We start from the raw sequence: 57,671 nt of genomic DNA on the forward strand, positions 1-57,671 counted from the left end.
GAGGTTGGAGTGAAATCGAGCGGCCGGAGGCGAGCGAGTCGCGACACGCCCGCAGCCCGCAGCCCGCAGCCCGCAGCCCGCAGCCCGCAGCCCGCAGCCGGCCCGGCGGCCGGTCCGCGGGCCGCGCGGTGCCGGTCGTGGGCCGCGGGCCGCGGGCCTGTCGGGACTCGCTCGCCTCCGGCCGCTCGTTATCACTCGAACGAGTGGCCTGGGCTGGGATCTCTGGTCGAATCTCGGCCGTTCTACGAGGTGCGGGGGCAGAACTCGGCGGCGAGCAGCGCCGGTTCGAGGTCGGGGTCTGCGACCGCGGTCGTGTTCACCCGGAAGGTGAGGACGCGACGGCCGTCGAGGGTGGCCGCGGTGCGCACGTAGCTGCCCGGGATGCGTCCGTTGTGTCCCCACACCGTGGTCCCGCACGGCAGCTTCACGGGGAACAGGCCCATGCCGTACGCGCCGTGTGCGGCACGGGTGTCGAGCATCTCGCGCAGCCGGCGCGGGGACAGCAGCTCACCGCCGAGCAGTGCCCCGTAGAAGCGGTCCAGATCGGCGAGCGTGGTCACGAGTTCGCCCGCGGCCCCGGCCACCCGCGGGTCGAGTTCGGTGACGTCGGACCCGTCGGCGGCGTAGGCGCGGCCGTGCGGGACGGGGAGGGACGTGCGGGATCCGGGAAAGGAGGTGCCCGTCAGACCCAGCGGAGCGATGACGCGGCGCTCGGCCTCGGTGGCGTACGAGCGGCCGGTGACCTGCTCGACGATCAGGCCGAGCAGGACGTAGTTGGTGTTCGAGTAGGCGAAGCGGCCGCGGTCGGCCGGAGGGTGGGTGAGCGCGACACGCACGGACTGAAGCGGGGTGAGGGGCACCGAGCCCCCCGTGTCCCGGGTGAAGTCGTACAGGCCGCTGGTGTGGGTGAGCAGGGAGCGCAGGGTCAGCGCGCGCCCGTCGTTGCCCGCTCCCCGCACCAGGCCGGGCAGGTGCCGCTCCACCGTGTCGGACAGGGACAGCCGGTTCTCGTCCACCAGTTGCAGCACGACCGTCGCGACGAAGGTCTTGGTGATGCTGCCGGCCCGGAAGCGGTCGGTACGGGAGATTCCCGGACCTGCCTGGGCGTAACGGGTGTTCGTCGCCTCCCGGGCCAGCAGGGCGGCGGCGGGCGCCTCGCCCCGGGCGACCAGCAGGGGCAGGACGGAGTCGGTGGGCGGGGCGGAGTGCGCCTGCGATCCGGCCGGCGCCAGGCAGAGAAGGGCCAGGGACACAGGCACGGCCAGCAGTGTCCGTAGCGGCGCCATCGCGGTCCTCCCTTGTCGCGGCCCATCATGCAGGGCGGGCGGACAGGGCTCTCACCGGGCCCCGCGAATTGGCTGGAGCCCAGGTCGGAGCCGGTGGCCGGTATCAGTCGGTGAGATCCGCGGGTTCCCGGGCACCAGGGTGTGGACCCGGTGGCGCGGTCAGGGGCACCCTGGGCGTCGAGCACTTGTCGGGTGAGGGACAATGGAGGCTCTGTCAGGGCGGGTTGCATGAGGGGACGCATGTCGGAGGCGGAGCGGGCGGGGACATCCCGTCAGGACAAGAGCGCACGTCTCCTCGCCGGGCGGTACCGGCTGGGAGATGTGCTCGGCCGCGGCGGCATGGGAACGGTGTGGCGCGCCGAGGACGAGACCCTCGGCCGCACGGTTGCCGTCAAGGAGCTGCGGTTCCCGTCGAACATCGACGACGAGGAGAAACGCCGGCTGATCACGCGGACGCTGCGCGAGGCCAAGGCCATCGCCCGGATCCGCAACAAGAGCGCGGTGACGGTCTTCGACGTGGTCGACGAGGACGACCGGCCGTGGATCGTGATGGAGCTCGTCGAGGGCAAGTCCCTCGCGGAGGCCATTCGTGAGGACGGACTGCTGGAGCCGAAGCGCGCGGCGGAGGTCGGCCTGGCCATCCTCGACGTGCTGCGGTCCGCCCATCGCGAGGGCATCCTGCACCGTGACGTGAAGCCGTCGAACGTGCTGATCGCCGAGGACGGCCGGGTCGTGCTGACCGACTTCGGCATCGCCCAGGTCGAGGGCGACCCGTCCATCACCTCCACCGGCATGCTCGTCGGTGCCCCCTCCTACATCTCCCCGGAGCGCGCCCGCGGCCACAAGCCGGGCCCCGCGGCCGACCTGTGGTCGCTCGGCGGTCTGTTGTACGCGGCGGTCGAGGGTTCCCCGCCGTACGACAAGGGCTCCGCGATAGCGACGCTCACAGCGGTGATGACCGAGCCGCTGGAGGAGCCCAAGCACGCGGGTCCGCTGAAGGACGTCATCTACGGGCTGCTCACCAAGGACCCGGCGCAGCGACTCGACGACGCGGGCGCGCGGGCCATGCTGACCAAGGTGGTTCAGGCGTCAGAGCCCAGGGCCGCCGAGCCGGAGCCCGCGGACGCGACGAAGGTCGTGCCCCTGCCGGCGCAGCCGGACGCGCCCGCGGGCAAGCGGGGCGAAGAGGCGGCGGACAAGCTGCGCGGGGCGCTGCGTTCGGTGCGCAAGGCCGCGGTCGCGGCCGGTGCGGCCACCTCGGCGGCCGCGACGCGCACCAAGTCCGCCGACGGCGGAGCGGCCGCGGGCGGCGCCGGGACGACGGCGGTCTCCGCGTCCGCGCCGGCCTCGACGGCCGCTTCCGGATCGGCCCCCGCGCCGGTGTCCGGCGGCCCGTCGGCCGACGCGGCCGGTGGCGGTGGGCGGTTCGCGCAGGGGAGCGGTGACGCGGTTCCCGGTGGGCGTAGTTCGGGGTGGCCCGTCATGACGCCGCCGGATCTGCCGGCCCGGCCCGTGCCCAAGGCGCCGCTGACCGACGTGGTGCCGAAGCGCACGCTGGTGATCATCGCCCTGGTGGTGGTGCTCGCGGTGATCGGCACCGTGCTGGCCCTGACGCTCGGCGGTGGTGGCGACGACAGCGCCAAGGGCTCCAAGGGCGACAGCGGTGCGAGTACCGCGGCCGGCGCGTCCGGGAGTGCCGGTACCAAGGAGGACAAGGGCGGCGGCTCGAAGTCGGACGACGACGCGTCGCAGTCCGGCTCGACGGGCGACGACCCGGACTCCTCGGACGGGTCGGCACCGGACACCACGGCGGGCTCGGCGTCCGGCGGCTCGGGCGACACCGGCAACTCCACCTCCGGCACCTCCGGGAGCTCCGACGACAAGGTGGCGTCGAAGCACAACGGCGGGCAGGGCTACTCGATAGGACTGCCCGAGGGATGGACGTTCCAGTCCTCGGGCTCCGCGGGGGACCGCTTCACCGGTCCCGAAGGGCAGAAGCTGCTGGTCGCCTGGACGACCACGCCGAAGGACGACCCGAAGGCGGACTGGGAGAGCCAGGAGCGCTACATGACGCGCTCGCAGTATCAGAAGATCCAGATCGAGACGGTGAACTATCGCGGCTGGAAGACCGCCGACTGGGAATTCACCTACACGGAGAGCGGCACGAAGTACCGGACCGTCGACCGCGGATTCGTCGTCAACGACCATCTCGGGTACGCCCTGATGTACACGGCGCGGGCCTCGGACTGGGACGGCGATCTGCATAAGAACACATGGCGGACGCTGACGGAGACCTTCGAACCGAAGAAGTGAGCCCGGTGGCCCGCGGGTTCGGGGCCCGAGATCGGTCAACCCCTCTTTGCAGGTTGCCTCCGGCACGTATCGTGAGTGCTTGCGGACCGTACGCATCCAGCTAAACGGCCGGAACGGTCCGCGTGACGAACGGATTTGACCAGCCGGGCGGCCGGGGGAGGCGCAGTGGACGACTACGCGGGTCGGGTGCTCGCCGACCGCTACCGCCTGCCGCTGCCGCCGTCCGACGAGTACGAACTCGCCGAGACCCGCGCCTTCGACACCTACAGCGGACAGGAAGTCCTGGTCAGGCAGGTGCCGTTGCCGGAGGTCGTCGAGGCGGAGGTGCTCGACGCCGAAGGGCTGCCCGAGGGGTTCACGGCGCGTGAGCGCGCGCCACGGCGGCCGGCGGCACGTTCGGGCGCGAGCACCCGGCGGCCGGCCGATCCCGTCGTGCGGCGGGCGGTCGAGGCCGCGCAGGCGGCCGCCCGGATACCCGACCATCCGCGGCTCGACCAGGTCTTCGACGTGTTCGCCGAGGGTGGTTCGCTCTGGGTGGTCAGCGAACTGGTGGCCGCGCGGCCGCTGGCGGCGCTGCTCGCCGAGAAGCCGCTGTCGCCGTACCGGGCGGCGGAGGTCGCCTCCGACGTGCTCATGGCCCTGCGGGTGCTGCACGCGCACGGCTGGGTCCACCGCAACATCACCGCCCGCACGGTGCTCGTCTGCGACGACGGCCGGGTCATGCTGACCGGACTCGCGGTCGGCGCGGCGGAGGAGGCGCTGTGCGGGTACGACCCGGTGCCGGCCGAGGAGGCGGACGAGAGCGGCGCGGCCGGTGGGCCCGGGGAAGGACCTGGCGGCGTGCCGGGCCCGAGGGGCGGTTTCGGCGCGCCCGGCGGGCTCAGTGCCGTGGAGGCCGAGGCCGCGCGGCGGGCCGCCATCGAGGCGCGTGCCGCCGGTGGGCTGCCGTCGGCCGGCCCGGACGCGGCGCACGACACGCACGGGACGAACGCCTCGGCCCCCGTCGCCCGCCGGGCGGCCCTGGAGAGCGGTGGGGACGTCCGGGCCGCGCGCGCCGGGGCGATCGCCGCGTATCGCGCGGGCGCGCGGGCCGCGGCCCGGGTGCAGGAGGCACAGCAGAACGGCCGGGCGGCGCTGCCCGGGGCCCGTCCGGCCCCCGAGGGCGACAGCACGGCCGACGGCCGCCCACAGCCGCCGTACACCGCGGGAAGCGGTACGCAGGGCCAGAGCGGCGCCGCGCAGGGCCGCCCCGGCGGTGTGGTGCCGCCCGGGCAGATCGCCGACCCCTACGGCGTGCGCGGAGCGTCCTGGCAGGGCGCGGTGCCCCGCCCCGCGGCTCCCGCGCCGGGAGCGCCCGCGGGAGGCCTCCCCGCCGGTGCCGTGCCGCCCGGAGCGCCCGGTGGCGCGCTACCTGTGGGCGCCGTACCGCCGGGAGCCCGCGGCGGCGCTCTTCCCGTCGGCGGCGGGCAGCCGCCGGCCCGTTGGGACGATCTCCTCGCCGGTGCCCCCGTCCGGCGCGGGCCGGCGACCGCGCTGGCCGCCGAGCGGGCGCGGCAGGCACGGATGGCGCTCGTGGGACCCGTGACCGAGCGCTGGGCCCCGGAGCAGGCGGGCCCCGTGCACGAGAACTGGCAGCTGGCCGCGCCCATCGGGCCCGCGACCGACCTGTGGGCGCTGGGGGCGCTGCTCTTCAGGGTCGTACAGGGCCACGCGCCGTACCCGGAGGAGTCGACCGCCGAGCTGGTCCAGATGGTGTGCGCGGAGCCGCCCGCCTTCGCCGAGGAGTGCGGACCGCTGCGGCCGGTCGTGGAGTCGCTGCTGCGCCAGGACCCCACCGAGCGGCTCGACTTCGAGGAACTGGGCGGCTGGCTGCGCTCACTGGTGCGTTCGGCGCCCGAGCCGGACGCCGGCGTGCACGTCGTGGCCGCGCCGCCGGTGGACCCGCGCCGGCTGCCGATCGTGCGGCGGCGGGGCGAGCTGGTGCGCAGGCGGCGCGCCAAACTGCCCGCCAACAGTCCGCACGGCCGGCACAAGCGCGCCAAGCAGGAGGCCTCCGGCTCGCCGCGCAGCCTCGGGCGCACCCTGCTCGTGCTGATCCTGCTCGTGCTGGCCGGGGCGATCGCGTACGCGATGCTGTTCATGCCGAAGGCCCGGGACACCGGCGCGGCCGGCAGCGCCGGACAGGTGAGTCCGGCTCCGACGCGGTCGGACACGGGCCCCGACGCGAGCAGTGAGCCCCGGCCCGACCAGACCTCTCCCGCGCGGGAGAACACCCCCTCCGCGTCCACCGGGAGCGGCGAGACACAGACCGCGGGGCCCGAGGTCGCCGACGGCTTCACCCTGCGCAAGGACGCCGAGGGCTTCCGGGTGGCCGTGGCGAACGGCTGGGACCGCACGCCGAAGAACGGGCTCGGGCAGGTGGTGTACGGGCACGGGGACTTCGAGCTGATCGTCGTACCGGGCCGGGACCGCGCGTCGGCGTACGGCACCGATCCGATGGTCTACCAGCGCGAGAAGGAGTACGAGCTGGGCCCGTACCGCGCGTCCAGCTGGGCCACCTCCGGCGGCCTGCGCACGATCGAGGTGGGCGGGCGGACCATGGCCGAGGGGCAGTTCACCTGGAGCGACGACAGCGGGCGCGAGCTGTTCGTCCGCAACCTGGCGATGCTCGTCGACGGGCGGTACCACGTGGTGCAGGTCCGCGGCCCCGAGGCCGAGCGCGACGAGGTGACGCGGTTGTACGAGCAGGCGTCGGCGACCTACCGGTCGACCGGTTGATCCGGTATCCGGCTCGCCGTACGGCCACGGTGTTTCGGCGCCTTCGTCGCCCGCCCGGGTTCGGTTCCCACCGGCCGACAGAAGCGACAACCGTCACAGTGCGGTTTCCTGGGCACCCCGCTTGTTCCCTGGACGCGGGCCGGTCCTTAGTCTGACCCTGTCAAGAGCATTGCGGGGCAACGTGAATCAGATGCAGGGCCTGCTCCTCGCGGGCCGGTACCGGCTCGCCGACGCGATCGGCAGCGGCGGCATGGGCCGCGTGTGGCGGGCGCACGACGAGCTGCTGCACCGTGCTGTCGCGGTCAAGGAGCTGACGGCCGCGCTGTACGTGTCCGAGAGCGAGCGGGGCGTGCTGCTCGCGCGGACCCGCGCGGAGGCACGGGCCGCCGCGCGGATCAACCACTCGGCCGTCGTCACCGTGCACGACGTCCTCGAACACGACGGCCGGCCGTGGATCGTGATGGAGCTGGTCGAGGGCCGCTCGCTGGCCGACGAGGTCAAGGAACAGGGACGCGTCGAGGCCACCGAGGCCGCGCGGATCGGCCTGTGGGTGCTGCGCGCCCTGACCGCCGCGCACACCGCGGGCGTACTCCACCGGGACGTCAAGCCCGGCAACGTCCTGCTCGGCCACGACGGCCGCGTCCTGCTCACGGACTTCGGCATCGCCCAGATCGAGGGCGACACCACCATCACCCGTACCGGAGAGGTCGTCGGCTCGGTCGACTACCTGGCCCCGGAGCGCGTCCGCGGCCACGACCCCGGGCCGTCCTCCGACCTGTGGGCGCTCGGCGCGACGCTGTACACGGCGGTGGAGGGCCGGTCGCCGTTCCGCCGCACCTCACCGCTGACCACCATGCAGGCGGTCGTCGAGGAGGAGGCCGCCGGACCGCGGTACGCCGGTCCGCTGGAGCCCGTCATCAGCGCCCTCCTGCGCAAGGACCCGGCCACCCGGCCGGACGCGGCCCAGGCCGAGCAGATGCTCGCCGAGGCCGCGGAGGGACGGCGCCCCAGCGCCGCGCAGGCGTTCGTCCCGACGCAGTACGGCGGAACCGGGGAGTCGGGGGCCGGGCGGCCCACCGGGCAGGGGACGGGGACCGGCGGGGCGTCGTACGGGCCCGAGGCGGCCACGGCGTACCGTCCCGAGACGGGCGTGACGGCCATCGGGCCGACCGCGATGGGACCGACGGGAACCGGTGGCCTCCCCGCGGAGGGGACCGGCACGTCCGCGCCCCCGAGGCGCCGTCGGCTGCGCTCGCTCGCCCTGGTGATCGTGCTCGCCGCGCTCGTCGGCGGGGGCACCGCGGTGGGCCTTCAGAAGTGGCACGAGGGACGGCAGGACCGGAACGGCTCGGCAGCTTCGTCCGGCCCGACCGGGGCGAACCCCGGGGCGTCGACGAGCGCGTCGGGAACGCCTGGCCCCGACGCGCAGACGGTCCCCGACAACTGGGAGCACGTCGACGACCCGCTGGGGTTCGGCCTCGCCCTGCCCAACGGCTGGACGCGGTCGGTCTTCAGCGACGAGGGCGACCTGACCCAGATCGACTACTCGCCCGACGGCGGCAGGCACTTCGTCCGGATCGCCGTCGACGCCTCGCCCGACTTCGCCGACCCGTACGAGCACCAGCGCGACCTGGACCAGCAGCTCACCCGGCTGGTCGACTACGACCGGGTGCGGCTGGAGGTCAACACCTACCGCGACCGCAGGGCCTCGCTGTGGGAGTACACCTGGACCGCGCAGGCGAAGGACACGAAGTTCCCCGGGCCGCGCCGCGCGATCGACGAGACGTACATCAGCCGGGACGGCGTGGAGTACGCGATCTACCTGTCCTCGCCGGCCGAGGACTGGCCGACCGCGCGGGAGCAGTTCGACACGCTGTTGCGGAGCTGGCAGCCCAAGGCCTCGTGACCTGGGCCCGGCCGGCCGGACGGGCCACGCCCGAGTGACCCGCGCCGAACCGGGTGGCCGGTCCGGGCCTTGATCACCTGTGCCCACCCGGCGCACCGGCCCAACCCGTGGGCGCAGGGCGGCCGTTCGGGGCGGGCTTGGCCGGTCGCCGCCCCGGAGCCCGGCCGTCCGGTGCGGCATGATGGGGCTCATGGGGACCGAGGGGGACTTCCGTGTGATCGCGGGCCGCTACCGGCTGGAGGCGCGGCTGGGACGCGGCGGCATGGGCATCGTCTGGCGTGCCACCGACCAACTGCTCGGTCGGCGGGTGGCGGTCAAGGAGCTCGCCTTCGACGAGACCCTCTCCCCGGAGGAGATCCGACGGCAGCGCGACCGGACGCTGCGCGAGGCCCGCGCGGTCGCCCAGCTGCGCCACCCGCACATCATCGTCGTGCACGACGTCGTCGAGCAGGACGAACGCCCGTACATCGTCATGGAGTTGATCGACGGCGGCTCGCTGGCCGACCGGATCTCCCGGCGCGGACCGGTCGACGTCGGTGAGGCCGCCCGGATCGGCATCGACCTGCTGAGCGCGCTGCGCGCGGCGCACGCGGCCGGTGTCCTGCACCGGGACATCAAGCCCGCGAACGTCCTGGTCGCCGAGGACGGCCGGGTCGTCCTCACCGACTTCGGCATCGCCCAGGTCGCGGGCGCCACCACGATCACCGACACCGGAGCCTTCGTCGGCTCGCCCGAGTACACCGCGCCCGAGCGGATGTCCGGCGCCGGCACCGGACCCGCCTCCGACCTGTGGTCGCTCGGCGCGCTGCTCTGCACGGCCCTCAGCGGTGAATCGCCCTTCCGGCGCGACTCGTTGGGCGGCATCCTGCACGCCGTGGTCTTCGCCGACATCCGTACGCCCGGGCAGGCCGAGCCGCTGCTCCCGGTCGTACGGGGGCTGCTCGAACGCGATCCGGAACGGCGGCTGGACGCGGCGGAGGCGGAGCGGATGCTGCGCGGCTTCCTGGAGACGGGCCGTACGCCGCTGCCGCCGCCGACCGGCTACACGCCGACCCGCCGGGACCTGCCCGCCCGGCCGGCCCCGGCCCCCTCGCCCGGGGCGCTCTCCCGGCGGGGCGTGCTGGTGGCCGCGCTGCTCGTCGCGGCGGTGGCGGGGGCGGGTCTGTCCGCGGCGGCGCTGCTGATGGACCGGGGCGGCGACGGGGGCGGGACGCCGGTCAGTTCGGCACCGGGACGTTCCACGAGCCCCACGCCCACCCCTTCGTCCTCCGCCCCGCGCACGCACTCCGCCTCGCCTTCGCGCTCGCTCTCCTCCTCGCCCTCGGCCCCGGTCTCGCCCTCCGTGACACGGTCCCCGTCCCCCGTGTCCGTGGACCGGCCCACCGCGCCCTCCGGCTACCGCGTCGCCGACGACCCGGCAGGGTTCGCGCTCGCCGTGCCGGAGGACTTCACCCGCGAGCCCCAGGGCGAGCGGATCTTCTACATGTCGCCGGGGAAGACCTTCCGCCTCGGCATCAAGGTCACCGACCCCGAACCGGGCGGCCCGCTCGCGGTGATGCGGCGCGCGCACGCCGAGGGCCCCGACACGAACCCCGGGTACCACGACGGCCGGGTGGTCGAGACCGCGCACGGCGGACGGCCCGCCGCCCTGTGGGAGTTCAGCTGGAAGGGCTTCAGCACGGCCGAGGGCCCCCGGCACACCTACGACCTGTGCTGGGAGGAGAACGGGCGGATGTACGACGTATGGGTGTCGGCGCCGGTCGGGAAGGTGCGGGAGGCCCGGGAGTACTTCGACGTCGCGGTCGACACGTTCGTACGGACCTGAGCGCCGAAACCGGCACAAGCCGGAGATAGGCGACCGCCCGCGTCACGGGTCTGTGACCGGTGCGCGTCCGGTGTGGATGCGGGAGTTCACGGCGCGATAGGGATGGGGGCATGAGGAGCAACGGGGGGCGCCGTCACGGGGCCGACGAGCCGACAAGTTTCGCTCTGCAACCGCCGGATCCGGCTGCGGCCGTACCGTCGCCGCATGCGGCCGGGGGCGTACCGTCGCCGCACCCGGCCGCGGCCGTGAGACCGCCGGACTCGGCCGTGGCCGTGCCGCCGCAGACCGCGGACGACGGCACCGGACGGCTCATCGGCGATCGGTACCGGCTGCTGGCCAGGCTCGGGCACGGCGGCATGGGCACGGTGTGGCGGGCCAGGGACGAGACGGTGGACCGCGAGGTCGCGGTCAAGGAGCCGCGCGTCCCGGACCATGTTCCCGAGCACGAACGCGACAACGCCTTCGAGCGGATGCGCCGTGAGGCGCGCGCCGCGGCCCGGCTGGACCATCCGGCCGTCGTGGACGTGTACGACGTGGCCGTGGTCGACGGCCGGCCGTGGATCGTGATGGAGCTGGTGCGGGGGCGCTCCCTCGGGGACGCCCTCCAGGAGGGCACGCTCGGCGCGCGCGAGGCCGCCCGGGTCGGCCTGGAGGTGCTGGGCGCGCTGGAGGCCGCGCACGCGGCGGGCATCCTGCACCGGGACGTCAAACCGGACAACGTGCTGCTCGGCCGGCACGGCCGGGTCGTGCTCACCGACTTCGGCATCGCGCGGATCGAGGGCGAGACGAACCTGACGGACACCGGCGGCTTCGTCGGCTCGCCCGAGTACGTCGCGCCGGAGCGGGTGCTGGGGCAGCGGCCCGGCCCGGCGAGCGACCTGTGGTCGCTGGGCGTGCTGCTGTACGCGGCGACGGAGGGCGTCTCGCCCTTCCGTCGCAGCAATACGCCCGCCACGCTCCAGTCCGTCCTGAACGGCACGCCCGCCCCGCCCGCCTCCGCGCGGGGCACGCTCGCCGAGGCCATCAACGGCCTGCTCCAGAAGGACCCGGTCCGTCGCCCGGCCCCCGCCCAGGTCCGTGCCCTGCTGGAGACGGCCGCGCACCCGCCCGCCCCCGAACCCACCCAGGCCGTACGGTCCGAGACAGGCGAAGGCCCCCCGAGGACCGGGCCGCGGACCGGGCCGCGGCCGGGCTCGCGGCTCTCGCGCACGGCGTGGGCCGGGCTCGGTGCGGCGCTCGCCGCGCTGGCGGCGGTGGCGTATCTGGTGGTCGCCGACCCGTTCGCGGGCCCGCTGCCCGACGACTGGGACAAGCACCGGGAGAAGGACGTCGCCGCGACCCTCGTGGTGCCGCACGGCTACGAGCGCGCGGATCCCGACCGGAAGACGGACCAGGGGCACTGGGTCACCTACACCGACTTGAGCGGCACCATCTCCATCGGCCTGTCCCTGGACCGGAAGGCGCAGGACACGGGCCGCACCATCGCCGGGTCAGCCGCGGCCGAGATGTACGACGACGACAGCAAGTTCCGGGAGCAGGGCGATTACGCCCTCGACATGTCCGAGGGCGCGAATACCTCCCCTGAGGGCGAGATGACGTACCGCGGCGGGAAGGCCGCCGAGAACACGATCGTCTACACCACCCACGACGCCCAGCACCCACGCCCCCGCGAGGCGCGGATCTTCTACTACAAGAGCGCCGCCGGGGACATGTACAAGCTCACCGTGAGCTACCCCGGGAAGGGGGATGTCACGGAGCGGGGCCGGGAGGTGGCGCGGACGGCCATCGCGAACCTGGACGTCGACCGGCTCTGACGACCCCCCCCGCGAGGGCACAGGGTGTGAGGGCTTCAGGGCTTCAGGGCTTCAGCCGGTCGGCGATCGTCCTGACCAGGCTGGTCTGCGCCACCCGCAGCCCGAACTTCCCGCCGTCACCGCCGGAGACCGCTCGGGCGTACCAGGCCCGGCCGCGCCGGTGCCATGTGCCGGCCGGCAGGGTCTTCGGGAGCGCCGGGAGCGGTGCCGTCCGGTCGCCGAGACGCAGTTCGCCGCGCCAGAGCCCGGCGGGCAGCTCGGACACCTGGACGTTCGCGGTGAAGGTGTCGGTGTACGGGGTGCGTTCGGCGGGGAAGGCCACGCTGGTCCCGTCGGCGGTCAGGACGACGGTGAGGTCGCCGTCCGGGTAGGCGCCCAGCGTGCTCCGGCCGGTGACCACCAGCCGGCCGGGGTCGCCCGCCGACCAGCGGAACGTCTCGACGGGCAGCCGTGGCATGACCCGGTGCTTCCGCTCGCCGAGGTCGAGCGTGTAGTTGCCGTGCGGCTTGGTGGTGTACAGGGTGACGGCACGGGCGCCGCGCGCGGTGTCCACGACCCGTACGTCCGGGCTGCCGTCCAGCGACCGGTCCCGCTTGCCGCCGATGCGGGCGTCCCGGGACAGTCCCCGCGCGCCCACGCTGAGGTGGATGTCCCAGAGGCCGTCGGCCAGGGGCTCGCCGTCGGCCGCGGTGTCGAGGTCGACGACGGCCTCGAAGCCGGCCCGCTCGTAGGCGAACGTCCCCGCGTCCTCGTCGGCACCGAGGCCCGGGGTGGGGGTGTGCGTCACGGGCAGCCGGTACTCGACCTTGGTGTCGCGCTCGCGCAGCAGCAGGGCCGTGCTCACCTCGTCGGTCGCCACGCGGTGCAGGTAGGCGTGCCCGGCCAGGTGCAGCGTGGTGCCGCGCAGTTCGGCGCGGGAGACGTGGTGACGGGTGCCGAGCCGGTCGGTGACGTCGTAGTAGGCGTCGGGGACGGAGCGGTCCGGGTCGCGCAGGAAGGGGTGGCGCACATAGGCCCGGCCGTCCTCGACGAGCAGCGGGGTGGCGGACTTCGACGCGCTCTCCCGGATCTCGAAGCGGTCGACCTCCAGGAGCTCGTCGAGCATCCGCTCCCGGATGAAGTGCAGCCGCAGCCAGGCCAGTCCGGTGATCCGCTCGCGCAGGCCCTCGTGGAGCAGCGGGTCGATGATCTCGGCGAGCCGGGCGAGGGTCTTCTCCTGCTGCTCGCGCGGCTCTCGTGCGAGGTGCCAGCGGACCAGGGTGCGCACCTCGACGGTCAGGTGCCGGTGCGCCAGGTGGTCGCGGTCCGGTCCGGCCGGCACGCTGTCCACCATCAGGTCGACCATGCGGGCGAGATAGCGCAGCCGCGGCTCCGAGCCGGAGGTGGTCTTGGTGACGTTGTTGCCGTCGTCGCGCAGCACCCAGAACACGCAGTCGTAGTCGGCGACGACGGAGACGCCCGCCGCCGCCAGGTACGCCCTGCCCACGAACGGCTGGTCCTCGCCGGTGCGCAGATCGGTCGGGAAACGCAGTGCGAGCCGTTCCAGCAGCGCGCGGCGGAACAGCTTCATGGGGCTGAGCGTCCACCAGACACGCGAGGTGAAGACATCGGTCTTCGGCTGGTCGCGCTGGAACATCGACTTGGGCGCGCCGCGTCCGCCGACGCCGACCATCTTGCCGAGGACGACGTCGGTGCCGTTCTCCTCGGCCATGGCGACCATGCGCTCCAGGGCCTCGGGGCCCAGGTAGTCGTCGGCGTCCAGGAAGAAGACGTACCTGCCGCGCGCGAGGTCCAGACCGGCGTTGCGGGGGGCGGCGGGGCCGCCGGAGTTCTCCTGGTGGACGACGCGGATCAGCTTCGGGTACAGACCGGCCAGGCGTTCGAGTTCGGCGGGGGTCGTGTCCGTGGAGCCGTCGTTGACTGCGATGACTTCCAGCTGCTCACGGCCGATGGTCTGGTCCGCGACGGACTCGACGCAACGCGTCAGATAAGGCATCGCGTTGTACGCAGCGATGATCACCGAAACGGTGGGGCCGGCCATCGTCACGCTCTCCAAGAATGCGGGGCACGCCCCGGATCATGGTCGGCTTCGCGGACGCTGGCTCAGCCTCCGTTTGCTTGGGGAAAGGTGCCGGAAGAAAAAGGAAGGAATGTGAAGATACCATGAGCCGCCGATGGATACCCGGTGTCCAAACGGCGAAACCTTTTATTTACTCGGGCGTGATGCATATCACTCAATATGACCGATCCGCCCACTGATCGATTTCATGGCACATTCCCAAACATTGCTTCGAGAGAGACGCGGAGAGACGCGGAGAGACGCAGAGAGACGCAGAGAGACGCAGAGAGGCGCGGAAAGACGCGAAAGACACGGAAGGGCGCGGAAAGACGCGCAAAGCCTGCGGGGTCAAAGCGCCGGAATGCGGCTCGCGCCTCAGTCCCGCAGCCGCTCCCGGAATCCTCCCGGCGTGACCCCGAACGCGCGGCGAAACGCGTGCGACAGCGCGTACGGACTGCCGTAACCCCGCCTCTCGGGCCGCCGTCCCCAAGGGAGCGTCCGTGTCCCGCGGGCGCGCCGCCGCCAGGGCCGGCCGTCACCACGTCAGGTGCGCCACCGGCGGCCGGCCGGGGATGTTCGCGACCGCCTGACGATCGGACGTGACCGAACTGTGGCTCGCCGACGGAGAACAACGCCCTGATCAGCGCGTTCGTTGCCAGTGACCACTGGCGTCGTGTGAGCACTCGGTGAATCCCGATTACCGACGGGTACCCAAAGCCTGCGCACCGGCATACCCTGCGGCCATGACGGACTCGCAGGCCCCGGAGAAGACCGGCACGGGCACGCCCGAACAGACCGGCAGCAACCCCCTCGCCCCCGCTCCCGCGGGCGCCCGTACCGCCGCCGACGTGGTCACCCCCGAGCTGGTCGCCCAGCTCACCAAGGGCGTGGTCGGCTCGGGCCGGACCGCCAACCACACGCCGTTCACCGGCGAGAAGCTCGCCGACCTGCCCGAGTCCACCCCCGAGGACGTACGCGAGGCCTTCGCGGCGGCCCGCCTCGCGCAGGCCGTCTGGGCGCGGACCCCCGTCCGGCAGCGCGCCGCGGTCCTGCTCCGCTTCCACGATCTCGTCCTCGACCGCCAGGCCGAGGTGCTCGACCTGATCCAGCTGGAGACGGGCAAGGCGCGCCTGCACGCCCACGAGGAAGTGCAGGCGGTGGTCGTCGCGGCCCGCCACTACGGCCGCAAGGCCCCCTCCTACCTGAGGCCCAAGCGGCACGCGGGCGCCATGCCCACCCTCACCAAGGTCACCGAACTGCGCCACCCGCGCGGTGTCGTCGGCCAGATCGCTCCCTGGAACTACCCGCTCGAACTCTCCGTCGGCGACGCGCTTCCCGCCTTCGTCGCGGGCAACGCCGTCGTGATGAAGCCGGACACCGAGACCTGCCTGACCGCCCTGTGGGCCCGTGACCTGCTCATCGAGGCCGGACTGCCCGCCGGCGTCTTCCAGGTCGTCCTCGGTGACGGCCCGGTGGTCGGCCCCGAGGTCGTCAAGCACGCCGACTACGTCTCCTTCACCGGCTCCACCCGCACCGGCCGCGAGGTCGCCCAGGGGGCCGCCGCCCGCCTCATCGGCGTCTCCCTCGAACTCGGCGGCAAGAACGCCATGCTGGTCCTGGAGGACGCCGACATCGAGAAGGCGGCCGCGGGCGCCGTCCGCGCCTGCTTCTCCTCCGCCGGCCAACTCTGCATCTCCATCGAGCGGTTGTACGTCCACGAGTCGATCGCGGACGTCTTCCTGGAGCGCTTCGCCGCGCGCACCAGGGCCATGCGGCTCGGCACCTCCCTCGCCTACGGCGCCGACATGGGTTCCCTGGTCGGCGAACGCCAGCTGGAGACCGTCAAGCGGCACGTGGAGGAGGCCGTCGCCAAGGGCGCGAAGGTGGTCGCCGGCGGGGTCGCCCGACCCGACATCGGCCCGTACTTCTTCGAGCCCACCATCCTCGACGGCGTCGAGGCGCCCATGGCGGTGTGCACGGAGGAGACCTTCGGCCCGGTCGTCTCCGTCTACCGCTTCACCTCCGAGGACGAGGCCGTCGAGCACGCCAACTCCACGCCGTACGGCCTGAACTCCTCCGTCTGGACGAAGGACGGCCGGCGCGGCCGCGCGGTCGCCGCCCGGCTGAGCACCGGCACGGTCAACGTCAACGAGGGGTACGCCCCCGCCTACGGCAGCGTCCAGTCGCCGATGGGCGGCATGAAGGACTCCGGCCTCGGCCGCCGCCACGGCTCCGAGGGCATCCTCAAGTACACCGAGGCGCAGACGGTCGCCCAGCAGCGGCTGCTGCCGATGGCCCCTTCCCTCGGTATGGACGACGAGAAGTACGCGGCGTTCATGAGCACGAGCCTGAGGGTCATGAAGGCACTCCGGCTCCGGTAGCCGGACCACGGGGCGCGGGGGACCGCGCGATCAGCCACCGATCACCCGCACTGCACACTCAAAGGGGAGAACGCACGTGCAGAAGGATGCCTACGACTACGACGTGATCGTCGTCGGCTCAGGATTTGGCGGCTCGGTCACCGCCCTGCGCCTCACCGAAAAGGGTTACGACGTCGGCGTCCTGGAAGCCGGCCGCCGCTTCACCCCGGGCACGCTCCCGAAGAACTCCTGGGACCTCAGGAACTACCTCTGGGCCCCGAGACTCGGCATGTACGGCATCCAGCGCATCCATCTGCTGGGCAACGTGATGGTGCTGGCGGGCGCCGGGGTCGGCGGCGGCTCCCTCAACTACGCCAACACCCTCTACGTCCCGCCGAAGCCGTTCTTCGACGACCCCCAGTGGCGGGACATCACCGACTGGCAGGAGGAGCTGACGCCGTACTACGACCAGGCCCGGCGCATGCTCGGCGTACGGCTCAACCCGACCATGACCCCGTCCGACGTGCACCTCAAGGCGGCGGCACAGCGGATGGGGGTGGGCGACACCTTCCACATGGCGCCGGTCGGGGTGTTCTTCGGGGACGGTCAGGACGCCGACGGCGGGGCCCGCGCCAAGCCTGGTGAGCAGGCGGCGGACCCGTACTTCGGCGGGGCGGGCCCGGCGCGCAAGGCCTGTACCGAGTGCGGCGAGTGCATGACGGGCTGCCGGCACGGCGCGAAGAACACCCTCAACGAGAACTACCTGTACCTCGCCGAGAAGGCGGGCGCGGTCGTGCACCCCATGACCACGGTCATGTCGGTCACCGAGGACTCGCGCGGCGGCTACGCGGTCGCCACCCTGCCGACGGACCGGAAGAAGGGCGAGGGGCGCACGTTCACGGCCCGCCGGGTCGTCCTCGCCGCCGGCACCTACGGCACCCAGACGCTGCTGCACCGCATGAAGGCGGGCCGGCAGCTGCCGTACGTCTCGGAGAAGCTCGGCGAGCTGACCCGTACGAACTCCGAGGCGCTGGTCGGCGCCCAGACCGACGACCGCCGCTATCGCAAGGCGACCGGCGAACCGAAGGTCGACTTCACCCGCGGGGTGGCCATCACCTCCTCGGTCCACCCCGACGAGAACACCCACATCGAGCCGGTCCGTTACGGCAAGGGCTCCAACTCGATGGGCGGGCTGTCGATCCTCCAGGTCCCGTACACCGAGGGCTCCTCCCGGCTGGCGGCCTGGCTGGCGAACGCCGCCCGGCACCCCCTGCTGATGCTGCGTTCCCTGTCCAACCGGCGCTGGTCGGAGCGGACCATCATCGGCCTGGTGATGCAGTCCCTGGACAACTCCCTGACGACGCACCTGAAAGCGGATGGCGTCGGCAAGGGGCTGCTCACCGCCCGCCAGGGCCACGGCGCTCCCAACCCCAAGCAGATCAGGGCCGCGTCCGAGGCCGCCTCGGCCGTCGCCGCCGAGATCAACGGCTTCGCGGGCTCGAACGTGGGCGAGCTGATGGGCACCCCGCTCACCGCCCACTTCCTCGGCGGCTGCCCGATCGGCGCCACGCGCGAGAGCGGCGTCATCGACCCGTACCACCGCCTCTACGGCCACCCCGGCATCTCGGTCGTCGACGGTTCGGCCGTCTCGGCGAACCTGGGCGTGAACCCGTCCCTGACGATCACCGCCCAGGCCGAGCGCGCCATGTCGTACTGGCCCAACAAGGGCGAGGAGGACCCGCGCCCCGCGCAGGGAGAGGCCTACGCGCGTCTGCACCCGGTCGAGCCGAAGTCGCCGGCGGTTCCGACGGAGGCGTTCGGCGCGCTGCGGCTGCCGTTCCTGGGCATGCCGACGGTGCCGCCGAAGCAGACGAAGTGACGGAAACCCGGAGGGGGACCTGAGTTCCCCTCCGGGCCCAGGTCCCCCTCCGTCGCGTCACGCGGTACGTCTCACGCCCGCGCTTCGTCCTTGCGCCGGCGGACCATGAACACCGCACCCGCGCCGGCCACGACGGCGACGCCGCCGACCAGGCCGATCATCGGGAGGGCGGAGCTGGAGCCGGTCGAGGCGAGGTTGCCCGTGGCCGGGATCTCGTCGGCGCCGCCCTGCGGCTCCTTGCCGCCGGTCGGCTTCCCGCCCTTGCCCGGCTTGGCCTCGCCCGGGTCCTCGTTGCTGCTGCCGGGCGCCAGAACCTCGAACTCGTAGAGCGCGAAGGAGCTGTGCACACAGTTCTTCTCGGTGTCCAGGTATCCGCCGAAGCCCACGCTGTAGGCGTCGGAGGGCTCCGCCCGGGCGGTGATGTCGACGCGCAGCTTGATGTCGACGGTCGCCTTGGGGCCGAGTTCCGTCTCGCCGAAGTAGTAGCCGCCGAAGACCTCGCCGTCGATCGACTCCCAGGCCTTGGTCCGCGGGTTGAGGTACTGGACCTTGGTGAAGTTGCTGAGCGGAAAGCCTCCCGGGTCGCTGTGGTAGGAGTCGATGGCCGCGGCCCAGTGCACCGTGCCCAGGCTCTTGTCGCTGTGGTTGGCGGCGGTGAGCTGGAAGGTGTGCCAGCCGCTGCCCGCGACGATCTTGCCGGGCAGGCCGGAGACGTCGATGCTCAGCTGGGAGTCGACGTCGATGCCGTCCTCGTCGGTCGGGCACTCGTCGGGTTCGTCGGACGGCTCGTCGCTCGGCGTGCTCGACGAGGACGGCGAGGGCGGGGCGATCGCGGTGTTGCTCGGCGTACCGGTGCCGGGGGTCCCGTCGTCGCCGGCCGGGTCGTCGGTGCCCGGCGTGGAGCCGTTGCCGTCGTCGGCGGGCTGGCTGCTCTGGTCCGCGGCAGGGGTGGACTCGTCGGCGGCGGGAGTGCTCTCGTCCGCGGCCGGCGCGCTCGTGGAAGTGTCGGGTGTGGTGTCGGCGAAGGCGGTGGGAGCCGAGAGCAGGGCGAGCGGCACGATGACGGCCGTCGCGGCCGCGGTGGCCAGAGCTCGGCGAATCTTCATGAAGACCTCGGTGTGTCCGGATGCGCCACGACATCGGGGTCGCCGCACACCACTGCGTGGAGGCTTCCGCGAGTGGGGCGCGGGGTGGCCGTGGTTCGCAGGGTTCGATCAGCGGCGGGGCCGAATGGTTGTGCCGCCCTCACGCACGTTTCACAGCCGTGATCACGCAAGAGCCCCGCGCCCATGGCGAAGGGCCCCGCGGGACGGAGTCGCGGGGCCCTTCTTCCGTCAGCACCGACGTCAGGGCAGCGCCGGTGCCTGGGAGCGGCGCCGGGGGGTTGCGCCGCTTGTCCTCACCACCCTGGGGTGCCGTCGGCCGACGCCCCGGCGTACTCGGGGCGCGCGGATGGTCTCGACCTCTGGCGGTCGGGCGGTGCAGTGCCATGCAGTTGTCTGCGGTGGGACTGGGGCTTTTCCGCATCGTGCTGGATGGGCGCGGCCTCCGCAACCGTTTGACCCGGCATTGTGCGTTTTTGTGTTTCCCGCCGGTCGGCTCCGAGCGTCCCCGGAGCCGACCGTTCTCTTGGGGTGACCGGGCTGCTGTCCCCTGCCGTCCGGTCACTTCCCTGGAGCGAGGTCCCACGACGTACGGCACGATCCGCACGCCTCATCGCTCCAGCAAGCCACGCGTGGTCTTTCGGGCCCGCCCCTGGCTGGCACGGACACCGGGACCAACGAAGCGGCTCGCGAGGCGGTCACGCGCCGTACGGGTGAGAGCGGGCCCGAACTCAGATACGACCCCGGCACAGCTCCAGCAGCAGCATCGCGACGGACGTGCCGGGTTTGCCCAGCGCCTCCCGGTAGTGGCCGAGGACCTCCATCTCGCGCGAGAGGTTCACGCGCCGGCCGCCGGAGGTGATCCGCGCCTCCTGGATGACGGCGGAGACGGCCATCCGTTCCTGGACGAGACCGATGATCCGGTCGTCGAGGGCGTCGATGCGCTCACGGGCACCGGTGATCACGTCGGCGGCCTCGTCGGTGCGGGCGCCGGTCTTGTCGAGTACGTCGGCCATGGTGGGGCTCCTCGTCGGGTCGGGTGCGGTGAGGTGCCCCGGGGCGGCAGGACCCGGGAACGACAGGCGCCCCGGGCCTTGTCGGCCCGGGGCGCCTGGGAAGTCGCTCGTCAGTTGCTCAAGCGGCACGACCATGGCAGCCGGCGGGCCGGTCGCCATAGGTAAACAGGAAGGTCGCGTGCGTGAGCATGCGTCCAGTATGCACCGGGGACGGCACCCGTCCCAAGCCCCGCCCGTCACCGGTGGGCGAGGCCGGTCACGTCCGCCCCGGTAGAATCGGCGGCACAGACCCCCCGCCCAGCCGCCGGAAGGCAACCCGTGTCATCAGCGACTCCCGCTGCCGCCGCCCCCGACACCGTCCTGGTCGTCGACTTCGGCGCGCAGTACGCCCAGCTCATCGCCCGTCGCGTCCGTGAGGCCCGGGTCTACAGCGAGATCGTGCCGAGCACCATGCCGGTCGCGGAGATGCTCGCGAAGAACCCGGCGGCGATCATCCTCTCCGGCGGCCCCTCGTCCGTCTACGCGGAGGGCGCGCCCCGCCTCGACGGCGCGATCTTCGAGGCCGGCGTCCCCGTCTTCGGCATGTGCTACGGCTTCCAGCTGATGGCGACGGCCCTCGGCGGCACCGTCGACAACTCCGGCGCCCGCGAGTACGGCCGTACGCCCCTGCGGGTCAGCAAGCCCGGCTCGACCCTCTTCGAGGGCACCCCGGCCGAGCAGCCGGTGTGGATGTCGCACGGCGACGCCTGCTCCGCCGCCCCGGAGGGCTTCACCGTCACGGCCGCCACCGACGTCGTCCCGGTCGCCGCGTTCGAGAACGACGAGAAGAAGCTGTACGGCGTCCAGTACCACCCCGAGGTGATGCACTCCACGCACGGCCAGCAGGTGCTGGAGCACTTCCTCTACCGCGGTGCGGGCCTGACCCCCTCCTGGACCACCGGCAACGTGATCGAGGAGCAGGTCGCCGCGATCCGCGAGCAGGTCGGCGACCGGCGCGCCATCTGCGGGCTGTCCGGCGGCGTGGACTCCGCCGTGGCCGCCGCCCTGGTGCAGAAGGCCATCGGCGCCCAGCTGACCTGCGTGTACGTCGACCACGGTCTGATGCGCAAGGGTGAGACCGAGCAGGTCGAGAAGGACTTCGTGGCCGCCACCGGCGTCCAGCTGAAGGTCGTGGACGCGGAGGAGCGCTTCCTCACCGCGCTCAACGGGGTCAGTGACCCCGAGCAGAAGCGGAAGATCATCGGCCGCGAGTTCATCCGCGTCTTCGAGCAGGCCCAGGCCGAGATCATCGCGGACGAGGGCCCCGAGGTGGCCTTCCTGGTCCAGGGCACGCTCTACCCGGACGTCGTCGAGTCCGGCGGCGGCACCGGCACGGCGAACATCAAGTCCCACCACAACGTCGGCGGCCTCCCCGAGGACCTGGAGTTCCAGCTCATCGAGCCGCTCCGCAAGCTCTTCAAGGACGAGGTGCGGATGGTCGGCCAGGAGCTCGGGCTCCCGGAGGAGATCGTCCAGCGCCAGCCGTTCCCCGGTCCCGGCCTCGGCATCCGGATCGTCGGCGAGGTCACCAAGGAGCGCCTGGACCTGCTGCGCGAGGCCGACGCCATCGCCCGCGAGGAACTGACGGCGGCCGGTCTCGACCGTGAGATCTGGCAGTGCCCGGTGGTACTGCTCGCGGACGTCCGCAGCGTCGGCGTCCAGGGCGACGGCCGCACCTACGGCCACCCGATCGTCCTGCGCCCGGTCTCCTCCGAGGACGCGATGACCGCCGACTGGTCCCGCCTGCCGTACGAGGTGCTCGGGAAGATCTCGACCCGCATCACGAACGAGGTGCGGGACGTCAACCGGGTCGTCCTCGACGTGACCTCGAAGCCGCCGGGCACCATCGAGTGGGAGTAGTCCCGCCGGGGCGGCCCACGGGGGAGTTCCCCACGGGCCGCCACGCGGGGGTCAGGTCCGCTTGACGACCCGCACCGGTTTCCCGGGCTGCCAGATCTCGACGACCAGGTACGTGTCGTCCTCGACGTAGGTTCTGACGACCTCCGTCAGCTCGGTGCGGAAGAGGTGGAACGGCTGCGGCGGTTCCACCTCCTTCACGTACGCGGCCTTCGTGGCCGCGTCGTCCACCTCGACCGCCCGCCCGCTGATCCGCACGTCCCCGCCACCCATCCCGGTGCCGTGGCCGGGGTTCGCCTGGAGCGTGAAGCGCGGGTCGCGGCGCAGGTCGAGCGCTTTGACCGAGCCCGGCATCATGCCGAACCACAGCTCGCCCAGCAGGAAGCGCACCTCCAGGCCGCTGGTGCGCGGGGAGCCGTCCTTGCGCAGGGTCGCGAGGACGTGATGGGTGAAGGCGTCGAACCGCGCTTCGACGGTGCCGGCGAGATCGGGTTCGGCCGCGGAGAAATCTGCCCAGTTCATACGCCCCAGTCTTGCGCGGATACCGGACATCTTCTGTCAGGTATCGGAGGGGGCGGGGGTGGGATCGCGGCGGATGCGCACGAATTTCTGTTGCGTGCGTCATCTTTGCATAACATCCCTGTTCTCCTGCGCTGACCGGCGGTAACTTCCGCCCCGTAAAGCAACTCAGCGCTGGAGGATCTATGCACGGGCCCACTCCGCCCCTGCCCCTGCCCACGGACCAGCTCCAGTTCGCGATGCCGCCGATGCACGACTCGCTCGACGACGAGCGCAGGCACCGCAAGGAGCGGCTGGCGGGCGCGCTGCGGATCTTCGGGCGGCTCGGCTTCGAGGACGGCGTCTCGGGGCACATCACCGCACGCGACCCGGAGCTCAGTGACTGCTTCTGGGTCAACCCGTTCGGCATGCCGTTCAAGCACGTCACGGTGAGCGATCTGGTGCTGGCCAACGAGGACGGCCAGGTGATCGAGGGCCGCTACCACGTGAACCAGGCCGCGTTCACCGTGCACTCCCAGGTCCACGCCGCCCGCCCCGACGTCGTCGCCGTCGCCCACTGCCACTCGGTGCACGGCCGCGCCCTGTCGGCGCTCGGCGACCTCCTGGACCCGATCACCCAGGAGAGCTGCGCCTTCTACGAGGATCACGCCCTCTACGACGCCTACACCGGCGTCGCCGTCGACGCCGAGGAGGGCCGGCGCATCGCGAACGCGCTCGACTCGCGCAAGGCGCTCGTCCTGCGCAACCACGGCCTGCTGACCGTCGGCGACTCGGTGGACGCGGCGGCCTGGTGGTTCCTGTCGCTGGAGCGGTCCTGCCAGGTGCAGCTGATGGCGAAGGCGGCGGGCAGACCGATGCTCATCGACCACAAGATGGCCACGACGACCCGGGAGCAGCTGGGCGGCGACCTGGTGGCCTGGATCAACTACCAGCCGATGTGGCAGGACATCAGCCGCAGCGAACCGGACCTCCTGAGCTAGGAACCGCCCGACGGGCCCGGGAGGCCGGAACCTGGAGGCCCGGTTCCGGAATCCCGATGCCAGGTTCCGGAATCCGGATGCCAGGTCACGGCCGCCGGTTCCTGGAACCCGCTGAGTACCGCCGCCTTCGTCATCGCGAACTCCTCGTCCGTGAGGACGCCGTCCCGGTGCAGCTCGCCCAACTCCCGCAGCCGGCGCAGCAGCACGTCGTGGTGGTCGGCCCGAGACGGGACGACGGCCGGGCCGGAGTGGCGGGGGCGGTCGGCGTACGCGCGCCCGGTGCGGGCGGAGGGGTGCGGCAGCCGGGACGTGACCGCCGTCGCGACGAGCGCGGTGAGCAGGTCGCGTCGGGCGCCGCCCCACAGGTCCAGAGCGTACGGGTCCTTCTCGGGCGGCAGTTCGGCGAACGTCGTCCCGCGGGTGACGAAACGCAGGAAGCCGTCCTCGTGAGCGGAGTTGGGCAGCCACTCGACCTCGACCAGATCGCCGACGGCGATGATCCGCGGACCGGTGGCCCGCTTGACCCGGTCGGAGGTGTCGGACCAGTCGATCCGCACCTGGGTGCCGTCGAACGACACCGTGCCGTCGGAGGACCGCACCGAGACCGGAACCGGCGGACCGGGCAGCAGATAGGCCTCCGTCGGTTCGCTGGGGATCTGGTCGAGCAGCACCGCGTGCCGGATCTCCTCGGCCACGTACTCGGCGGCCCCGCAACCGTCGGCGTCCACCGTCAGCCGGTACGGATCCGCCGCGTCCGGCAGCCGGCCGCCCGTCGCCTGAAGCAGTGGATCGGCCCCCTCGCGCAGCCTCAGACGCAGCCGGCCGCGTTTGCGCTCCGGCTCGTAGGCGACGCCCGCGACCGCCTCCAGCGGTACGGCGACCTCCCCGTACGTCTGCCGGAAGAGCGGTACGGAGCGGTGGAGTCCCGGCGTGATCCGGACCGTCGTGCCGTCGAAGGCCCAGGTCCCGTCACGCTGGATGATCTCGGCCATACGGAAATTCTCGCAGCCGGGTCAACACGCCCGCCGCCCCGTCACCCGCCCTGACCAGACCTGCCGGACACACACGGTGTGCCGTAGGGCACAATTCGCTGTCGTCGCCCGGGAGTTGTTCGAGGGACGGCGGCGAAGTCCGGGCTCTGCGCAGAGCCGCCGGTTCGGTTGGTCGTGGTTGCGGGAAGGCAGGCGTCGGGCGTGGCGGTACAGGAGGCGAGACAGGGCGCGGAAACGGGCGCGCACGCGGGCGGCTGTACCTGCGGGGACTGCCCGCACGGGGCTCGTGAGGGACATCGGCGCGCGGTCGCCGCGTTCCTGCTGAAGCGGGACGGCTTCGCCGCCGGGCAGGGTCTGCCGGCGGCCGTGGCGCACTCGGTCTCGGCGTCCCGGCAGTGGGTCTCGGAGGAACTGGCGCAGTCCGCGGAGGCCGTCGCCGAACGGGGCCGCGCCGAGGGCATGGCGTGGCTCACCCGCCTGTGGCGCCGGACCGCTTTCACGGTCTGGGCGGCGGTCGTCGCGTTGCTGCTGGCGCAGTCGCTGACGGCGATCGGCGCGGGCTGGACGTCGGCCCGCACGGCCGGGCTGCTGGCGGCGGTGGTGGTGGCGGGAGCCCTGACCGCCGCGTCGTGGTTCCACCGGGCGCGCGGCGGAGCGCTGGCCCCCGTCATCGGCGACGACAACCGTCTGTCCACCTCGCGCGCCGTCGCCGTCGCCTGGGTGCTGTTCGTGGCCTACGCGGTGCTCGTGCTGGTCGGCCGGCTGGCCGCCGCCTCCCACCACGCCGAGCGCGACGCGCTGATCTCCGGGTTCGAACTCGCCCGCGGGGCCGGTGTCGTGACCGTGCTCGCGGTGGTGTGCGGGATCGCGGTCCTGGTGCGGCGGGTGGTCGGGCTGCGGGTGCTGGGACAGAAGCTCCAGAAGGTGCGCGCACACCGTCCCCGCGCGGCCGACCTGCTGACCGACGACGCCGGACGCGGCACCTTCGCCGACATCCAGTACGTCGTGATCAGCACGGTCGCCCTGCTGTTCGGCGCGGTACGCCTGGCCCGCCGCCCCGACCAGCTGCCCGATCTGCCCTGGGGCCTCGCCGTGGTGGTCCTGGTGTCTGCGGCGACCTACCTGGCCGGCAAGTACGCCGAGGGCGGCCGCCCGGTGATCCTCTCCGTCGTACGGGCCCGTGAGGCCGGCGACCTGGACGCCCCCATCCGTACCGGCGACGACATCGAGATCCGCGGCGCCGGTTTCGTACCGCTGGGCGCCCAGGACGCGGACCGGCTCTCCCGGATGGTCGTCCGCATCGGCCCGGTCCATGTCCACGTCCCCCTGGTCCCGGTCACCGGCGGCTTCAGCAACCCCACGGACGCCCTCCTGACCGTCCCCGTCCCCGCGGACGTGGAACCGGGCCGGGTGGAGGTCCAGGTCGTCACCGCCGCCGGGGTGGAGACCAACCGCTACGAGATCGATGTGACGGACTGACAGACCGACGCACCGGCAGCGACGCACCGGCACCGACGCGCGGGTGACACGTCGTCCGGGTGTGCCGCTGGGGTGGAAACCGGGAAAACGGCGGCGGCGAGGTTGAGCCGGACGCCTCTTTCGTACGTATGGTCTGTCGAGGGGCCATGTCACCGCGGCGAGAGGCGGCTACGAGCGATGACTCACGGCATTCGTACGGATACGCACACCTCCTATCTCGACGGCGGCGGAACCTGGCGGGACACCGCCGGCCGCTACGCCCTGCTCCCACTCCGGATCTTCCTCGGCGTCACCTTTCTCTACGCCGGCATCGACAAACTCATGGACAGCGCCTTCATGAAGAGCACGGGCGCGGGCTCGGTCGGCGACACGATGCGTGCCGTCCGCGACTCCTCGGCCATCCCGGCCCTGGTCGACCTGGCACTGAAGAGCCCGGTCGGCTTCGGCTACGCCATCGCCTTCGGTGAACTCGCCGTCGGCATCGGCACCCTGGTCGGCCTGCTGTCCCGGCTCGCCGCACTCGGCGGCGCGCTGATCTCCCTCAGCCTCTGGCTGACCGTCAGCTGGTCCACCGACCCCTACTACTTCGGCAACGACCTCCCTTACCTGATGGCCTGGCTGCCCCTGATCCTCGCGGGCGCCCCCGTGTTCTCCCTGGACGCCGCCCTGCGCGCCCGGCGGCGACGAGGCGGCGGGTATCTGTAGCCGACGGCTTCCGGTGCCCCGCCCGGTCAGACCGGAGCCTGCGGACGTGTCTCCCCGCTGAGGCTCCGGTTCCGGGCGCGGCGTCCCCGGACGCCCCTGGCCAGGATCCCTACGGCTCCCGCCAGGCAGTGGCCGCCCAGGACCAGCGGGACGAGCACGAACCACGGGGTGTCCCAGAGCCCGCCCGCGTCTCCCGCGTACAGGACACCCGCGACGATCAGACAGACCCCGGCGACCAGCCTCCCCGGCTGGAACTCATGACGCAGCACGGGACACCTCCACCTGTCCCACACCGACCTGGAGATCCAGGTCGAGCGTCCCGCCCCGCGCACCGGCCGAGGCCGGTGGCAAGGTCACCCGCTGGTGCTTGTCCGGTGCCACGTCCACGTCCTTCGCCTCGTCACCCGGCAACTGGATGTCGCCCACCCCGACCTCGGCGGACAGCTTCACGGTGACGTCCGGCGGCACGATCACGTGCAGCCGGCCCACCCCCACACCGGCCTCCGCGGACACCGTTCTGCCCTCGGCCAGGTCCAGCCGGGACAGGTCCAGCGTCCCGACGCCGTTCCCGAGGTCGTACTTCTGCCGCACGTCCGCCACCGTGGCGGGCCGCCATGTCGTGTGCGTCCACCGCGTGCCGATGTCCTTGGGGAGCACCGTCGCCCCCGCGAGCAGGGCGGCCGTGACGAACGCCAGGAGCACCGACCCGGCCCCCGTACGCCCCAGGCCCGAACTGACCGCGATGCCCACGCCGAACACGATGAGCGCCGCGGCCAGTCCCGCTTGCAGGCTGGTGCCGAGCGGATGCCCGTGCCAGGTCAGACCGGTGCCGAGGCCGCCCGCGACCAGGGCCAGCAGGAAGGTCCAGCCGCCGATCCAGCGAGGTCCGCGCGATGCGGTCCGCCGGGCCTGCGGGGTGCGTATGCCGTCCTGGGGGCGGCCGCCGTACGGACTACGGCTGATGTTGACGGCCGCCGCGATGTCCCGTTCCCGTGAGTCCCCGGGGCCCCACAGGTAGCCCGTGCCGCCGACATGCGTCCCGTCCTTGACGATCGGGTCGCGCCACCAGGACGGGTAGGCGCTGGGGACCGGCGGTGCCTGCGCCTCCGGCGGCGCGTCCGCCGCGGCCTGGGCGGCCAGCGGATCGGGGTCCGGGGCACCGCGCCGCCGCGACCAGTACCCCGCGCCCGCGAGGAGGAAGGAGAGAACGAAGGCGAAGGTCAGCACCCCGCCGTTGTTCAGCATCGACAGGAACACCCCGCAGCCGACCAGCGCGAACAGTACGGCGGCCAGTGCCTGGCCGTCGACCCGGCCGGTCAGGAGCTTGTGCACCTCGTTCTCGCTCTCGTCGTCGTACGGGACGAAGAGCCAGGCGAAGCCGTAGAAGATCAGACCTATGCCGCCGGTCGCGGCGAGGACCGCGAGGGTGATCCGGAAGATCACCGGATCCAGGTCGAAGTGCCGCCCGAGCCCGGAGCACACGCCCGCGAGCGACTTGAACCGCCGATCGCGCCGGAACCCGTGCGGCGTCCCGGGCGACCCGGTGCCTTCGGGCCCGTTCGTTCCCTCACCCGCCCCCGCCCGCCCGTGCGCGCGCGGTTCCCCACCCGCACCCGCGGCGGCCGCGTCGGCGGGCGCGCCGGACGAGGGGTTCTCGTCGGGCACGGCGTCCGCGGCGTGCTGGTGATCAGTCATGGGTCCATGGTGACGGGCGAGCCGCCGTCGCGGCAGCCGGGATGACCCTGGCCCGACCCTGATATCCGCCCCGAGCCCGGACCGGGAAGCGTTCGACGAGGTCGCTGAGATCAGGGGAGTCTCGGGGCTCCACCCTGATGCCCCGGTCCGCCGGTCCGTGTGACCATCGGTGGCATGCCGGAAGCCGCAGCAGCGCCACTCGTCGAGCCGCGGCCCCCGCGCAAGCTCTACCGCAGCAGCGACGGACGCTGGCTGGGTGGCGTGGCGCGGGGGCTCGCCGGGCACCTCGGGCTGCCCGTGATCTGGGTGCGGCTGGTCTTCGTCGGCCTGTTCATGGCGAACGGTCTCGGCGCGCTGCTCTACGCCGCGTTCTGGTTCTTCGTCCCGCTCGGCGTGGGCGGTGTGGGCGACCAGAAGCCCCCGTCCCTCGTCGGCGCCGAGACCTCGCCCGACGGCCGGCGCCGGCTCATCGCCCGCAAGCCGGACAAGGGGCAGATCGTCGCCCTGCTGCTCATGGTCGCCGTGGCCATGGTCTTCGTCAGCAGTGTGAACCTGGGCAGCGGCGCCAAGGCGTACCTCCTGCCGGCCGTCCTGGTCGGCGCGGGCGTCGCCCTCGTCTGGCGGCAGGCGGACAACGCCCGCCGGGCCCGCTGGGTCGAGGTCGGGCGGCGCCGGCGCACGCTGTCCCTGCTGCGTGCCGTGGGCGGCGTGCTGCTGGTCACCGCGGGCGTCTCCGGCATCTTCGTGCTCCAGGGCTCCGCCGCCCACCTCGGCTCGGTGCTCCAGGCGGCCCTGGCCGTCCTCGTCGGCATCACGCTGCTCGCCGGTCCCTATCTCGTCCGGATGACCCAGGACCTCTCCGAGGAGCGTCTGATGCGCATCCGCGCCCAGGAGCGCGCGGAGGTCGCCGCACACGTGCACGACTCGGTCCTGCACACCCTGACCCTGATCCAGCGCAACGCGGAGAACGCGAACGAGGTGCGCAGACTCGCCCGCGCCCAGGAACGCGACCTGCGGACCTGGCTCTACAAGCCCGAGGGCACCGGCAAGGACGAGGCCGACGAGCCGACCACCCTCGCCGACGCGGTGCGGCGCAACGCAGCCGAGGTCGAGGACAAGCACGGCGTCCCCATCGAGGTCGTGGTCGTCGGCGACTGCGCGCTCGACGAGCGCACCGGCGCACAGATGCAGGCCGCGAGGGAAGCAATGGTGAACGCCGCCAAGTACGGTGGCGAGGGCGGCGCCGTACAGGTCTACGCCGAGGTCGAGGGAAAGACGGTCTTCGTGTCCGTCCGGGACCGCGGTCCCGGCTTCGACCTCGACTCGATACCCGCCGACCGGATGGGCGTCAGGGAATCGATCATCGGCCGCATGGAGCGGCACGGCGGCACGGCCCGGCTGAGGGCGGTGCCGGACGGCGGCACGGAGGTCGAGCTGGAGATGGAGAGGGTGGAGAAGACGTCATGAGCGATCCGACCGAGGCGACCGGTACGGCGGGGGCGGAGCAGACGGCTGGGCGCCACGTGCGCGTGGTCCTCGTCGACGACCACCGCATGTTCCGCACAGGCGTACAGGCCGAGATCGGACGGACCGACGAGACCGGTGTCGAGGTGGTCGGGGAGGCCGCCGACGTCGACCAGGCCGTCACGGTCATCACCGCGACCCGGCCCGAGGTGGTCCTGCTCGACGTCCACCTCCCGGGCGGCGGCGGCGTCGAAGTGCTGCGCCGCTGCGCTCCGTTGATGGCCGACGCCGAGCAGCCCGTCCGCTTCCTCGCCCTGTCCGTCTCGGACGCGGCGGAGGACGTGATCGGGGTGATCCGTGGCGGCGCGCGGGGATACGTGACGAAGACGATCACCGGCACGGACCTGGTCGACTCCGTCTTCCGGGTCCAGGAGGGCGACGCGGTCTTCTCCCCGCGGCTGGCCGGGTTCGTCCTCGACGCCTTCGCCTCGACCGACGCCCCGCCGGTCGACGAGGATCTCGACCGCCTCACCCAGCGCGAGCGCGAGGTGCTGCGGCTGATCGCCCGCGGTTACGCCTACAAGGAGATCGCCAAGCAGCTCTTCATCTCGGTGAAGACGGTCGAGTCCCATGTCTCGGCGGTGCTGCGCAAGCTCCAGCTCTCCAACCGGCACGAGCTGACCCGGTGGGCGACGGCGCGACGACTGGTGTGAGCGGCGGGCGCCGGCGTCGCGGCCGCCGCCTCTAGAGGTGCTCCGCGACCGGTACCCGCCCCAGCACCCGCAGCGCCCACCGGTAGTGCCGTACGGCCTTCACCACGCCGATCAGGCCCGTCAGCCACAGGATCGTGCCGATGCCCAGGCCGAGGGCGACCTCGCTGTGGGCGGTGCGGCCCGGTGTCGGGCCCGCCGTGGCCGCGAGGGACGCCCACAGGCCGGTCGCGCAGACCGTGAGGGACGACAGCAGCCAGAAGAGGCTGAGGCCGGGGGAGCGTAGACGGGCGTCCGTCGCCTGATGGCGGTCCAGAGCGAGCCAGGCGTCCAGGAGCCGGCGTATCTGGCCGTCCTGGCGGACGGCGAGGACGACGGCGATGACCGGCGGGGTGAGAGCCGCCAGGCCGAGGAGCAGGAAGACGGGTCCGAGGAGGAGCCCCGTCGGGTCCTGCTCCTCGAACTGCTGGAGCGGCAGCACCAGCAGCGACCAGCCGATGATCGCCGCGAGCGCCAGCAGCCACAGCAGCAGCACCCGGTGTACCCCGAGGCTGTGCCGCCTCAGCTCCTCCAGCACCCGCCCCCGGTCGGCCAGCAGCGCTCCCCGGTCCTGCCAGGTCCGTACGTGCGGAGGCGGCGGGGGCGGCGGCAGCGTGGACGAGGACATCGGCACCCTCTCGGACGGCGCCGGGACGGCGACGGATCGGCGGACTGCGGACGGGGAGGCACTGCCACCCCGCTCGTCGACGCTACCGTGCCGCCGCGCTCAAGCCCGTCCCGGCGCCACCCCGCCCGGCCTCATCAGGCCATCCACGAGCGGCTCTTGACCCCCTCCACCCTCTTCGGACTTCCCGTCCACCAGGCACCCGGCACTAGGCGTTCAGCATTCGGTACGCGTCGCACCCGTCGTGGTCACGTCACACGACCCGGGTGGCCCCCGCGAACGGCATCTGGTCGATGGGCGCCAGCCGTACCGGCGCCGAGGGGTTCGGGGCGTGGATCATCTGTCCGTCGCCGACGTAGATCCCGACGTGGGTGATGCCCGAGTAGAAGAACACCAGGTCGCCCGGGAGCAGTTCGGAGCGGGAGACCCGGCGGCCCGCGTCGATCTGCGCGTACGTCGTGCGGGGCAGGGAGAGGCCGGCGGCGCGGTACGCGGCCTGGGCGAGGCCCGAGCAGTCGAAGGCGTCCGGTCCGGTGGCGCCCCACACATAGGGGCTGCCGAGTTTCGAGTAGGCGTAGGAGACGGCGTCCGCCGCGCGGGAGGTGGGCGCGGAGGTCCTGGCCGCCGTGGCCGTCGTGCTCCCGGGTGCCGCGAGGCTGTCCCGCCCGGTCGTCGACGCGCGCGAGGCCCGGCCGGTGCCGCTCGCCGTCGCCAGGTTCGCGCGGTCCGCGGCCGACAGCCGCGACAGCAGCCGCCGTGCCTCGTCCAGTTTCCCGGTGATCGTCTCCTTGTTCCGCCGCAGCTCCGCCTGCCGTGACCTGAGAGAGGTCAGTTCGACGCGTGCGGCGCCGCGTAACTGCTCGATCTCCCGTAGCTGCTTGCGGACGCGCGCGACGGCGCCCGCCTGCCGGTCACCGGCCCGTTCGGCGAAGGCGGCTCCGTCGAGATACCGGTCGGGGTCGTCGGAGAGCGCGAGCCGCAGGGCGGGGTCGATGCCGCCGTCGCGGTACTGGGCGGCGGCGAGAGATCCCAGCGCGTCCCGTGCCGAGTTGAGCCGGTCCTCCCGGCGGGCCGCCTCGTCCCGCAGCGTTCCCAGCCGCTTCTCGGCAGCCTGTGCCTTCTCCTGCGCGCCGTTGTACTTCTCGGTGGCCGCCTCGGCTTCCTGGTACAACTTGTCCACCTTGGCCTTGACCTGCGCCGGTGTCAGATTCGGTGCGGCCTGACCGGTTCCGTCGAACGCCGTCGCGGTCGCCGCGCCCGCGAGGGCGAGGGTGGCGGCGGTACGGGCCGTATTGCCGCTGAGCGAGCGCCGGCGGGGCTTGCGGTGCGCTGCCACGTGGACTTGCACGTCCTTTCGTACGACCGCCTCTTCCGTGTGACCGCCCGGCGGACGCACGGCCGCCAGGGGAGCGGACGCGCGGCCACCGGAAGGCGGTCCACGCGTCCGGCGACGGCCCGCACAGGGGGAGCGAGCCGCCGCCGGACCTTCTCGGCGGTGGTGTCCGACTGCCGCCCCTGGCCCGGGCGGCGGTGGGGAGCCGGTCACCTGGGGCAGGACGCTAAACCCGTCTGTGTCGGTTGGGTAACAGCATGTGCGGAACTGGCGCCGGCGGATCGAACGGTGACCTCAAGTGGCTGCGGTCCCGGCGCGGAGCCGTCGACTTCACGCAGTGTGATGACCGATGTCGGGATTCCCGGACACGTTCGGGCGACGCGGTGCTATGGCGCATATATGCAGCCCGCCGTCGGGTGCGGCGGCCGGTGCCGGGCGGCGGGGGATCCCCTCGTCGGGCTCCGGCCTCATGACGGGATGAAGCCGGCCCCGCTGACCACGGCGAACGTCTTCATCGCGGTGCTGTGGCCGCGGCGCCGGCACGGACGGCCCCCGAGGCCGCCCGGACCGCCGCCACGGCCACCGCGAGCCAGACCGCCACGGCGATCCACAGCAGCACCTCCCCGACCGGCTTCAGCCACGGGACGCCGACGGCGGAGGCGACGGACAGCACCGCCGCCGCCGTCATCCCCATCGGGAACGCGGTAGACCACCGGAGCACGTCGTAGCGCAGCCTCGGCCGCCGCACCTCGGCCACCAGCAGGACGACGTACCAGCACAGGTCGAGCGCCAGCAGACCGACGGTCATGACGCGCAGGGCGCCACGGTCGTCGTCGTTCCACAGGTACAGGCGCGGCCCGTCGGCCGCGAGCAGTTGCGCCCCCGCCAGCGCCGAGATCGCGAGCGCCCCGCCGGCCACCCACTGGTCGCCGGCCCCCTCGACGGCCTGACGCGGGTCGAAGTGGGCCAGGGCCAGGCAGTAGAGCACCAGCCCGCACAGGAACAGGACCAGCGCCGCGTGCGCGAGCCAGGCCGTCGACAGGGCCCCGGCGAGGCCGGCGCAGAGCACCGCGAGCCCCTGCGTGGCCACGCAGCCGAGGAACACCGCCCCGGGCATACGGCGCTCCCAGTGCCGTAGGACGACGACGAGCAGCACCGGCCACAGCACCGCGGCGAGGGCCAGCAGCGCCTCGGCCGGCGTCCGCCACCCCGGCATCGAGAAGCGGGTGCCGAGGACGGCGCTCGCGGCGACCGAGGTGAGCGCGGCGGGCGTGCAGGCACAGCTCACCCAGTCCTCCCGCGCCCACAGCAGCTGGACGACGAAGCCCGCCGCCAGTGCCAGCCAGGCGGCGCAGGCGAGCACCAGGGTGATCCGGGACAGGACCTCGTACCCCGTCAGCCGGAGCGCGACCGACAGGATGCCGGTCGCCAGCACGGCGGCCCCGGCCGCCGGCTGACCGTGCGCCCACCAGGCGCGAAGAGGGGAGGTACGCGGCATGCGGCCGATGCTAAGGAGCGCCGCACGCCGCGCGAGCGGGGCACGCGCGCGGGCGCCCGGAAATACGCGCGGGCGCGGGCAGCCTCGTCAGGCGGGGCGCACCACGCTGTGGATCCCCGGCTCGCCGTCGTAGTAGATCGACTCCTCGCGGACGTACGCGCCGGGCTTGGGGGCGTGGATCATCATCCCGTCGCCGAGGTAGATACCCACATGGCTGACGTCGTCGTAGAAGAAGACCAGGTCACCGGGGCGGGCGGCGGAGAGGGGGACGGTGGTGCCGGCGTTCACCTGGTCGTAGGTGGTGCGCGGGAGGGTGACGCCGGCGGCCTTCCAGGCGGCCTGGGTGAGGCCGGAACAGTCGTAGGAGCCGGGTCCCGTCGCGCCCCAGACGTAGGGCTTGCCGATCTGGGCGCGGGCGAAGGCGAGCGCCTTGTCGGCCTGGGTGTCGTACGAGGAGCCGGAGGACGACGGCGAGGACGTGGACGGGGAGGACGTGGACGGGGAGGCGGGTGCGGACGAGTCCGCCTGCGGTCTCGTGCTCGCGCGCGAGGCCGCCGCCTGTCGCTTCGCGAGTTCCGCCGCCGCGCGCGTGGCCTCCGCCTGCTCGCGCTTCTCGATCTCGGCCAGCCGGGCCTTCTCCTGGGCCGTCAGCTTCGACAGCAGCACACGCGCGTCGGCGAGCTTCCGCTGGACGGCCGCCTTGGCCGTTCGCAGGTCGTCCTGCGAGTCGGTGAGCGTCCGCAGGCCCTCGGCGGCTTCCTGGCGCTTCTTCATCGTCGCGGACCGCTCGGTGACGTAGTCGTCGACCGCGCCCTTCTGGCGCGTGGTCAGACGGCTCATCAGCTGGGCCTGGTCGAAGTAGTCCTGCGGGGAGTCCGCGAGCAGGAAGGTCGCGGTGTCAGGTGCGCCGGCGCCGGTGCGGTACTGCGCGGCGGCGGCGGAGCCGAGCTCCTCGCGTGCCTCGTTGAGCGCCTGGGTGCGCTGGGCGACGTCGTCGAGGAGGGTGTCGACGCGCTTGCGCTGTTTGCCGGACCGCTCTTTGGCCGCGTTGTACTTCTCGGTCGCCGACTCCGCCTGGCGGTAAAGGTCGTCGACCTTCTTCTCGACCTCTTCGAGGCTCGGCCTGCCGTCGTCGGCCGAGGGGGTGGCGTCGGCCGTCTGGGAGAGCAGGGCGACGGAGGTGAGCGCCGCCGTGGCGAGGGCGGGGGTGCGTATGCCTGCTACGCGCGTAGCTGCTGGACGCGACTTGCGGTGCGACGCCAAGGGAGGCGACTCCTTCCACGTTCCGCCTACCGGGTTAGCTGTCGGGTTCGGGCGGATGGATCGGAAGGGTTGCCCTACGGCCGCTCCCCGATGGGAAGCCGGGCCGATTCACCCCGGGTCTCGGTTGGGTCCCCGGCTCCGGTCGCCGTGGCGGCGTACCGAACTCGGCGGAGGGCCGCGCGGCCCGGCGAGGTTCGCCGGAGGGGGTCGTGCGGCCTGCTGGGCACGCTAGCCAACGCGTGTGGCCTCTGTGAAGGTTGATGGGCGATATGCCCGATACATTTTCGTGACCTCAGGTCAGGAGTTGTTCATCTTGGTCGATCGGAGGACTTTTTGGTGATTTGGCCGTAGATGGGCAGATGGTGCTTCGGTCGCGCTGCCGGTGCGACTGCCCGATCGCGGTCGGTGCCGGGGTCGTTCCGTAAGGTGAAAAGGTGCCGGAAGGCCGATTACGGGGGGATGTTCTCAGGGCGGCGGCGGGTTGTCGGTGGGGCGCCCTAGACTCGGAGAGCGATGAGCAGCCTCTTTGACGACAGCTTCCTGGCGGATCTCCAGGCCCCCCGGGCCCATGGGGAGGAACCCCCGCCACCGCCCGAGGACGAGCACGTACCGGAGCCGGTTCCGGACGATCTGTTCGGCGGGAAGTTCGACGTGCCGCCGGACCGGGACGCCTACTATCGCGACGGCGCCCCACGCCCGGCGATCGACCCGGCCTCCCTGCTGGAGGGGCTGAACGAGAACCAGCGCGCGGCCGTGGTCCACTCCGGCGCCCCGCTGCTCATCGTGGCCGGCGCGGGATCCGGCAAGACCCGGGTGCTCACCCACCGCATCGCCCACCTGCTCGGCGAGCGGCACGTGCACCCGGGCCAGATCCTCGCGATCACCTTCACCAACAAGGCCGCGGGCGAGATGAAGGAGCGCGTCGAGCATCTCGTCGGCCCGCGCGCGAACGCGATGTGGGTGATGACCTTCCACAGCGCGTGCGTGCGCATCCTGCGCCGCGAGAGCAAGAGGCTCGGCTTCACGTCGTCTTTCTCGATCTACGACGCCGCCGACTCCAAGCGCCTGATGGCCCTGGTCTGCCGGGACCTGGACCTCGATCCCAAGCGCTTCCCGCCGAAGTCCTTCAGCGCCAAGATCTCCAACCTGAAGAACGAGCTGATCGACGAGGAGGACTTCGCCGCCCAGGCCACCGACGGCTTCGAGAAGACCCTCGCCCAGGCGTACGCGATGTACCAGTCGCGGTTGCGCGAGGCCAACGCGCTCGACTTCGACGACCTGATCATGACGACGGTCAATCTGCTGCGCGCGTTCCCGGACGTCGCCGAGCACTACCGCCGCCGCTTCCGGCACGTGCTCGTCGACGAGTACCAGGACACCAACCACGCCCAGTACGCCCTGGTGCGCGAGCTCGTCGGCACCGCCGAGCACCCCGTGGACGTACCGCCGGGCGAGTTCGACCTCCAGCCCGCCGAACTGTGCGTCGTGGGTGACGCGGACCAGTCGATCTACGCCTTCCGCGGCGCGACGATCCGCAACATCCTCCAGTTCGAGGAGGACTACCCGAACGCGACGACGATCCTGCTGGAGCAGAACTACCGCTCCACGCAGACGATCCTCTCCGCCGCCAACGCCGTCATCGAGCGCAACGAGTCCCGCCGCCCCAAGAACCTGTGGACCAACGCGGGCGCCGGCGCGAGCATCACCGGGTACGTCGCCGACACCGAGCACGACGAGGCGCAGTTCGTCGCCGACGAGATAGACCGTCTCACGGACGCGCGCCAGGCCAAGGCCGGCGACGTCGCCGTGTTCTACCGCACCAACGCCCAGTCCCGCGTCTTCGAAGAGATCTTCATCCGCGTCGGCCTGCCCTACAAGGTCGTCGGCGGCGTCCGCTTCTACGAGCGCAAGGAGGTCCGGGACGTCCTGGCCTACCTGCGCGTCCTGGCCAACCCGGAGGACTCGGTCCCGCTGCGCCGCATCCTCAACGTGCCCAAGCGCGGGATCGGCGAGCGCGCCGAGGCGATGATCGACGCCCTCTCCCAGCGCGAGAAGATCAGCTTTCCGCAGGCACTGCGACGCGTCGACGAGGCCTACGGCATGGCCGCGCGCTCCACGAACGCCGTGCAGCGCTTCAACGCGCTGATGGAGGATCTCCGTACGATCGTCGAGTCCGGCGCGGGCCCGGCGACGGTCCTGGAGGCCGTCCTCGAACGGACCGGATACCTGGCCGAGTTGCAGGCCTCCACCGACCCGCAGGACGAGACCCGTATCGAGAACCTCCAGGAGCTCGCCGCCGTCGCGCTGGAGTTCGAGCAGGAGTCCGGCGAGGGCGAGGCGACGGGCGGGCTGTCCGAATTCCTGGAGCGGGTCGCCCTGGTCGCCGACTCCGACCAGATCCCCGACGAGGAGGACGGCGACGGTGTCATCACGCTGATGACCCTGCACACCGCCAAGGGCCTGGAGTTCCCGGTCGTCTTCCTGACCGGCATGGAGGACGGCGTCTTCCCGCACATGCGCGCCCTCGGCCAGGCCAAGGAACTGGAGGAGGAGCGCCGCCTGGCGTACGTCGGGATCACCCGCGCGCGGGAGCGGCTCTACCTCACGCGGTCGGCGATGCGCAGCGCCTGGGGGCAGCCGTCGTACAACCCGCCCTCCCGGTTCCTGGAGGAGATCCCGCCGGCCCACCTGGAATGGAAGCGGACCGGTGCCACGGCGCCGGTGTCCTCAGGACCGGCCTCGGGGATCGCGTCGTCGCTGTCGTCGTCGCGCTCGCGTTCGTCGGCGTCGGGGGCGTCCGGCTTCGCCACGCGCAGGTCCGCGGAGAAGCCGGTGGTGGCCCTGGCCGTCGGCGACCGCGTCACGCACGACCAGTTCGGGCTCGGCACGGTCGTCGGGGTGAAGGGCACGGGCGGGAACGCCGAGGCGACGATCGACTTCGGGGACACCAAGCCGAAGCGGCTGCTGCTGCGGTACGCGCCGGTGGAGAAGCTCTAGCTCCGACGGCCACGAGATGAGCCCCCGGCACTGTGCCGGGGGCTTTGCCGGCTTTCCTGGGTACGTCTCATGCGCGCGACGCCTCGCGTGGAAGACGGGCGGGACGGTGAACGCGTTGCGTGGGAAACGGGCGGCGCGGGGGAACGTGTGGCGTGAGCGGGGTCTACGTCGGGTCGAGGCCGTGGCTGCGCAGCCAGGGGAGCGGGTCTATCGCCGAGCCGCCGCTGGGCCGGACCTCGAAGTGCAGGTGCGGACCGGTCGAGTTGCCGGAGTTCCCGGAGTACGCGATCGGGTCGCCGGCCTTCACCGTCGTACCGGAGGCGACGCGGTAGGTGGAGAGGTGGCAGTACCAGGTCTCCGTGCCGTCCATCGCCGTCACGATCATCATGTTGCCGTAGGCGCTGTTCCACTGCGTGCGGACGGTTCCGTCGGTCGCGGCCATCACCGTGGTGCCGTAGGAGACCGGGAAGTCGATGCCGGTGTGGACCGACATCCAGTTGACGCCGGCCTGGCCGAAGTAGGCGCTGAGGCCCTGCCGCTCGACGGGGAGGGCGTACTTGGGGCGCAGTCGCTCCTTGCGGGCCGCCGCCGCCGCTGCCTTCTTCTTCTCGGCCACCTGCTGGGCCTTGAGGTCGATGCGCTCCTGCGTACGGCTGGCGCGGTCCCTGAAGTCGTCGGCGCCGGCGGAGAGGCTTTCGAGCTGGGTGTCCAGCTTGTTGTTGGCGGCGGAGGGCTTCACCGCCTGCGCGTCCGAGGCCGACGCCGTCGTCTCCTTGCCGTCCTCCGTCATGGTGCCGACGGAGGCGGCCGCGATTCCGGCGACACCCATCACACACACCGAGGGCACCGCCACCGTCAGCAGCGCGGAACGCCTCGGGGGCGGACGGCGGCGGGAGCGGGACGCGGCGCGCGGGGCGGGGAGCGGGGCGATCTCCTCCTGGTCGTCGAGGAGCGGCGGCACGGCGGGGAGTTCGCCGGTGGAGGTCAGCTCGTCCGCTGCCTCGGCCGGTTCCTCGTCGGGGGCGGGTGACTCGTCGCCGTCGGTGTTCCACTGCGTGGCGTCGTACGCGCCGGTGTCGACGGCCTGCGTGCCCCATTCCCACTGCTGGGTCGGGTCGGCCGGGGCCTCGGACGGGTCGGCCTGCGCCCAGGTGTTCGCGTCCCACTCGCCGGAGGCGTCGGAGGCCGTGGTCTGCGGCGGGACGGCGGAGAGCTGCTGGTGTTCGGCGGACCAGGCGGTCGTCTCGTACGCGCCCGTGTCGTAGGCGGCGTGGTGCTGGGCCGCGTACGGGTCGTAGTTCAGGGTCTGGTGCGCGTCGGTCGCCCATTGGCCCGCGTCGTACGCGCCGGTCTCCTGACCGGTGCCGTGCCCCCCGCCGTGCCCGCCGTCGTACGCACCGGTGGCGTAGGCGGCGCCGGTGTCGTAAGAGGCGTGGTCGTGGGCGCCGAGGTCGTGGGGGTTGCCCGGGAGATCACCGAAGAGGGGGTCGGTCGCGAAGGCCGCGGTCGCGTGGGCACCGTTGTCGAAACCGCCGGTGCCGAAACCGTTCGCGTCGTAGCCGACGCCGTACGTGGTGAAGTCGCCGTACTGGGCTTCCTCGGTGCCGTACGGCGCGTAGTGCGCCGCGGCGGCGTCGGAAGCCGGAGCCGGGGTGGTCATGATCCCCGACGGGTGACGGTCGTTCACCAACTTCTCTTTCGCCTCGACAACAGGGGCTGCCAGAGCAGTGCGGCGACTGTACCCGGCGGTACGCGGGCACGACAATCTTCGGCAGGTTTCGTGCGCGCAGGAAACGGGCATTCGGCGGTGTTTCGGGGGACTGCGGGCACGACTTTGGCTTTGCGTTCGAGAGTTGTTCGAGTTCGAGGCGTCCTCAAGCCCCGCCGAGTCGACCGCGGCAAGTCACCGTCAGGGCGAAGTGCGCCCTATATCCCTTATCTCCGTCGACCCTCGCATATCTCCGTCGGCCCTCACGCCACGGTCGCGTCACCGGCGCGTGCGCCGGTGACGGCGCCGACGTCCGCCGCCGGTTGCAGCGCGGTGTCGAGCGCCTGCCGGATCCCGGTCGCGACCGCGGGATGCACGGGCAGCGCGAGATGTCCGATCCCGCTCACCCGCACGTTGTGCGCCAACAGGTCCGGGTGGTCGACGCAGGCGGCCTCCAGCGGGTCCATCACATGGTCGAGGTCGCTCCAGAAGCTGACGAACCGCGTACGGCAGCCGGGCGCGGGCAGGGCCAGCTCCTCGATGACCTCCGAGCCGGGGCGCATCTGGCGCACGATGGGGTGGGCGTTCGCCAGCGGCGCGACCCGGGTGCCGGAGTGCGGGGTGCCGAGCGTGACCAGGGTGCGCACGCGCAGGTCGCCGCCGAGCCGCTGCGCGTAGTAGCGCGCGATCAGGCCGCCGAGGCTGTGTCCGACGATGTCGACCTGCTCGCTGCCCGTGCGCGCGCAGATCTCCTCGATGTGCCGGCCGAGCAGCTCCGCGGCGGTGCGGATGTCACAGGTGAGCGGCGAGTAGTTGAGGGACGTCACCTGGTGACGGCCGTGCTGGGCGAGACTGCGGCGCAGCAGGACGAAGACGGAACGGTTGTCGATGAAACCGTGCAGCAGGACGACAGGGGGGTCGGACCGGGCCGGCAGCCGGGGGGTGTCCAGGGTGTCCGGGAGGTCCTGGGCCGCCGAGGCGTGCCGCTCCTGGGCGATGCCGGAGGGGTAGAGGAGGAGATGCCCCGCCAGGATCGCGATCTCCAGGGCGGTGGCCTTCAGCAGAGTGACGGAGAGCCCCGCCAGCCTGGTCGGCAGAAGCCATTGGCAGAGGGGCGGAAAGGGCGGCAGCGCCCGGGTGACCTTCATGGCCGACCTCCTGTCGGCACACCGAGGACGTCTCTGTCCCCCGTGTGCTCTCGTGGAAGTCGCTGAGGCTGTCGGTACGGGGTGCGCCGGGTGCGCTGTCGTTCCGTGCGGCTCGTGCTCTGTGGCTCTGAGGGCCGTGATCTCCGCGGCTCCGAGAGGGATGCTTCCCGCTCTCCGCGTGGTCTGCGCTCTCTGTGCTGCTGTGCGTGTTCCCGCTGCTGTGCGGGTTTCGTGGACCGTGCTTCGTGGTCCGTGGGTTCTGGTGTGCTTCTGTATGCCCGGCGTTCCTGTGTCGACTCGCCGCACCGCCACGGCGCGCGGCCTTGCGGCGCGGTGGCACGGCGACCTCGTGCGGCTCCCTTGCGCGGTTTCCCTCCCGGCCCTGGACCGCAGGAGCATGCGGCTCGTGGGCCGCGGAGACTCGGAAGGTGCGCGGCGAACGTGTCCCATCGTGTGATTTCCCCCTCGGTCGCCTCCGCGAAACTGCCGGTTGCGGGATGCTGGCGATAACGTTCGTTCACTTCCCCTGCGGTGCGGCCCGTGCGGTACTCGTCGGTAGGGATGAACGCATTCGCTTCATGGAGGCAGTGATGGGTGTGGCAGCCGGTCCGATCCGCGTCGTGGTGGCCAAGCCGGGGCTCGACGGTCATGACCGCGGGGCCAAGGTGATCGCGCGGGCTCTGCGCGACGCCGGCATGGAGGTCATCTACACCGGGCTCCACCAGACTCCGGACCAGATCGTCGACACCGCGATCCAGGAGGACGCCGACGCGATCGGGCTGTCCATCCTCTCCGGTGCCCACAACACGCTGTTCGGCGCGGTGATCGACCTGCTCAAGGAGCGGGACGCGGAGGACATCCTGGTCTTCGGCGGCGGGATCATCCCCGAGGCGGACATCCCGCCGCTGAAGGAGAAGGGCGTCGCGGAGATCTTCACGCCGGGCGCGACGACGACGTCGATCGTGGACTGGGTCCGGGCGAACGTACGCCAGCCCGCCGGCGCCTAGCCGCTGGGCTACGGCCGTTGGGTGTCGGGGCGGCGCGGGACGGCCGCCCCCAGCTCCTGCGCCATCGCCGCGCGCAGGCGCAACGTGGTGACCAGGCGCTGGAACGCCTCCGCCCAGTACCCCCCGGCTCCCGGTGACGCGTCCTCGGGCTCGTCGGGTATCGCCAGCAGGCCGTCCAGCCGGCTCGCCTCGGCCGGGTCGAGACAGCGCTCGGCCAGTCCCATCACCCCGCTGAAGCTCCACGGGTAGCTTCCGGCGTCCCGCGCGATGTTCAGCGCGTCGACCACCGCCCGGCCCAGCGGCTCCGCCCACGGCACCGCGCACACCCCGAGCAGCTGGAACGCCTCGGACAGCCCGTGCGCGGCGATGAACCCGGCGACCCACTCGGCCCGCTCATCCGCCGGCACCGTGGCCAGCAGCTTGGCCCGCTCGGCGAGGGACACCGCCCCCGGCCCGCCCGCCTCGGGAGCCGACGCCACCCCCAGCAGGGCGCGCGCCCACCCGGCGTCCCGTTGACGCACCGCCGCCCGGCACCAGGCCGCGTGCAGCTCGCCCTGCCAGTCGTCCGCCACCGGCAGTGCCACGATCTCCCGCGGGGACCGTCCGCCGAGCCGCGCGGACCAGGTGGCGAGCGGCGCGGCCTCCACCAGCTGGCCCAGCCACCAGGAACGTTCACCGCGGCCCGCCGGCGCCTTGGCCACGACGCCGTCGCGCTCCATGTCCGGGCCGCACTCGTGCGGCGCCTCCACCGTCAGCGTCGGCGCGGCCCGCATATGGTCCACGGCCACACACGCCCCGGCCCGCACCGCCATTCGCCCGGCCAGCGCCGAACCCGGCAGCGCCGACAGCAGCTCCGCCGCCGTCGCTCGCACGTTCCGGCTGCGGTCGGCCAGGGACTGCTCCAGGAAGGGCTCGTCCCGCGGACCGAGGCCCGTGCGCAGGGAGTCCAAGAACATCAGCCGGTCCTCCGCACGCTCCGTCGCCCACGTCGTCGCGAGCAGGTCCCGCGCCGCCGCGGGCTCGCGTGCCCGGATCGCCGACAGCAGGGCGACCCGCTCGGCGAACAGACCCTCCTCCCACAGCCGCCGGATCCTGTCGGCCTCCTCCGGGCCCGGCAGGTCCGCACCGCCGCCCGGGGCCGCCCGCAGGGCGAACCGCCAGTCCGGGTTCGACCGGGCCAGCCACAGGGCACGCGGACCCGCGAAGGCCAGCGCCGCCGGCCGCAGGTCCGTCCGGCCGCGAGCCGCGTCCAGCAGCGCGGGCAACGCCTGCGCAGGCGCGGCGAAGCCCCGGGAGTTCGCCACCGCCAGCCACTGCGGCAACAGCTCCATCAGGTCCGGTGCCGTACCTCTGCGGCCCGTACCGCCCGCGCCGGAACGGTCGGCCAGCAGCATCGTCAGTCTGCGGGCCGCCGGGTCGGGCAGGGCCGGACGCGGGTCGACGGGCGCGGGTTCCGGGCGCCGGGCCGCGCGGGCCGGCCGCAGCCCGGCCCGCCGCCGTACGGTCGCCACGGCGGCCGCGTCCAACAACGCCATCGGCGCCTCGCCGCCCCGGCCCGGCGCGGAGGCGGCGGGTGTACTGGGGGTACGGGGTGCGCGCCGGTCCGTGCCCAGCAGCGCGGTGGTGACCAGGTCCTCCCAGACACCCGGCGCGGGCGGGTCCATGGGAGCGGGCGTCCGGTTCATGCGGGTCCTTTCCGTGGCTGCTGGTCGTGCGTCCGGGGACGGAGGCCGGGCGTCGGGGACGGAGGCCGGGCGTCGGGGGCGGAGGCTGGGCGTCGGGGGCGGAGGCTGGGCGTCGGGGGATGGTGGTCGTGCGTCCGGGAGCACAGGCCGCGCGTCGGAGAATGGTGGCCGGGCGACTGGAGATGAGTTTCGGGCGTCCGCGGACAGATGCTGTGGGTCCGGAGTCCGGGATCGCGCGTTCGGTGCCGGTGGTCGTGCGGGCGCGGTCGGAGGCTGTGCGGACGCGGTCGGAGGTCGCGTGGCCGTGCTCGGAGGCCGCGTGGTGCGCCGTGGTTCAGCACAGCGACACCGCCTCGCCCCCGTCGTCCGGCCAGACCGTGAGCGGGGTGAAGCCCCGGTGCCCGCACTCGCCGAAGACCTTGACGGGACCTCCGCCCGCCAGGGCGACCAGGCGCCACAGGCCCGGCCGGGACCGGGCGGTCGGGGTGAGCGGCAGGGCCGTGTCCTCGTCGGCGTCCGCCAGCTGCCAGGACTCGCCGTCCGGCACCGGTATCACCCGGTCCAGCGTCACCGGGACCGAGTCGAGCCAGGGGTCGCCGCGCAGGGCCTCGCCGTAGCGCTCCGCCGCCTCGGTCGTCGTCGTCCCCGGCGGCCGTACCCCCGTCGGTGTGGGGAGCGTGAACTGTTCGCCCAGGGCCACCCGGAGCTGCCCGGCACCCGGGTACGAGGACACCTCCGCCTCCAGGGACAGGCCCACCGGCAGCGCGATCTCGGGGGCCCGGCCGGCGGCGCCATAAGAGAGGAGCAGTGCCGTGCGCCGCGACGCGGAGCCGTGCAGCCAGATCCGGCGGGTCGTCAGTTTCGGGTCGACCGTGTCGTACTGGGCGAGAACCAGCCAGTGGTCGCGCAGCGGTGGGCCGTCCGCCGAGCCGGACAGGCCGACGCGGGAGCGGACCGTCGCCGCCAGGCCGTCCGGCAACCGCTCGCGGCGCAGCCAGCCCTGGTCGAGGAGATGGAGCAGCGCGCACTCCTCCAGCAGACGCACGGGCCAGCCGGGTCCGGACGCCGGTATCGCCCCCAACTCCCGCACCCGGGCCGCCAGCCCGGACGCCTGCGCGTCGACCATGCGGGCCGCCGTCTCCTCCCACAGCCCGTACCCCGCCTGCTCCGCCGTCGCCAGGCCGCCGCGCAGCAGGTCCGTCAGCCGCTGCTCCAGCTCCGTCGCCCCCGCGGTGATCCGCTCGGCCCGGCGCTCCGCCCTGCGCCGTGCCGCCTCGGGATCACCGGTCCCTGCTGCGGAACTCCCGGCACGCTCCGTCCGTTTGTCCTCCGCCCGCTTTCGTCTCCCCTCCAGCCACTCCTCGGCCCAGGCCGGCGGCTGTCCCGGTGGCACCGCGCCGTCCCCGCCCGCCCAGAGCAGCAGCAGCCCGAGCGCGTGCTTGCACGGGAACTTGCGGCTCGGACAACCGCACTTGTACGCCGGGCCGGACGCGTCCGCGACATCGACCACCGTCCGGTACGGCTTGCTGCCACTGCCCTTGCACAGTCCCCACACCGCCCCCTCGTCGGAACTGCCCCCCTCGGACCACGGCCCGGCCGCGCCGAGCTTGCTCCCCGCCTTGCGTGAGGCGGCGTCAGGTGCCAGTGCCAGCACCTGGTCCGCCGTCCAGCGCACCCCCTGCTGAGTCATGACATCGAAGGTAGGTCCCCCCACTGACAATCGGTCGCGCGAGGCGGTCCCGCGAGCCGCCTCACGAGGTGTTTTCCCAGGTCGGAACGCATTGTCAGTGCCGTGGTGCACGGTGGACACCAGATCCGAACCGGCCGAGCTGGAGGGGGCCTCAGCCATGACTGTGTCCGTGGAACCGACGGTGGTCGATCCGCCCGCGCAAGAGAGCGGCGCGGTGTTGCGGCCGCACGCCGAGGACGCCTTCGCCGCCGAACTCGCGGCGCTGGCCGGGCAGGACGACCGTCCGCGCCCGTCCCGCTGGAAGCTGTCGCCGTGGGCGGTGGCCACCTATCTGCTCGGCGGCACCCTGCCCGACGGCACGGTGATCACGCCGAAGTACGTGGGCCCGCGCCGCCTCGTCGAGGTCGCCGTCACCACCCTCGCCACCGATCGCGCCCTGCTCCTGCTCGGTGTGCCCGGCACCGCGAAGACCTGGGTCTCGGAGCATCTGGCCGCGGCGGTCAGCGGCGACTCCACCCTGCTGGTGCAGGGCACGGCCGGCACCCCGGAGGAGGCGATCCGCTACGGCTGGAACTACGCGCAGCTGCTCGCCCACGGCCCGAGCCGCGACGCCCTCGTGCCCAGCCCCGTCATGCGGGCCATGGGGGAGGGGATGACCGTGCGCGTCGAGGAACTGACCCGTATCCCCGCCGACGTACAGGACACGCTCATCACGATCCTGTCCGAGAAGACCCTGCCGATACCGGAGCTGGGGCAGGAGGTCCAGGCGGTCCGCGGGTTCAACCTGATCGCCACGGCCAACGACCGCGACCGCGGGGTCAACGACCTCTCCAGCGCGCTGCGCCGCCGCTTCAACACGGTGGTGCTGCCGTTGCCGGAGAGCGTCGAGATGGAGGTCGACATCGTCGCGCGCCGCGTCGACCAGGTCGGCCGCTCCCTCGACCTGCCGGCCGCACCCGACGGCATCGACGAGATCCGCCGTGTGGTGACGGTCTTCCGCGAACTGCGCGACGGCATCACCGCCGACGGCCGTACGAAGGTGAAGTCGCCCAGCGGCACGCTGTCCACCGCCGAGGCGATCTCCGTCGTCACCAACGGCCTCGCGCTGGCCGCCCACTTCGGCGACGGCGTGCTGCGGGCGGGCGATGTCGCCGCGGGCATCCTCGGCGCCGTGGTCCGCGACCCGGCCGCCGACCGTGTCGTCTGGCAGGAGTACCTGGAAGCGGTCGTACGCGAGCGGGACGGCTGGAAGGACTTCTACCGGGCCTGCCGGGAGGTCAGCGGGTGAGCGCCGCCGGGCGGGGGTTCCCGGGCCGGGTCAGGATCCGGGGGCGGCGAGAACAAGGGGGAGCGGAAGGGGGAGTGGGATGACGACCGGTGCGGGGCGGGGTCCGCTGTTGCTCGGCGTACGGCATCACGGGCCGGGGTCGGCGCGGGCCGTGCGGGCCGCGCTGGAGGCGGCGCGGCCGGGAGTGGTGCTGATCGAGGGGCCGCCCGAGGCCGACGCACTCATCCCGCTGGCCGCCGACGAGGACATGCGGCCACCGGTCGCCCTCCTCGCCCACGCGGTGGACGAGCCCGGCCGCTCGGCCTTCTGGCCGCTGGCCGAGTTCTCCCCGGAATGGGTGGCGATCCGCTGGGCCCTGGAACACGGCGTGACGGCCCGCTTCATCGACCTGCCCGCCACCCACACCCTGGCGTGGGGGAGGGAGTCGGACGACGACGGCGAATCGGGGGAGGCCGTCGATCGCGAGGGCGGTGAGGGCAGCGGTCGCGAGGAAGGTCAGGTCGAGGAGCGCGAAGAAGGAGAGGCCGAGCAGCGCGAAGAAAGCCGGGCCGCGGAGCGGGCCCTCGTCGCCGACGTCCGGGTCGACCCGCTCGGCGTGCTCGCCTCGGTCGCCGGATACGACGACCCCGAGCGCTGGTGGGAGGACGTCGTCGAGCACCGGGGCGCCGGGGAAGGGGACGTGTTCGCTCCGTTCGTGGTGCTGGAGGAGGCCATGGGGGCGCTGCGGGAGACGTACGGCAGCGGCGGCCACGACCGCGATCCCGTGCGGGAGGCGTACATGCGGCTCCAGGTGCGGGCGGCGCGCCGGGAGTTCGGGGACGACGGGGTCGCCGTGGTGTGCGGGGCCTGGCACGTGCCCGCACTGCGGCACCGGACCACCGCGGCCGCCGACCGGGCGCTGCTGAAGGGGCTGCCCAAGGTCAAGGCCGACCTGACCTGGGTGCCGTGGACGCACCGCAGACTGTCGCGGCACAGCGGGTACGGCGCGGGCATCGACTCGCCGGGCTGGTACGGGCATCTGTTCGGCGCGCCGGACCGGCCGGTGGAGCGGTGGATGACCAAGGTCGCCGGGCTGCTCCGCGCGGAGGACCGGCTCGTCTCCTCCGCGCATGTCATCGAGGCGGTGCGGCTCGCCGTGACGCTCGCCGCCATGCGGGGCCGCCCGCTGCCCGGGCTGAGCGAGACCACCGACGCGGTACGGGCGGTGATGTGCGAGGGCTCGGACGTGCCGCTGGCGCTGGTGCACGACCGGCTGGTCGTGGGGGACGTACTGGGGGAGGTGCCGAGGACGGCGCCGGCGGTGCCGTTGCAGCGCGACCTCGACCGGTCGCAGCGTCGGCTCCGGCTGAAACCGGAGGCGCTGGAGCGGGAGCTGGAGCTCGATCTGCGCAAGGAGACCGACGCGGGCCGCAGCAGACTGCTGCACCGGCTGCGGCTGCTGCGTGTCGACTGGGGCGAGCCGGCCGCCTCGCGGGGCAGCACGGGCACGTTTCGGGAGACCTGGCGGCTGTGCTGGGAGCCGGAGCTGTCGGTGCGGGTCGCCGAGGCCGGGGTGTGGGGGACCACCGTGCCGGCCGCGGCGAGCGGGAAGGCGCAGGCGGACGCCGTCGGCGCGCGGAGCCTGGCCGACGTCACCGCGCTCGCCGAACACTGCCTGCTGGCCGACCTGCCCGACGCGCTGCCCACGGTCATGCGGATCCTCGCCGACCGCGCGGCCCTCGACACGGACGTCGGTCACCTCGCCCAGGCCCTGCCCGCCCTGGTCCGCTCACTGCGCTACGGCGACGTGCGCGGCACGGACACCGGGGCGCTCGCCGAGGTCGCCGCGGGCCTCGCCGAGCGGATCTTCGTCGGCCTGCCCCCGGCCTGCGTCGGGCTCGACCCGGACGCGGCCGAGGAGATGCGGCGTCATGTGGACGCGGTGCACGGGGCGGTGGTCCTGCTGGCCGAGGATCCCGCGCCACACCACGGCGACCTGCGCGGGCGCTGGCAGCGGGTGCTCGGAGTGCTGTCGGCGCGGGACACCGTTCCCGGCGTGGTCCGGGGACGGGCCGTGCGGCTTCTGCTGGACGACGGGGAGCTGGCGCAGGACGAGGCGGCACGGCTCATGGGGCTCGCGCTGTCACGGGGAACACCCCCCGCCGACGCGGCCGCGTGGATCGAGGGCTTCGTCGGCGGCGCGGGCGGGATGCTCCTCGTGCACGACGAACGGCTGCTCGGCCTGGTCGACGGCTGGCTGACCGGGGTGCCGGCGAGTGCGTTCACGGACGTACTGCCGCTGCTGCGACGCACCTTCTCGGCGTACGAGCCGGGGGTGCGCAGAACCCTCGGCGAACTGCTGCGGCGCGGGCCCGGAGAACGGGGGAGCGCGGACGGTGGCACGGGCTCCGGCCTGCCCGGCTTCGCGCCGGAGCCGGACACCGCGCGCGCGGACGCCGTGGAACCGGTGGTGCGGCTGCTGCTCGGCCTGGGCACCGGTGACGAGCGGGCCGAGGACGACGACCTGATGGAGGTGGGCACATGACGACCGAGCCGACAGACCGCACGGACCCGGCGCGGGAGCGGCTGCGGCGCTGGCGGCTCGTCCTCGGCGGCGACTCCGCCGACGGCACCGGGTGCGCGCTGTCGGGGCAGGACTCCGCGATGGACGGCGCGCTCACCGCGCTCTACGGGAAGGGGGACAGAGCACGGTCGGGGCGGGACCGTTCGGCGGGACTGGGCGCGTCGGCGCCGTCCGTGGCCCGCTGGCTCGGGGACATCCGGACGTACTTCCCCTCCTCCGTCGTGCAGGTCATGCAGCGCGACGCCATCGACCGGCTCGGGCTCTCCGCGCTCCTGCTGGAACCGGAGATGCTGGCGGCGGTGGAGGCCGACGTGCACCTCGTCGGCACGCTGCTCTCGCTCAACAAGGCGATGCCCGAGACGACGAAGGAGACCGCGCGGGCCGTCGTGCGCAAGGTCGTCGAGGACCTGGAGAAGCGGCTCGCCACGCGCACGCGCGCCACCCTCACCGGCGCCCTCGACCGCAGCGCCCGCGTCAGCCGGCCGCGCCATCACGACATCGACTGGAACCGCACGATCGCGGCCAACCTCAAGCACTATCTGCCGGAGTACCGGACGATCGTGCCGGAGCGGCTCATCGGGTACGGGCGGGCGTCGCAGTCGGTCAAGAAGGAGGTCGTCCTGTGCATCGACCAGTCCGGGTCGATGGCGGCCTCGGTGGTCTACGCGTCCGTGTTCGGGGCGGTGCTCGCGTCCATGCGGTCGATCAGCACGCGGCTCGTCGTCTTCGACACGGCGGTCGTCGACCTCACCGACCAGCTCGACGACCCCGTCGACGTCCTTTTCGGGACCCAGCTCGGCGGTGGTACGGACATCAACAGGGCGCTCGCCTACTGCCAGTCCCGGATCACCCGGCCCGCGGACACGGTGGTCGTGCTGATCAGCGACCTCTACGAAGGCGGGATACGGAACGAGATGCTCAAGCGGGTGGCCGCCATGAAGGCGTCGGGGGTGCAGTTCGTGACCCTGCTCGCGTTGTCGGACGAGGGAGCGCCCGCCTACGACCGGGAGCACGCCGCCGCGCTGGCCGCGCTGGGAGCACCGGCGTTCGCCTGCACACCCGACCTGTTTCCGGAGGTGATGGCCGCGGCGATCGAGAAGCGGCCGATACCGGTGCCGGACAGTCAGTGATCACCGATCGGCGGGAGACACGGAAGGGCGGCGGGGGCACGGGCAGCGGCGGGGGCTCGCGAGGGAGGCACGAAAGTCGGCTGGGTCAACACGGCAGCATCGAAACGGCAGGACCAAAGTGACTGCACCGAAGCGTCCGCATCAGAGCGTCCGCATCAAGGCGTCCGCAGTGAAACGGACATGACGGTCCATCGGTGACAGGGGGCTTGCGCGGCCGTGGCGGTCGCGTGCGAGGATCGACGCCGCCGTCACCCGTTCCGCCTCACGGAGGATCCGTCCCCTCTTGACCCGGCCAGAGGCTCTGCCCGGTGCCGCTCTGCGCGAGTCGCGCACGGCGGCCGGGCGGCGTGCGCTGCGAGTCGCGCTGCTGGTGGGCGGATTGTTCGCACTGGGCGTCCTCTGGGGGGAGCAGGCACACGCGGCGGAGCACCCGGCGGCGCCGACATCGCCGACCTCCACGACATCGACGACCGTCACGGCTTCTCCGACCTCGGGGATCCTCCCCGTCGTACCCCCAGCGGGTCATCACGGCGCGGTCGCGGTCCCGAAGGCGATCACCCATCCGGTGATCGAGGCCGTGACGCAGCCGGTCGGGAAACTGGTCGGCACGGTGACCGAGGGGCTGGCGGAGGCGCGCGCGCAGCTGCCGAGGCCCCCGGCCCAGCCCGCGCCGTCCACACTGCCCACCCTGCCCGCCAGCCTGCCCCTGATATCCGCGCTGCTCGAAACGTCGTCTCCGCCGGGCCTGCCCTCGTCGCCCGACCCACCCTCGTCGTCGGGGGAGGCGCCGCCCGCGCCCGACGCCACGACTCCGCCGTCGGCGGCGGAGTCCGCCTCGGCGGAACGGGCGGCCTCCAACGGCCCCACGGAACGCCCGGCGCCGGCCGGTCCGCCTCTGCCGCCGTACTCCGACCCGAACCCGTACGAGCCACGGTTCATCGCCGTCGGCAGCGACATGGGCACAGGCGCGGGCGCAGGTGCCCTCGCGGCCGACGGCACCCGGCACCGACCCGCGCACGCCGGCCACACCGGACCCGCGCGGCGAGCGCCTGCCGGGGATCCCCGCAGCGTCCTGGTCGGTCAGTCGACGCTCGACGCGGGGACCTCGCGGCACGGCGACGCGTATGCCGTGGCCCCGGGCCACCACCAGATGCCGCTGAGGCTCCTGCGCGGCACCGTGGCGCGTGCGGAGGCCGCCGGGACCAGGGGCAGGTACCGGGACATCCCCGTGTCCCCCGCGTAGGCGGGCCCCGGCCCGCCACCGGCACGCCGTGCGGGGACGCCACGGGTCCGCCCTCCGTCCGGAGCGCTCACCCCACCTCTTCGGCGGCCCGGCACCCCACACCCCACACCCCACACCCCCGCACCTCGCCCCACGCTGCCGCGCCCCACGCCCCATGTTCACTCAGGGTTACGTGAAGGATGCACAGAACGTCATCCGCGCTCGGCACAAAGACTCCGCGGGGCCGAAGGACCCGGATGGCCGAAACCCGTCGGCCTATCCGGCCGTGACTCCGCGGTTGGGCGGATCGATCCCCATTGGGGTGGGGATCGGCCGCTCTGGGCCCCTCTGGGGCCGTTCCAGGGGCCTCACCGGGTCAACCCCAGCCCGGTGAGGCCCGTTTTTCGGCCCTGTTCCCGGGCCCCGCTTCGTGGCACGCCGTGCCAAAGCGTGCCGTATACACGGCATCATGTGACAGGTATCACCGCTCAGGTGTGACCCTCGATTTAGAGACCCTCTCCAACCGGCGATAACCTGCGAGACGGACATGCCGCGCGCTCGGACACCGTGTGCGCATCCCCTGTGACACATGCGGTCGTCACGTTGCCCTTCGCGGCACGCCCACGCATCCAACGAACCGCGAGATCACTGATAGGGACGGAAGCGCGTGGACCTGTTCGAGTACCAGGCGAGGGACCTCTTCGCCAAGCACGATGTACCGGTGCTGGCCGGTGAAGTCATCGACACGCCTGAGGCGGCCCGCGCAGCCACTGAGCGTCTTGGTGGCAAGTCCGTCGTCAAGGCGCAGGTGAAGGTCGGTGGCCGCGGCAAGGCCGGCGGCGTGAAGCTGGCTGCGACCCCGGACGAGGCCGTCGCTCGCGCGACGGACATTCTCGGCATGGACATCAAGGGCCACACGGTCCACAAGGTGATGATCGCCGAGACCGCTCCGGAGATCCTGGAGGAGTACTACGTCTCCTTCCTCCTCGACCGTGCCAACCGCACGTTCCTCTCCATCGCCTCCGTCGAGGGCGGCATGGAGATCGAGGAGGTGGCGGCCACCCGTCCGGAGGCCGTCGCCAAGACCCCGATCGACGCCAACGAGGGTGTGACCCCGGAGAAGGCGCGCGAGATCGTCGAGGCCGCGCACTTCCCGGCGGAGGTGGCCGACAAGGTCGCCCACGTCCTGGTCACGCTGTGGAAGACCTTCATCGCCGAGGACGCGCTCCTCGTCGAGGTCAACCCGCTGGCCAAGGTCGCCTCCGGTGACGTCATCGCCCTGGACGGCAAGGTCTCCCTGGACGAGAACGCCGAGTTCCGTCAGCCGGAGCACGAGGCCCTCCAGGACAAGGAGTCCGCCAACCCGCTCGAGGCCGCCGCCAAGGCGAAGAACCTCAACTACGTCAAGCTCGACGGCGAGGTCGGCATCATCGGCAACGGCGCGGGTCTCGTCATGAGCACCCTGGACGTCGTCGCGTACGCCGGTGAGGCCCACGGTGGCGTCAAGCCCGCCAACTTCCTCGACATCGGTGGCGGCGCCTCCGCCGCCGTCATGGCGAACGGCCTCGAGATCATCCTCGGCGACCCGGACGTCAAGTCCGTCTTCGTCAACGTCTTCGGTGGCATCACCGCCTGTGACGAGGTCGCCAACGGCATCGTCCAGGCGCTCCAGCTGCTCGCGGACAAGGGCGAGGAAGTCACCAAGCCGCTCGTCGTCCGTCTGGACGGCAACAACGCCGAGCTGGGTCGCAAGATCCTGTCGGACGCCAACCACCCGCTGGTCCAGCGCGTGGACACCATGGACGGCGCGGCCGACAAGGCCGCCGAGCTCGCGGCTGCGAAGTAAGGACGAGGGAAAACAGCCATGGCTATCTTCCTCAACAAGGACAGCAAGGTCATCGTCCAGGGCATGACCGGTGCCACGGGCATGAAGCACACCAAGCTCATGCTGGCGGACGGCACGAACATCGTCGGTGGCGTGAACCCCCGCAAGGCGGGCACCACGGTCGACTTCGACGGCACCGAGGTCCCGGTCTTCGGCACGGTCGCCGAGGCGATCGAGAAGACGGGCGCGAACGTGTCCGTCCTCTTCGTGCCGCCGGCCTTCGCCAAGGCCGCCGTGGTCGAGGCGATCGACGCGGAGATCCCCCTCGCGGTCGTCATCACCGAGGGCATCGCCGTCCACGACTCGGCCGCGTTCTACGCGTACGCCGTGTCGCAGGGCAACAAGACCCGCATCATCGGCCCGAACTGCCCCGGTCTCATCACCCCGGGCCAGTCGAACGCCGGCATCATCCCGGGCGACATCACCAAGCCGGGCCGCATCGGCCTGGTGTCGAAGTCGGGCACGCTGACGTACCAGATGATGTACGAGCTCCGTGACCTCGGCTTCTCGTCGGCCGTCGGCATCGGTGGCGACCCGATCATCGGCACCACGCACATCGACGCGCTCGCCGCGTTCGAGGCCGACCCCGACACCGACCTGATCGTCATGATCGGTGAGATCGGCGGCGACGCCGAGGAGCGGGCCGCGGCCTTCATCAAGGAGAACGTGACCAAGCCGGTCGTCGGCTACGTCGCGGGCTTCACCGCGCCCGAGGGCAAGACCATGGGCCACGCCGGTGCCATCGTCTCCGGTTCCTCCGGCACGGCCCAGGCGAAGAAGGAGGCCCTCGAGGCCGCCGGCGTCAAGGTCGGCAAGACGCCGACCGAGACGGCCAAGCTGGCGCGCGAGATCCTCGCGGGCTGAAGCACGCCGAACCCGCAGGACCCGCCTGACGAGCGGCCGCCGGCCGGTTGACGGCTGATGCCTGACGGCTGATGCCCGACGGCTGACGTCGGCGCTCTGTGGCACAGAAGGGCCCGCACCCTCACGGGGGTGCGGGCCCTTCCGCATGGCGGTCGCGCGGACTCAGCGGCCTTCCGGTACCAGCCGCTCCGGTCCGTTCTGCGTCTCCGAGCGCAGTTTGGACCGCAGGGTCAGCTCCACGTTCGACAGGGGGCCCGGAGCGGCCTTCGGCGGGACTCCCCGTACGGTCTCGCCGCTGGGCACCGGGGGCTCGTAGCGGGTGGGCGCGGTGCGCAGGGTGAGGGTGGTCGCGCCGATGATGGCGACCGTGAACGCGATGGCGGCCCGGGTCCAGAAGCGTGCCCTGCGTTCACCGCTCACCCGCACGGTGGCCGGTTTGGCCGCCCGCAGGCGTTCCCTGGAGGCCAGCTCGGTCAGCCGCCGGTGCAGACCGGAGGGTTCCGCGAGCTCCGGCAGACGGGCCGCGACGGCCTCCCGCGCGTGCAGCAGCCGCTTCGCCGCCGCCCGGGTGCTCGCCTCCGTCTCCGCCGCGGTCTCCGCCAGACCGAGACCGACACCGTCGTAGAGCAGCAGGGTGCGGCGGTACGGTGACGGGAGTCCGAGGAGTACGTCCATCAGGACCCGGTCGGTGGCGTCGGCGGGCGGTGCCTCGGGATGCCGGTAGCGCAGGCGGAACCGGTGCCACGGGCAGAGCGCGTACTCGTACGCCGTCGCCCGTACCCAGCCCGCCGGGTCGCGGTCGCAGGCCACCTCGGGCCAGCGCTGCCAGGCGAGCTGGAAGGCTCGTTCGACGGACTCGCGTGCGAGTTCGCGGCGGCCCGTGAGCAGATACGCCTGCCGTACGAGGGCGGGGGCGCAGAAGGCGTACAGCGCGTCGAAGGCCTGAGTGGGCGTCAGCGTCTCGGCGGGTGTGCGCGGTTGGGACGGCTCGGCGGGCGGCGGCGTCTGCCTGTCCAGGCGTACGGTCACCTCGGTCTCGTCCGGCTCGGCCCGACCGGGCGCCATGCCGTCCTCCAGCAGGGCGAACGCGGCCAGCAACTTGGCGTACTCTTCCCGTTTCCGGCCCCGTGGAGCCGTGCGACCGGCCTCCCAGGCGCGCACCGTCTTGCGGGTGACGCCCACCCGCTCCGCGACCTGATCCTGCGTCAGTGAGCCCTTCTCGCGCAGGCGTCGGCGTTCCTTGGGCGGGGGGAGCGGGAGTACAGGGCTCTGTGTCACAGGACGCCCCTTCGTGCGAAAAAGTACATAAACGTATATTGAGTGACACGGCGGAGGTTCGCCTGTTACGCCGGGAAAGCGCGTGTCGTTGGGAGCATGACGGGCGTGATCCAGATGACCGCTCGCCGACCGCCGTTGTCGCCCCTGCTCGCCCGGGTCCGAGACCGTTCGCCGGGACTGGCCCCCAGTGTCCTGGGCGGCGCCGTCGCCGCGGGGCTCGGGCTCGCTTCGTTCGCCGTGCTCGTGATGGTGCTGTGGATCAGCTCGCCGTACCCCGACAGCGGGCCGGGCGGCGCCCTGCATGTCGCCGCCGCCCTGTGGCTGCTGGCGCACGGCGCCGAACTGGTCCGCACCGACACCCTGTCCGGCGTCCCGGCGCCCGTGGGCATCACCCCGCTGCTGCTGTTCGCGCTGCCGGCCTGGCTGGTGTACCGGGCGGCGCGGGACGCGGTGGACGGCGCTCCGGACGCAAACGCGGAGGTGGATCAGGATCCGGACGAGGACGTGCCGCGGGTGGCCGCGCGCACGGCGTGGGTGGGCGTCGTCCTCGGCTACCTCGCGGTCGGCGCGGCCGCCGCCCTCTACGCCGCGAGCGGTGATCTGCGGCCCTCGTGGACGTGGACGGGGGTCTGTCTGCCGCTGGTCGCCGTGGCGGGGGCCGGGGCGGGAGTGTGGACGGCGTACGGGCGGCCGCGCGAGCCCGTGGACAGCGTGCTGATCCTGCTGCCGGGCGGGTTGCGGCGGCTCGTTCTCGGGGCGGACGCCCGGGAGCGGCTCGGGGCCGCCGCGCGGGCCGCGGGTGCCGGCGCGGCGGTGTTCGCCGGCGGCGGCGCGCTGCTGCTGGGGGCCTCGCTGGTGTGGCACGGAGGGGCGGCCCGGGCGTCCTTCTGGCAGCTGACGGCGGGCTGGTCGGGGCGGTTCGCGGTCCTGCTGCTCTGCCTGGTGCTGGTGCCGAACGCCGTGGTCTGGGCGGCCGCCTACGCCCTCGGCCCCGGCTTCGCGCTGGGCGTCGGCCATGTGACGGGTCCGCTGTCCTCGGCGCCCGCGCCGCTGCTCCCGCCGTTCCCCCTGCTGGCGGCGGTCCCGGACGCGGGTCCCGGCACGCCGGTGAACTGGGCGTGCGTGGTGGTGCCGGTGGCGGCCGGGGTGACGGTGGGCTGGTTCACGGCCGGTGCGGCGCTGCGCCGGGAGGAGACGGCGGGGATCTGGTCGCTCCGACGGACCGCGGGTTCGGCCGGGCTGTCGGCGGTGCTCTGCGCGGTGGTGCTGTCGGTGTTCGCCGGGCTGGCGGGCGGACCGCTAGGCGTCGCCGCCCTCGCCCGATTCGGGCCGGTGTGGTGGCAGGTGGGCGGAGCGGCGCTGCTGTGGACGGCCGCCGTGGGGATTTCGGTGGCGGTGGTGGTGCGCGGGTGGCGGTGCCGAGGCGGGCGCGGCGTGCTGGCGGGCGCGACGGGGGCGTGGGGATCGACGAAAACCTCGGAGTCGACGAAGGCGTCAGGATCGCCGGGGGTGCCGGGATCGGCGGGTGTGTCGACGATCGGCAGGCCACGGGAGGCGGAGGAGCAGGGGGACGCGGGGTCGCGAGGGTGGCTGAACGGACGTCGGCGGCCGTGGCTCCGGGGAGCGGCCGGGCGGTCGACGGAGGCGGGCGCCGCTCAGGGGACCGAGG

At 72.8% G+C, this 57,671-nt stretch carries 39 protein-coding genes, 1 pseudogene and 1 riboswitch (1 of these 41 running past the window's edge); of the genes and pseudogenes, 22 read left to right on the forward strand and 18 right to left on the reverse strand.

Features of this window, described 5'->3' with window-relative positions; translation table 11 throughout:
* Window positions 1-242 precede the first annotated feature (242 nt).
* Window positions 243-1,286, reverse strand: a complete 1,044-nt coding sequence (locus ACWCQK_RS29885; RefSeq protein ID WP_451160171.1) for a serine hydrolase domain-containing protein — start codon at window positions 1,284-1,286, stop codon at window positions 243-245.
* A 240-nt stretch (window positions 1,287-1,526) separates the two neighbouring features.
* Here ACWCQK_RS29885 and ACWCQK_RS29890 point away from each other — a divergent pair, with 240 nt between their 5' ends.
* The 5 genes from ACWCQK_RS29890 (at window position 1,527) to ACWCQK_RS29910 (ending at window position 11,922) form a co-directional block, all read left to right on the forward strand.
* On the forward strand, window positions 1,527-3,599 hold the full coding sequence (locus ACWCQK_RS29890; RefSeq protein ID WP_451160173.1) for a protein kinase domain-containing protein: 2,073 nt from the start codon (window positions 1,527-1,529) through the stop codon (window positions 3,597-3,599).
* 165 nt (window positions 3,600-3,764) lie between these two features.
* Complete coding sequence (locus ACWCQK_RS29895) at window positions 3,765-6,377, forward strand: protein kinase (protein WP_451160175.1); 2,613 nt, start codon at window positions 3,765-3,767, stop codon at window positions 6,375-6,377.
* Between the two features lie 190 nt (window positions 6,378-6,567).
* Window positions 6,568-8,283, forward strand: coding sequence for a serine/threonine-protein kinase (locus ACWCQK_RS29900; RefSeq protein WP_451160177.1), 1,716 nt, complete (start codon window positions 6,568-6,570; stop codon window positions 8,281-8,283).
* A gap of 190 nt (window positions 8,284-8,473) precedes the next feature.
* Window positions 8,474-10,108, forward strand: a complete 1,635-nt coding sequence (locus tag ACWCQK_RS29905; protein WP_451160179.1) for a serine/threonine-protein kinase — start codon at window positions 8,474-8,476, stop codon at window positions 10,106-10,108.
* 110 nt (window positions 10,109-10,218) lie between these two features.
* Window positions 10,219-11,922 carry a serine/threonine-protein kinase gene (locus tag ACWCQK_RS29910; RefSeq protein WP_451160181.1) on the forward strand — a complete coding sequence of 568 codons (1,704 nt, stop codon included), beginning with the start codon at window positions 10,219-10,221 and terminating at the stop codon, window positions 11,920-11,922.
* A gap of 43 nt (window positions 11,923-11,965) precedes the next feature.
* On the opposite strand, the gene ACWCQK_RS29915 is transcribed toward ACWCQK_RS29910, so the two are convergent.
* Together ACWCQK_RS29915 and ACWCQK_RS29920 are read right to left on the reverse strand one after the other, a co-directional pair.
* A complete protein-coding gene (locus ACWCQK_RS29915) occupies window positions 11,966-13,963 on the reverse strand; it encodes a glycosyltransferase family 2 protein (RefSeq protein WP_451160183.1) in 1,998 nt (665 codons plus the stop codon).
* Between the two features lie 393 nt (window positions 13,964-14,356).
* Window positions 14,357-14,555, reverse strand: a pseudogene (locus ACWCQK_RS29920) (helix-turn-helix domain-containing protein); the annotation flags it as partial.
* 169 nt (window positions 14,556-14,724) lie between these two features.
* On the opposite strand from ACWCQK_RS29920, the gene ACWCQK_RS29925 reads away from it, so the two are divergent.
* The gene (locus tag ACWCQK_RS29925; RefSeq protein WP_451160185.1) at window positions 14,725-16,362 is read left to right on the forward strand and encodes a succinic semialdehyde dehydrogenase; all 1,638 of its coding nucleotides are present in this window, start codon (window positions 14,725-14,727) and stop codon (window positions 16,360-16,362) included.
* Window positions 16,363-16,438: 76 nt separating this feature from the next.
* The gene (locus ACWCQK_RS29930; protein ID WP_451160187.1) at window positions 16,439-18,220 is read left to right on the forward strand and encodes a GMC oxidoreductase; all 1,782 of its coding nucleotides are present in this window, start codon (window positions 16,439-16,441) and stop codon (window positions 18,218-18,220) included.
* 71 nt (window positions 18,221-18,291) lie between these two features.
* Here the strand turns inward: ACWCQK_RS29930 and ACWCQK_RS29935 are convergent, their stop codons facing one another.
* Window positions 18,292-19,326: an LAETG motif-containing sortase-dependent surface protein gene (locus ACWCQK_RS29935; protein WP_451160189.1), complete on the reverse strand. Its 1,035-nt coding sequence runs from the start codon at window positions 19,324-19,326 to the stop codon at window positions 18,292-18,294.
* A 728-nt stretch (window positions 19,327-20,054) separates the two neighbouring features.
* Window positions 20,055-20,405 (reverse strand): chorismate mutase, encoded by a 351-nt coding sequence (locus tag ACWCQK_RS29940; protein WP_451160355.1) that lies wholly within the window; start codon window positions 20,403-20,405, stop codon window positions 20,055-20,057.
* Between the two features lie 252 nt (window positions 20,406-20,657).
* Between ACWCQK_RS29940 and guaA the strand changes: the two genes are divergently transcribed.
* On the forward strand, window positions 20,658-22,238 hold the full coding sequence (guaA, locus tag ACWCQK_RS29945; protein ID WP_451160191.1) for a glutamine-hydrolyzing GMP synthase: 1,581 nt from the start codon (window positions 20,658-20,660) through the stop codon (window positions 22,236-22,238).
* Between the two features lie 51 nt (window positions 22,239-22,289).
* On the opposite strand, the gene ACWCQK_RS29950 is transcribed toward guaA, so the two are convergent.
* Complete coding sequence (locus tag ACWCQK_RS29950) at window positions 22,290-22,757, reverse strand: pyridoxamine 5'-phosphate oxidase family protein (protein WP_451160193.1); 468 nt, start codon at window positions 22,755-22,757, stop codon at window positions 22,290-22,292.
* Window positions 22,758-22,939: 182 nt separating this feature from the next.
* Here ACWCQK_RS29950 and ACWCQK_RS29955 point away from each other — a divergent pair, with 182 nt between their 5' ends.
* Window positions 22,940-23,734, forward strand: coding sequence for a class II aldolase/adducin family protein (locus ACWCQK_RS29955; RefSeq protein WP_451160195.1), 795 nt, complete (start codon window positions 22,940-22,942; stop codon window positions 23,732-23,734).
* Here the strand turns inward: ACWCQK_RS29955 and ACWCQK_RS29960 are convergent.
* Complete coding sequence (locus tag ACWCQK_RS29960; RefSeq protein ID WP_451160197.1) at window positions 23,731-24,726, reverse strand: DUF4429 domain-containing protein; 996 nt, start codon at window positions 24,724-24,726, stop codon at window positions 23,731-23,733. The genes ACWCQK_RS29955 and ACWCQK_RS29960 overlap by 4 nt on opposite strands.
* A gap of 201 nt (window positions 24,727-24,927) precedes the next feature.
* Between ACWCQK_RS29960 and ACWCQK_RS29965 the strand changes: the two genes are divergently transcribed.
* Both ACWCQK_RS29965 and ACWCQK_RS29970 read left to right on the forward strand, forming a co-directional pair.
* Window positions 24,928-26,205: a hypothetical protein gene (locus tag ACWCQK_RS29965; RefSeq protein ID WP_451160199.1), complete on the forward strand. Its 1,278-nt coding sequence runs from the start codon at window positions 24,928-24,930 to the stop codon at window positions 26,203-26,205.
* A gap of 177 nt (window positions 26,206-26,382) precedes the next feature.
* Entirely contained in the window at window positions 26,383-26,910 is a 528-nt protein-coding gene (locus ACWCQK_RS29970) for a DoxX family protein (protein WP_451160201.1), read from the forward strand.
* 26 nt (window positions 26,911-26,936) lie between these two features.
* Here ACWCQK_RS29970 and ACWCQK_RS29975 read toward each other — a convergent pair whose 3' ends face one another.
* Window positions 26,937-27,179, reverse strand: coding sequence for a hypothetical protein (locus ACWCQK_RS29975; RefSeq protein WP_451160203.1), 243 nt, complete (start codon window positions 27,177-27,179; stop codon window positions 26,937-26,939).
* On the reverse strand, window positions 27,166-28,605 hold the full coding sequence (locus ACWCQK_RS29980) for a PspC domain-containing protein (RefSeq protein WP_451160205.1): 1,440 nt from the start codon (window positions 28,603-28,605) through the stop codon (window positions 27,166-27,168). The genes ACWCQK_RS29975 and ACWCQK_RS29980 overlap by 14 nt, the downstream gene beginning before the upstream one ends.
* 174 nt (window positions 28,606-28,779) lie before the next feature.
* Between ACWCQK_RS29980 and ACWCQK_RS29985 the strand changes: the two genes are divergently transcribed.
* Window positions 28,780-30,072 (forward strand): ATP-binding protein, encoded by a 1,293-nt coding sequence (locus ACWCQK_RS29985; RefSeq protein WP_451160207.1) that lies wholly within the window; start codon window positions 28,780-28,782, stop codon window positions 30,070-30,072.
* Entirely contained in the window at window positions 30,069-30,782 is a 714-nt protein-coding gene (locus ACWCQK_RS29990; protein WP_451160209.1) for a LuxR C-terminal-related transcriptional regulator, read from the forward strand. The genes ACWCQK_RS29985 and ACWCQK_RS29990 overlap by 4 nt, the downstream gene beginning before the upstream one ends.
* A 31-nt stretch (window positions 30,783-30,813) precedes the next feature.
* Here ACWCQK_RS29990 and ACWCQK_RS29995 read toward each other — a convergent pair whose 3' ends face one another.
* From ACWCQK_RS29995 to ACWCQK_RS30010, 4 genes are all read right to left on the reverse strand, one after another.
* A complete protein-coding gene (locus ACWCQK_RS29995) occupies window positions 30,814-31,446 on the reverse strand; it encodes a hypothetical protein (RefSeq protein WP_451160211.1) in 633 nt (210 codons plus the stop codon).
* Window positions 31,447-31,696: 250 nt separating this feature from the next.
* Entirely contained in the window at window positions 31,697-32,779 is a 1,083-nt protein-coding gene (locus tag ACWCQK_RS30000; protein ID WP_451160213.1) for an NlpC/P60 family protein, read from the reverse strand.
* 508 nt (window positions 32,780-33,287) lie between these two features.
* Window positions 33,288-34,274, reverse strand: coding sequence for a tellurite resistance/C4-dicarboxylate transporter family protein (locus tag ACWCQK_RS30005; protein ID WP_451160215.1), 987 nt, complete (start codon window positions 34,272-34,274; stop codon window positions 33,288-33,290).
* An 87-nt stretch (window positions 34,275-34,361) separates the two neighbouring features.
* Complete coding sequence (locus tag ACWCQK_RS30010; protein ID WP_451160217.1) at window positions 34,362-35,537, reverse strand: NlpC/P60 family protein; 1,176 nt, start codon at window positions 35,535-35,537, stop codon at window positions 34,362-34,364.
* Window positions 35,538-35,545: 8 nt separating this feature from the next.
* Window positions 35,546-35,703: riboswitch (cyclic di-AMP (ydaO/yuaA leader) on the reverse strand.
* Window positions 35,704-36,050: 347 nt separating this feature from the next.
* On the opposite strand from ACWCQK_RS30010, the gene pcrA reads away from it, so the two are divergent.
* Window positions 36,051-38,534: a DNA helicase PcrA gene (gene pcrA, locus ACWCQK_RS30015; RefSeq protein WP_451160219.1), complete on the forward strand. Its 2,484-nt coding sequence runs from the start codon at window positions 36,051-36,053 to the stop codon at window positions 38,532-38,534.
* Between the two features lie 163 nt (window positions 38,535-38,697).
* Here the strand turns inward: pcrA and ACWCQK_RS30020 are convergent, their stop codons facing one another.
* Window positions 38,698-40,335 (reverse strand): M23 family metallopeptidase, encoded by a 1,638-nt coding sequence (locus ACWCQK_RS30020; RefSeq protein ID WP_451160221.1) that lies wholly within the window; start codon window positions 40,333-40,335, stop codon window positions 38,698-38,700.
* Window positions 40,336-40,505: 170 nt separating this feature from the next.
* Window positions 40,506-41,390: an esterase/lipase family protein gene (locus ACWCQK_RS30025; RefSeq protein WP_451160223.1), complete on the reverse strand. Its 885-nt coding sequence runs from the start codon at window positions 41,388-41,390 to the stop codon at window positions 40,506-40,508.
* Window positions 41,391-41,980: 590 nt separating this feature from the next.
* On the opposite strand from ACWCQK_RS30025, the gene ACWCQK_RS30030 reads away from it, so the two are divergent.
* A complete protein-coding gene (locus ACWCQK_RS30030; protein WP_451160225.1) occupies window positions 41,981-42,397 on the forward strand; it encodes a cobalamin B12-binding domain-containing protein in 417 nt (138 codons plus the stop codon).
* A gap of 8 nt (window positions 42,398-42,405) precedes the next feature.
* Here the strand turns inward: ACWCQK_RS30030 and ACWCQK_RS30035 are convergent, their stop codons facing one another.
* The gene (locus tag ACWCQK_RS30035) at window positions 42,406-44,082 is read right to left on the reverse strand and encodes a DUF5691 domain-containing protein (RefSeq protein ID WP_451160227.1); all 1,677 of its coding nucleotides are present in this window, start codon (window positions 44,080-44,082) and stop codon (window positions 42,406-42,408) included.
* A 334-nt stretch (window positions 44,083-44,416) separates the two neighbouring features.
* Window positions 44,417-45,772: an SWIM zinc finger family protein gene (locus tag ACWCQK_RS30040; RefSeq protein WP_451160229.1), complete on the reverse strand. Its 1,356-nt coding sequence runs from the start codon at window positions 45,770-45,772 to the stop codon at window positions 44,417-44,419.
* Window positions 45,773-45,929: 157 nt separating this feature from the next.
* Between ACWCQK_RS30040 and ACWCQK_RS30045 the strand changes: the two genes are divergently transcribed.
* The 6 genes from ACWCQK_RS30045 (at window position 45,930) to sucD (ending at window position 54,724) form a co-directional block, all read left to right on the forward strand.
* Window positions 45,930-47,060, forward strand: coding sequence for an ATP-binding protein (locus tag ACWCQK_RS30045; RefSeq protein ID WP_451160231.1), 1,131 nt, complete (start codon window positions 45,930-45,932; stop codon window positions 47,058-47,060).
* A 79-nt stretch (window positions 47,061-47,139) separates the two neighbouring features.
* Window positions 47,140-49,584 (forward strand): DUF5682 family protein, encoded by a 2,445-nt coding sequence (locus ACWCQK_RS30050; protein ID WP_451160233.1) that lies wholly within the window; start codon window positions 47,140-47,142, stop codon window positions 49,582-49,584.
* Complete coding sequence (locus ACWCQK_RS30055) at window positions 49,581-50,753, forward strand: VWA domain-containing protein (RefSeq protein ID WP_451160235.1); 1,173 nt, start codon at window positions 49,581-49,583, stop codon at window positions 50,751-50,753. Before ACWCQK_RS30050 ends, ACWCQK_RS30055 begins: the two co-directional genes overlap by 4 nt.
* 283 nt (window positions 50,754-51,036) lie before the next feature.
* The gene (locus ACWCQK_RS30060) at window positions 51,037-51,996 is read left to right on the forward strand and encodes a hypothetical protein (RefSeq protein ID WP_451160237.1); all 960 of its coding nucleotides are present in this window, start codon (window positions 51,037-51,039) and stop codon (window positions 51,994-51,996) included.
* A gap of 646 nt (window positions 51,997-52,642) precedes the next feature.
* Entirely contained in the window at window positions 52,643-53,821 is a 1,179-nt protein-coding gene (gene sucC / locus ACWCQK_RS30065; RefSeq protein WP_451160239.1) for an ADP-forming succinate--CoA ligase subunit beta, read from the forward strand.
* A gap of 18 nt (window positions 53,822-53,839) precedes the next feature.
* A complete protein-coding gene (sucD, locus tag ACWCQK_RS30070) occupies window positions 53,840-54,724 on the forward strand; it encodes a succinate--CoA ligase subunit alpha (RefSeq protein ID WP_451160241.1) in 885 nt (294 codons plus the stop codon).
* Window positions 54,725-54,886: 162 nt separating this feature from the next.
* Here the strand turns inward: sucD and ACWCQK_RS30075 are convergent, their stop codons facing one another.
* Complete coding sequence (locus tag ACWCQK_RS30075; RefSeq protein ID WP_451160243.1) at window positions 54,887-56,002, reverse strand: helix-turn-helix domain-containing protein; 1,116 nt, start codon at window positions 56,000-56,002, stop codon at window positions 54,887-54,889.
* 96 nt (window positions 56,003-56,098) lie between these two features.
* On the opposite strand from ACWCQK_RS30075, the gene ACWCQK_RS30080 reads away from it, so the two are divergent.
* Window positions 56,099-57,671 carry the 5' portion of a cell division protein PerM gene (locus ACWCQK_RS30080; protein WP_451160245.1) on the forward strand. The gene runs 176 nt beyond the window's last position, so the window shows 1,573 of its 1,749 coding nt (coding positions 1-1,573); it begins with the start codon at window positions 56,099-56,101; its stop codon lies beyond the right edge, outside the window.

The sequence above is a fragment of the Streptomyces sp. NPDC002306 genome (assembly GCF_053593435.1).

Excerpts from the sequence above, each read along its gene's own strand:
- ACWCQK_RS29925 (WP_451160185.1), top strand. The coding sequence starts at position 14,725 with ATGACGGACTCGCAGGCCCCGGAGAAGACCGGCACGGGCACGCCCGAA.
- ACWCQK_RS29990 (WP_451160209.1), top strand. The coding sequence starts at position 30,069 with ATGAGCGATCCGACCGAGGCGACCGGTACGGCGGGGGCGGAGCAGACG.
- ACWCQK_RS29950 (WP_451160193.1), bottom strand. The coding sequence starts at position 22,757 with ATGAACTGGGCAGATTTCTCCGCGGCCGAACCCGATCTCGCCGGCACC.
- ACWCQK_RS29910 (WP_451160181.1), top strand. The coding sequence starts at position 10,219 with ATGAGGAGCAACGGGGGGCGCCGTCACGGGGCCGACGAGCCGACAAGT.
- ACWCQK_RS30025 (WP_451160223.1), bottom strand. The coding sequence starts at position 41,390 with ATGAAGGTCACCCGGGCGCTGCCGCCCTTTCCGCCCCTCTGCCAATGG.
- pcrA (WP_451160219.1), top strand. The coding sequence starts at position 36,051 with ATGAGCAGCCTCTTTGACGACAGCTTCCTGGCGGATCTCCAGGCCCCC.
- ACWCQK_RS30005 (WP_451160215.1), bottom strand. The coding sequence starts at position 34,274 with ATGCCGCGTACCTCCCCTCTTCGCGCCTGGTGGGCGCACGGTCAGCCG.
- ACWCQK_RS30045 (WP_451160231.1), top strand. The coding sequence starts at position 45,930 with ATGACTGTGTCCGTGGAACCGACGGTGGTCGATCCGCCCGCGCAAGAG.
- ACWCQK_RS29885 (WP_451160171.1), bottom strand. The coding sequence starts at position 1,286 with ATGGCGCCGCTACGGACACTGCTGGCCGTGCCTGTGTCCCTGGCCCTT.
- ACWCQK_RS29955 (WP_451160195.1), top strand. The coding sequence starts at position 22,940 with ATGCACGGGCCCACTCCGCCCCTGCCCCTGCCCACGGACCAGCTCCAG.
- ACWCQK_RS29970 (WP_451160201.1), top strand. The coding sequence starts at position 26,383 with ATGACTCACGGCATTCGTACGGATACGCACACCTCCTATCTCGACGGC.
- ACWCQK_RS29890 (WP_451160173.1), top strand. The coding sequence starts at position 1,527 with ATGTCGGAGGCGGAGCGGGCGGGGACATCCCGTCAGGACAAGAGCGCA.
- ACWCQK_RS29980 (WP_451160205.1), bottom strand. The coding sequence starts at position 28,605 with ATGACTGATCACCAGCACGCCGCGGACGCCGTGCCCGACGAGAACCCC.
- ACWCQK_RS29985 (WP_451160207.1), top strand. The coding sequence starts at position 28,780 with ATGCCGGAAGCCGCAGCAGCGCCACTCGTCGAGCCGCGGCCCCCGCGC.
- ACWCQK_RS29935 (WP_451160189.1), bottom strand. The coding sequence starts at position 19,326 with ATGAAGATTCGCCGAGCTCTGGCCACCGCGGCCGCGACGGCCGTCATC.
- ACWCQK_RS29905 (WP_451160179.1), top strand. The coding sequence starts at position 8,474 with ATGGGGACCGAGGGGGACTTCCGTGTGATCGCGGGCCGCTACCGGCTG.
- ACWCQK_RS30020 (WP_451160221.1), bottom strand. The coding sequence starts at position 40,335 with ATGCCCGTTTCCTGCGCGCACGAAACCTGCCGAAGATTGTCGTGCCCG.
- ACWCQK_RS29900 (WP_451160177.1), top strand. The coding sequence starts at position 6,568 with ATGCAGGGCCTGCTCCTCGCGGGCCGGTACCGGCTCGCCGACGCGATC.
- ACWCQK_RS30035 (WP_451160227.1), bottom strand. The coding sequence starts at position 44,082 with ATGAACCGGACGCCCGCTCCCATGGACCCGCCCGCGCCGGGTGTCTGG.
- ACWCQK_RS30055 (WP_451160235.1), top strand. The coding sequence starts at position 49,581 with ATGACGACCGAGCCGACAGACCGCACGGACCCGGCGCGGGAGCGGCTG.
- ACWCQK_RS30040 (WP_451160229.1), bottom strand. The coding sequence starts at position 45,772 with ATGACTCAGCAGGGGGTGCGCTGGACGGCGGACCAGGTGCTGGCACTG.
- sucD (WP_451160241.1), top strand. The coding sequence starts at position 53,840 with ATGGCTATCTTCCTCAACAAGGACAGCAAGGTCATCGTCCAGGGCATG.
- ACWCQK_RS30030 (WP_451160225.1), top strand. The coding sequence starts at position 41,981 with ATGGGTGTGGCAGCCGGTCCGATCCGCGTCGTGGTGGCCAAGCCGGGG.
- ACWCQK_RS29960 (WP_451160197.1), bottom strand. The coding sequence starts at position 24,726 with ATGGCCGAGATCATCCAGCGTGACGGGACCTGGGCCTTCGACGGCACG.
- ACWCQK_RS29915 (WP_451160183.1), bottom strand. The coding sequence starts at position 13,963 with ATGGCCGGCCCCACCGTTTCGGTGATCATCGCTGCGTACAACGCGATG.
- ACWCQK_RS29995 (WP_451160211.1), bottom strand. The coding sequence starts at position 31,446 with ATGTCCTCGTCCACGCTGCCGCCGCCCCCGCCGCCTCCGCACGTACGG.
- ACWCQK_RS30050 (WP_451160233.1), top strand. The coding sequence starts at position 47,140 with ATGACGACCGGTGCGGGGCGGGGTCCGCTGTTGCTCGGCGTACGGCAT.